The following is a 57,671-nucleotide window of genomic DNA, read 5'->3' as shown; positions in this document are numbered from 1 at the left end:
CAGACGGCGCAATGACGATCGCGGACTACAACAACGATGGGCTCCTGGACTTCTTCCAGGTAGGTCCGGCACCACCACGTCTGTACCGCAACGATGGCAACTTCGCGTTCACGAGAGTGGTTGACGACACGACTCTCGCTGCGGGTGGAGGCAAGTGGGCGGACTACGACAACGACGGACGGCCGGACCTGTTGAACGCCTTCGGCAACTGGGTTGAGGATGAGTACGGGATCAGGCACATTCAGATCAACGTCATTTATCACAACGACAATGACAGCACTTTCAGTTGGGGCCTCTCGTGGCTGCCGGGACTGTACTACGGCGATGCGGACTGGGCGGACATCGACAACAACGGGTCGCTTGACTTCCTCGTGACGGGAAGAGACCGCTATGGGGTCATTCACTCGCAGCTCGGCGACCTCTCCCTCGCCACCCCGAACACAGTGCCGACGGCCCCGACGAGTCTGGCGGCGCAGTGGATGGGCTACGGCTACAGGCTGAGCTGGGCCCCGGCCAGCGACGCTGAGACACCATCTGCCGGGCTGACCTACAACGTCCGAGTCGGGACAACCCCGGGCGGATGCGATGTCGTGTCACCGATGTCGGACGCCAGCACTGGCTACCGGAGAATCGTCGCCTTGGGCAATGCGCAGAAGACGGAGAGTTGGATCGTGGACGTCCCACCTGGCACCTACTACTGGAGCGTGCAGGCGATTGACGGGATGTATGCTGGCGGGCAATGGGCGCAAGAGGCGACCTTCACCGCGATTACTTCCGTGGATCCGCCCGCAGCGGGCAGCCTGAGTCTCTCGGTTCACCGAGGCGGTGCCAATGTCGGGAGGGTCGTGTTCGCGGTGAGCCTTGCCTCGAGCGAGCCGGCAACCCTGGAGATCTTCGACGTCAGCGGCAGAAGAGTCTCCACGCCGATTAGCGGGACGGTCGCGGCCGGAGTGCACGAGGTCGTCTGGGATCGAACCGATTCAGGGACGACGCCTCAGAGTGGCATCTACTTTGCCAGACTTCGTCAAGCTGGGCAGGTGCGCGTGGCTCGCGCCGTTGTGCTCTAGCGCTCACCGGGCAGAAAGAACAGCGCTGAAGTCCGTCGGCGATCTGGGCGCTCGCGCGCGAGTCAGCTCGTGGGCGCCCTCGACCATCCCTCTTAGTTCGACCCGCGCTGTCCATCACTGGGGGGTGGCATCACTTCTCGCCGACTTGCACCCCGACCATGGTGCATGCTGGAGCCTGCGGTCGCCACCCCGTCTGGCGTGCGCTAGCATGCCCTGGAGTGGGATCGGTGCGACATGCGAGTCCGACGACGAAGGCTCGCAACCAGCTAGATAACGTGCTTCGCCAATAGTTGAGGGTCATCACATCCACGCTTCAAGTGATCTTCAGAGCGTACGCGCTCAAACTCAAGTCAGGAGGGTGCCGGTTCAGGGGCGAGGCCTCCTGGTCCTTGCCGGCTTCTTGGTGCTCTTCGTCGCCCTCGTCGTTGGCCCAAGCCTCAACCTTGCCTTCGTTGGCGACGACTACGTCTTCCTCGACAAGACTCGAGACGCCACGTTCCTAAGTCTCTGGTCCCGGTCCAATACTGACTTCGGCTGGTATCGTCCGTGGGCGCGGGAGTTCTACTTCTGGTCCATCCAGAGACCACTTGGACCCGATGCCACCGTCTTCAGGCTCGTCAACATCGCGCTTTGGGTGATCGCGCTCTGCCTCTATGCCCGGATAATCGAGCACGTTTCCGGTCGACGAAGTGCCGTGCTCGCCTCTCTTGGGGTTGCATCCGCGGCATTCTGGGGTACGCCACTGCTTTGGATCTCGGGAAGTCAGGATCTGTGGATGCTCGTCTTCGCGATGCTCTCAGTCTTGCTCTTCGTCAGCGGCCGCGAGCGTTGGGCCGCCGCACCATTCGCCTTGGCGCTGCTGAGCAAGGAGACGGCTGGCGTGGTGCCGTTGCTCCTCGTTTCGTACCTGGTCTTCATTCGTCGTGCCCGTCTCTCGCGAGTCGCCCGAGCGATGTTGCCCTTCACGGCCATCGTGCTGACCTGGTTGTTTGTCCACCCGACTCTTCTCCCGAGACTGTTCGGACAGCCCGCAAGCGCGGCCGAGCTTGAGAGCCGTCCTGGCTGGATGATGACGCTGATCATGGCGGCAGCCTCGTGCTTGAACTTGGACAGACAACTGCGCCCGCAGGAGCTGAGCCTCGACGTTGTTGGACGGTACTTGGCCGCGGCGGTACTGCTCGCCGGAAGCGCGTACTTGCTCTTGCGTCGCAATGCAGGGCCTCGCACTGTCATCGATCCCCGCCGTCAGGCACTCCTTGCCGCAGCGTGGGCGGCGATCGGCTGGTTTCCACTCGTCCTACCCTCGATCGGCTATCACGCCTACTATGGATGTATGGGTGCACTCGGCGTCTGGTTTGGTATCGCCCTGGCGTTGTGTTCTCGCCCCGGATTCGCCGCCGTTGTTGTCTTTGCGTCCGTGCTACTGCGGGGCGCCCAGGCCCAGACCCCCTCGTCAGACTGGGGCGATGAATCGTATTTCCGACGGGCCGGAAGCACACTGACGGCGATACGCAGCGAGCTTCTGCGGCAGCATCCGACGCTGGGCGCACATTCGCGTGTCTACTTCGCGAACATCCCGTACCACATCGGCCTGGTCGCTGGCGAAAGCCCTGCCCTTCGAGTGTGGTACGGAGACAGCACACTACAAGCTGGCTACTACTCCTACTACCGGCCGCGCGCTGCATCGTCGAGGGAAGCGCCGGACTACTTCTTCCGATTCGATTCAGCGGCGGGCATGGTGGAGGTTCGCGTCGGACAGGAATCCATTCCGAGGACCGAGACCATGCGCCGTCGTTGGGAGATGGACCACGACGGACTGGCGGCGCTGTTTGTCGCGAAGGGCGACTATGCACGTGCTGCCGGGGAGTTCGAGAAGCTCTCGATGCTCCCGGGGCGGCCGGATGCCGCGTTGTGCGCGTCAGTCTGCCGTCGGTTCCTAGGTCAGGACCCGGCGGCGGATTCCTTGGTACGGGCGGCGCAGTTGCTGTCGGGAGCACCCCCTGACCGGATGGTCGCCGTGCTCGCGCGGATCGAAGTTGACTTCAAGCGGGCAAGGGAGACGGATTCACTCGCTTCAAGTGGACCATAGCGAACAGATCCAGCCGACAGTAGCTTGGACTCAATGATGAGGTCCGCATGCCGCAGACTCCGTTGGAGAACGTCGTCACCCACTGGCACAAGCTGATCGAGAACTTCCAGACCTCACCCAAGGACTTCTATACCTCGGTCGAACTGGCTTTGGATCGTCGGCACGTCCCGGGCCTGAAGACCAGCCGGGTGAAATGGAGCGAGGGCGGCCTGCTCTCGCCGGACCGCGAGTATCTGCGGGTCGAGGGCGACCGCCACTCCTTCGACATGTGCGCGGCGCCGTTCGGCACCGGCTTCTTCTTCTCCTCGTGGGTAACCGAGAAGAAGGCCCGCTTCGTCTTCCTATACCTCGTCTCCTTCGCCTTGCTGACGCTCTTCCTCGGCTGGCTCCTCCAGCAGGCGACGGACTTCGTCTGGCGTGGCTCGTACGGGCTGGGGATGAGCTTCATTCTCGGATTGCTCCGGCTCGTCATCAATCCCTTCGTCCTGATCCCGCTCTCGTTCCTGATTGTCCTCTGGCTTGTCGCGCTGGCGGCCCGAGCGGGCAACCTTGGGCCCGAGGCGGCCATCCTGACCGTGCCGCTCATCGGCTGGTTCTACGAGCGCATGTTCGCGCCTGCAACGTACTACCGCATCGACACCATGCTCATGTTCCAGTCTGCGGTGCACTCGGCCACGCTCGAGGCGATCGACGGGCTGCTGACAACCAAAGGGCTGCGAGCGTTGAGCGCCGAGGAGCGCAAGCCGCTCTTCCGCGACCTGCTCAACGGCGGTGAAGCGCGCCGAGCGGCGGGTGCGTCTCATCCCGCGCGATCCGAACTGCCGTCGCCGCCTGAAGCGGCGGCAGTCGATCCGACGCTCACGCCGGATGGCCAGACGCTGCTGGCGATGACGCAGGGTGGCGCTTCCGCCGTCAATCCCTCGTGAGGTCTGCGTGCTGGCCTCGTCGATTGAGCGACTGACCGAGCAGTTCTACACCTGGGAGCGGCGCGGCCGTGGTTGGCGGGTATGGGACTCGCCTGTGGAACTGGAACCGCCCTTCGCGCCGTTCCGCTTCCACCACGTGTCGCGGTCGCCTTCGGACCTTGACGATGGCCGCGTCTCGACGCTCTGGAGCCGGCTGACCGACCGAATCCTTGGCGCGGGGCCATCGCCCGCGGATGAGTCGGAGCATGCCGTCCTTGACGAGGAGGACTCCGAGCCCGGGGCGATCGATGACAGCGAGCCGCTGACGGAACTGCGCTGGTCGCTGCCGCCGGACCACGACGTCTCGCCCGAGGAAGTCGAACAGTTCCTGCTCGCATTGCCGCACCTGCGGCGCTCGGTCACATTCGAAGTCATTGGCACGGCCGAGGCGATCGCGGTTCAGCTCGTCTGCGCTGAAGCGGACCGCTCACTCGTCCAGCAGCAGGTGAGGGGGTTCTTTCCCGCGAGCGTCTTGACCACCGCCGACGGCTCCCTCGAAACAGCCTGGCAGCAGCAAGGCGGCCACTCCGTCGTCGTGGAGTTCGGGCTCTCCGAGGAGTTCATGCTGCCGCTCCGGACGCTGCGGCGCTTCACCGTCGATCCTCTGACGGGCATCGGAGCAGCGATGTCCGAACTCGAACCGGGCGAGACCGCGGTACTGCAGGTGCTCTTCCAGCCGACGCGCGAGCCGTGGGCGGAGAGCATCCTGCGGGCCGTCCTCGACGAAGGCGGCAGCCCGTTCTTCCTCGATGCACCCGAGGTGACGGCGCTCGCCCGCGAGAAGATCTCTCGACCGCTCTACGCCTGCGTCGTTCGCGTTGGTGTGCGATCTCCCGACCCTCAGCGCGCGATGCTTCTTGCCCGCTCGGTGGGCTGGGCCTTGAACGCGCTCACTAACCCGCCGGCAAATCGGCTGGTCCCGCTCGCCAACGACGACTACCCCGACGAGTTCCACGAACAGGATCTGCTCCGCCGCCTGACCCGCCGCAGCGGAATGCTGCTTAGCTGCGCCGAGCTTGTCTCGCTCGTTCACCCGCCTTCGGCCACGGTGCGGCTGGAGAAGCTCGTCCGCGAGTCCGGCAAGACGCGCATGGCCCCGGCCGTCGCGACCAATCACGACTACGTGCTCGGCACGAACATGCACGCGGGCAAGAGCACGCCGGTGGCCTTGAGCGACGATCAACGCTCGCGGCACCTGTACGTCGTCGGGGCCTCGGGCACGGGCAAGTCCACGCTCTTGCTCTCCTTGATCCTCCAGAGCCTCGATCGCGGGGAAGGCCTGGCGGTCCTCGATCCGCACGGTGACCTCATAGACGAGGTTGTGCGCCGGCTGCCTGCGAGTAGGCGAGACGACGTCGTGCTGCTCGATCCTTCCGATGGTGAGTACCCGGTCGGTTTCAACATCCTGCAGGCGCACTCCGAGCTCGAGCGAACGCTCCTGGCATCGGATCTCGTGTCAGTCTTCCGCCGGCTCTCGACGAGCTGGGGCGACCAAATGACGTCGGTCCTCGGGAACGCGATCCTCGCCTTCCTCGAGAGTGGCCGCGGCGGGACGCTGGTGGACCTGCGCCGGTTTCTCGTCGAGGCTGACTTCCGCCGAGAGTTCCTCAAGACGGTCAACGATTCGGAGGTCGTCTACTACTGGCAGAAGGAGTTCCCGCTCCTCTCGGGCAAGCCGCAGGCACCGCTCCTCACGCGCCTCGACATCTTCCTGCGGCCCAAGACCATCCGCTACATGGTGGCCCAGCAGGACAGCCGGCTGGACTTGCGGCGGATCATGGACGGCGGGCAGGTACTGCTGGCGCGGCTCTCTCAAGGCGCGATCGGCGAAGAAAACGCCTACCTCCTTGGCACACTCATCGTCTCCAAGCTGCAACAGCTCGCCATGAGCCGGCAGGAACAGGCCGCAGCCGAGCGCCGGCCGTTCTACCTCTACGTCGATGAGTTCCACAACTTCGTCACTCCGTCGATGGAGTCGATCCTCTCTGGCGCGCGGAAGTACCGGCTCGGGTTGGTGCTGGCGCACCAGGACCTGCGGCAGATTCAAAGCCGCAGCGTGGACGTCCTGAACTCAGTGCTGTCCAATCCCTACGCTCGGATCTGCTTCCGGGTCGGGGATCAGGACGCCCGGACGTTGGCCGACGGGTTTCAGCACTTCGATGCGCGCGACTTACAGTCCCTCTCCACTGGGCAGGCCATCGCCCGGATCGAGCGCTCCGAGTTCGACTTCAACCTCGCCACCACCATGCTGCCGCTCGTTGATGAGGCGGCCAGCACGGAAACCCGGGCCCACATCGTGGGCCGGACACGTGAGCGCTACGGCCGGCCGCGGGCGGAGATCGAGGCGCTGCTGGCTCGCTCGGGCGCTGCCCAGGAGCTAGAATCGAAGCGCGTCGAACCACCGACGCCACCGTCGCCCCCGCGACGGGAACGTGCCGGGGCCGAATCCCCCGCGGTCCCGGCACCACTTCTGCCACCTTCTGCCGTCGAGATCCCGACGCCGGCGTCGAGCCCTGGACGCGGCGGCAAGCAGCACAAGTACCTGCAGTCCCTCATCTGTCGGTGGGCCGACACTCACGACTGGCGCTCGACGGTCGAGGAGAGCGTCCTCGACGGCCTCGGCAACGTCGACGTGGCGCTGCGGAAGGGTGAGAAGGGGGTAGCGGTCGAGATCGGCGTCACCACCAGCTCCGACCACGAAGTGGAGAATCTTCAGAAATGCCTCGCCGCCGGCTTCGGCCGAGTGCTGCATGTCGCGGCGGATCAGAAGACGCTGAAAACCATGAAGCGCGAATCGGCCGCGATCCTGACCGAGGAGCAGCTGGGCAAGGTGGCCTACTGCACGCCCGAGAACCTGTTCGACGTGCTCGATGCCGCCGACGCCGAGACCCACGTGAGCGAGCAGACGGTGCGCGGTTACAAGGTGAAGGTCCGTATCAAGCCGACAACGAGCGCGACGAAGACCGAGCGACACGGCGTGGTCTCGGCAGTGGTTGCGCAAGCAGTGAAGCGAATGCGGAAGAGCAAGTCCTGAATGCTCGTGAGGCGAGGGCAGATGGCCAAAAGGGTCTTCTTCAGCTTCGACTACCAAGATGTGGCGGACTTCCGCGCGAACGTCGTGCGCCAATCCTGGCGCGCGAAACCGGACCGCGAAGCTGCAGGGTTCTTCGATGCGTCAATCTGGGAGTCGGCAAGGAAGCAAGGAACGACAGCGCTCAAGCGTCTCATCAACGGAGCGATCGACGGTACAAGCGTCACGTGTGTGCTCGTTGGCTCCGACACCTACCTGCGTCCATGGGTCCGCTACGAACTCCTGCTGAGCTTCTACTTGGGAAAGGGCTTGCTCGCGGTTCACGTCAATTCTATACGAGACAAGAACCGCGAAGTGAAGCCGCTCGGTCCAAATCCACTTGAGTATGTCGGCGTGACCTACTCAGACACCGGACTGACCGCTACCCTGTGGGAGAAGAAGGCCGACAAGTGGATCGAATACGGGGAGATCGGCAATGGTCCCTCGTTCCAGACCGGCGGTGTCGCACAGAAGTACTGGGGCAAGGGGTTCAACTTGAGCAACTTCTTCCCCGTGTATGACTGGATCGCACATGACGGATACATCAACTTCGCTTCGTGGGTGGACTGACATGACTCCCGAATCGGCGACCTACTCGGACGCATCGCCTGCGGTTCAGGCTCACCTCAGCATCCTGCAGTCGGTCATTCAACGAATGGCGTCCAACAGCACCTCGTGCAAGGCGTGGTGCATCGGACTCGTATCGGCGGTGCTCGTCGTCGTTGCCGACAAGGGCAGGCCGAACTACGTCTGGCTCGCGGCAATCCCGACGGCCCTCTTCTTCGTGCTCGACGCGTATTACCTCGGGCTCGAACGCGGGTTCCGGCGGTCGTACAACACCTTCATCGACCAACTGCACCACGGGCAGCTCAGGGCCGCCGACCTCTACGCCGTCCAGCCGGCCGGCGGCATCGGCCTGGTCGGCGCGTTGTTCTCGTTCTCGGTCTGGCCGGTGTACGTGACGCTGCTCGGCATGATCTTCTTGGCGCAGCGGTTCCTCCTGTGAGATGTAGCTTCCCGAGCAACGCTCGACCCGCCCCCGCGGATACGCCGTCATGAGGAAGCTGCGAGTCGTTGAAGGAGTGGAACGGTCCAAGCCCGTCGGCATCTGGATCCGTGTCTCGACCGAGGACCAGGCGCGAGGCGAGAGCCCCGAGCACCACGAGAAACGCGCCCGCGGCTACGCGGAGAGCAAGGGCTGGAAGGTTCGTGAGGTCTACCACCTCGAGGGCGTAAGCGGGAAGAGCGTCCGCGAGCACTCCGAGGCGAAGAAGATGATGGGCCACGTGGCCACCGGCCACATCACGGGGCTCATCTTCTCCAAGCTTGCCCGGCTGGCTCGGAACACCCGCGAGCTGCTCGACTTCGCCGACTACTTCCGCGACCATGACGCGGACTTGATCTCCCTGCAGGAGTCCATCGACACCACCACCCCGGCCGGCCGGCTCTTCTACACCATGATCGCGGCCATGGCGCAGTGGGAGCGGGAGGAGATCGCTGAGCGCGTCGCGGCCTCGGTGCCTATCCGGGCCAAGCTTGGCAAGTCCACCGGCGGGGCCGCCCCCTACGGCTACCAGTGGAAGGACAAGCAGCTCATTCCCGATCCGGCCGAGGCGCCGGTCCGGAAGCTCCTCTACGAGCTCTTCCTCGAGCACAAGCGCAAGAAGGCCGTGGCCCGGTTGCTCAACGAACGCGGGTACCGTACGCGCACGGGTGGCATGTGGTCGGATACGACCGTCGAGCGCCTGATCCGGGATTCGACGGCCAAGGGCCTGCGCCGTGCCAACTACACCAAGTCCCTTGGCGAGAAGAAGCACTGGGTCCTCAAGCCGGAGAGCGACTGGGTCCTCTCTCCCGTGGAGCCGATCGTCCCAGAGGGCCTCTGGAGTCAGTGCAACGCCATCCTCGACGACCGCCGGGTCACAGCCAAGCCGCCAGCCAAGAAGCCCGCCCACCTCTTCGCCGGGGTAGTCGCCTGCCACTGCGGCCAGCGGATGTACGCCGACGCCAGCTACCGGACGGTCAAGTACATCTGCCGGGCCTGCCGGAACAAGATCACCCCCGAGGACCTCGAGGCGGTCTTCCACGAGCAGCTCCGCAGCTTCTTCCTCTCGCCTGAGGACGTGGCCGCCTACGTCGGGGCAGCCGACGAGGAGATCCGGGCCAAGGAGGAGCACCTCGGCGTTTTGGAGGCCGAGGCCGAGAAGGTCCGGACCGAGATGGCCAAGGTCTACCGGCTCTACATCGACGACCAGATCTCCCCCGACGGCTTCGGCCGGACCTACAAGCCACTCGAGGAGCGCCTCAAGCAGCTCGACGAGGAACTCCCCCGGCTCCAGGGCGAGGTGGATTTCGCCAAGGTCCAGTTCTTGGCAAGGGACGAGATCCTCTCAGGAGCGAAGGATCTCTACGAGCGCTGGCCGGCTCTAAGTGCCAGTGAGAAAAGGGCTATCATCGAGGCCGTGGTCGATGCCGTCCGGGTCGGAAGGAGCGAGGTCGAGATCGACCTCGCCTACTTTCCCGGTCCCGCCGAAGTAGCCGGCAATTGGCAACGCAACCTTGCGCGTGCGGGTGGCTGGGACATCCCAAGCGGGGGTGCAGGTGCACTCCCCATGAGATGGCGCGTCACTCGACGCGCGTCAGTGGTCCTATATTAGACCGTATTGATATTCAGATTGAGGTACCCGCGCTGACATCCGACGAGCTGCTGCGGGCATCTCTCGGAGAGACGAGTGCCGTCGTACGCGAGCGCGTGCTCGCGGCGCGTGCGTGCCAGTTCGCGCGTGGATACCTCAACGCGATGCTGCCGAATGCGACGCTGCGCGAATACTGCGCGCTCGACACGACTGGGCGCCAACTCGTCGCGGATGCGGTGGATCGTGGCGGCATGAGCGCACGAGCCGTGCATCGCGCCATGCGAGTGGCCCGGACAATCGCGGATCTCGCCGCCGAGGTGAGTGTGCGCCCGTTGCGATTGGCGGAGGCGCTGCAGTACCGCGCGTACGAGGCTCGACATGAGACAGGAGCGGGGTGAACGCTTCGGCTGAAACGGTCATGCCGAGATCCGAGTCGCCGCTGCCCCCTCAGTGGACGACCATAAGCTTGCGTGTGTGCGCTTCAGCACCCACGGCAAGCCGGTAGAAGTAGCAGCCCGACGGCCAGTCCCTCGTGCTTGCCGCTACTTCGTGAGGCCCAGCGACCTGTCTTTGGCGGATCAGTGGGCGGGCCAGCCTTCGGCCAGCGAGGTCGAACACCTCCAGATCCGTCGTGGCCGCTTCACGGAGCGTGAAGCGGAAGATCGCATCGCTCGTCACAGGGTTCGTGGCGCTTAGCGACACGACTACTCCACCGAGGCCTGGGCCCCCAGGCGCACTGGACCCGCTCGCCGGGGAGATCGAAGCGATAAGGCCGCAGGGAGCGGTCCCCATGCGCTGGAACGCTCCGCCCGCGTAGACGCGGCCGCCTCCCACGCCGAGCGCCCAGACCACGCCATCGGCGCCGGGATTCCAGTCAAGGACCTCCCCGGTGAGGGGATCGAGCGCCGCAATGAAGTCCCGAGCCTCGCCTCCGATAGTGCTGAAGGCGCCGGCGGCGTAGACCACTCCGTCGCTGACGAGCACCTGCTTAACCTCGCGGCTGGCATTCGCGAGCCACTCGGTGGGCGTGCCATTGAGTGTGCTCAGGGCGGCAATCCCGTCTCGAGCGCGTCCGCCGATGTAGTTGAAGTACCCGGAGACGTAAACCACGGTGTCGTTGACGGCAATGCAGTCCACGTAGTCACTTGCATCCGAGACCCACGAGGTGGCCTGTCCGGAATCGGCACTCACGGCGGCAACGTAGAGGCGCGGCACGCCTCCGATGTGGCTGAACCAGCCTCCAACGAATACTTCGCCGCCGTGGGGCGCAATCGTTGTGACGGCATCGTTGGGATCCGGGTGCCAAGCGGTGGCCAGCCCACTGGCAAGGTCGAGCGCGGCGATGTTCCGACGCGATTGCCCTCCCACGCCATCGAACCAGCCCCCCACGTACACTGTGCTCTCGGCGATCGAGAGCGTCCATACGGGTCCACTGCACGAAGGATTCCAAGGTGTCGCCAACCCCGATGCGGAATCCAGTGCCGCCACGTTCGCTCGAGCCTGACCGCCGATCGTTGAGAATCCTCCCCCCACGTACACGGTACCGTCACGCACGCCCAGCGCGTTGACGGTTCCGTCGGGACTCGGGTCCCAGTCCGTCACAGAGCCCGTGCGCATGTCGAAGGCGGCGAGCCCGTGTCGATGCACTCGGGGCCCTAGACTCGTAAACCAGCCCCCCGCGTAGAGCGTGCCGTCTTGTATCGCGAGCGCGGTGATTCCCTGATTTGGATCGGGACGCCAGGGGAGGGCGAGGCCGGTGCGAGTGTCCACCGATCCCGCGAGTTGTCCTGGCAGGCCGCCGAGACTGTCAAATGACCCTGCAACGTAGAGGGATGTGCCCTCCAGCGCCATGGTGAAGAAGATCGCTGTAATAGGAGACTCCCTCACCGCGCGGGGATCCCAGGGGGATGCCTCGCCGGTTGCTGTCGACAGCGCAGCGAGACCCTGTCTCGTCGCTCCGCCAATGCGGTTGAAATACCCGGCCACATAGAGCGTGCCGCGATCGACGATCAGCGCCGTGACCTGTGGGCCACCGTCGTACAGGAACTGGGGAACCCGACTCACTGCCGCGTTCCAGGGCAGGAGTGCCCCGGTCGTCCGGCTGACGGCGGCGAGGTAGTCGCGTGGTTTGCCCGCCATGTTTCGAAAGTAGCCTCCCGCGAACAGCGTGTCCCCGATGATCGCCAGCGACAACACCTCGTTGTCGGGATCAGGTCGCCAGTCCGTGGCTTGCGCCGTGGCCGTGCTCAGTTCGGCGAGCCGGTACCGTTGCTGGCCTCCTGCGTGATAGAACTGGCCACCGACGTACACGCTGCGGTCGCGAACGAGAATTGCCTTGACGACGTAGTCTGTGCCGGGGTTCCAGGACGTAGCGGCCCCTGTGGTCGTGCTCAGGGCGGCAAGGTTGGATCGCAACCGGCCTGCAATTTGCGTGAATGCACCACCGACATAGAGCTTGGTGCCGCACAGGGCGAGGGCATGAACGTCGCCGTCGGGATCGGGGGCCCATTTGGCCACGCTACCGTCTCGGAGGATGTGCGCGAGGTTCTTGCGAGCCAGGCCGCCCACTCCTCCGAAGTTTCCGCCGATGAACCAACCGCCGGCCCCGTCCGAGATCACGCAGTAGACCCGGCCTGCAACCCTGGGGTAACTGGGGAGCGGCTGGCCGGTGCCAGCATCAAATGGGACGCCGGCACCGGTCACCGGCGCAACATGCGTGAACGTTCCGCCCATGTACATCGTATTGCCGGAGCGGGCGACCGCCAGCACGGTTCCGTCCGGGTCGGCACCCCAGAGGTTTGCGTCCGCGGTCTGGGCGCCTGTTGCGGTGGGCGAACTGAGCACAACCAGCGCAAGCAGCCCGTGCCCGAACGCACGCAGCATCCCCACCGCACCCCCCCAGCGGCCCATGGGCGAGCGTCTGGCGGTTCCAGCGGAAGGCCCAACTACCACAAGCGATCGACTGTTACGCTCGTTGCTGGGGTCACCGATCCTGCGCACCATCTCCCTGTCGCATGTTCAGTGCTCGTGGGCTCACCTTATGAACGGGATACGGGCAACACGACTCCCTGACTCGTACGTCAACCGAGCGAAGTACATGCCGCTCGACACGGTCGCGCCGGTTGCGCCCGAATGATCCCACGGCACGACCGTGTCGCCAATGGGCAACTTTCTGTTCACGAGAGTTCGGAGGCGCCTGCCCATCACGTCGTAGAGGTCGAGCCGCACCGCGAGGGCGGTCGGCAGACTGATGTGGAACTCCACCTTCTCATTGCGCGGGTCGAATCGCCGTACGCTCAGCCTGACGCTCGCCGTGGTCGACCCAACGACGTCGACGCCCGTGACTGCCGGCACGCGAAGGGAGAAGTCGATGCCGTTCCAGTACATCCTTGCGATCTGAATCCCATCCACGAGATAGGCGTTGTAGCCTGCCAGGAAGTCGATGTTTCCGGCTTTCAGATGTTCTGTGCCGTTCACCCCCAGAACGGTCGGGTCCGACGAAAGGTAGTTGTACAACGTCCGGGTGTAACCCCAACCTGCGCTGGCCGTATCGGCCACATTCGTCATGAGGGTATCCCGAGCGATCCGCAACGTCTGGTCGGTTGGGTGGTCGCCGCCCCATGTATACATCAGTCGCCAACCAGTCGGTCGATTCTCCGGTTGCCCGTAGGGCGGCACGTAGCCCGAATCGGGGATGACGTGAGGAGATTCCACCTGAGCCTTGTGCCCATTGCGGCCCCAGTCCGTGTATCCGTAGCGGCCGAGATCGACCCATCTTTCCAGCGTACCGGGCCGATTGCGCGCCAGCCCCACCGAGAGGCCATTTTGTGGCTTGTAGTTCGTGTCCATTGCCGTGTAGACCATAAGGAATTGGCCGTCAGAATCCGGATCAGGAAACACGAACGGGTCGCGGAACTGGTCTCGAAAGCCGAATGCGGACGGATGCCTCACGACCCAACTGGTGCTGTCCGCCGCGTAGACGAGTTGGCGGTCCGACCAGGTCGTGTTCGAGGTGTCGAGCGCGGACGTTGTCACTCGGCCGATGCGCTGGTTGCCAGCGGCATCCACCCCAGTGTAGAACATCTGGAACAAGTTGCCATTCTGCACGATGCTCGGTGCCCACACGTGACCCGCGTCAAATGACCCCAGTGGCCCAGTTGTAAATGCATATCTATTGGAAGTCCAGTTCTGCAAGTCCGGGGACCACGCGTGCCCGAGGGTCCACTCATCACCATTCGGCAGTCGTCGAATGTAGATCAGATGGTACAGCCCACGCCAGACCCCGGGAGTCGCCGTGGGGACGGTGTTGTAGACGAACGCGAAGTCCTTGGGGCTGACTCCCGCCGAATCCGGCGGTACGAGAAACGAGTTGCCGAGAATCGTGACCGGCTCGGTCATCGGCGCCATGACCTGCGAGGCGGAGAGCAGCGTCGCCGTGCTCATGCTGCTGGCGGGCGTCACCTGGAGAATTGCGTCGGGCAGTTGGGTCACCACCTCGGCTTCGGCGGCGATCGTCGAATCCGTCGCTTCGGCAATCGTCAACGGGACGCGCCAGGAGGTGTCGGGGGCGACCAGGCACACCGAAGCAGCCTCACTGAGGCCTGCGCCAAACGCCCTGACAGAGAGCTTTGTTGTCCTGTGATCGCCGGTGGCGCCCATCACCACCGCCGGGAATTCCCCGGACACGCCTCCGTTGAAGGTGGCGGGCTCCGATCGAGCCAGACGCCCCGATGCGGCCGCGGGGTCACCAAGGCACGCGTAGACGATGAACTTGCCTGCTGACCCGGCCGTCAGGTCGAGAATCCAGCGCGCGGCAGCTATCGGAGGCGAGTTGGGGTAGCGAAAATCCGCGGTAACCAAGTGTCCTTCGGCCTCGGCGGTGGTGGGTGGAAGCACGTTGACGGCCTGCGCCATCGTCGGTTCGAGAAACGTGGAGTCCGGAACGATGCACAGGCTCGGGAGACCCTCCGCGACCCAGAGGAGCCTCCACTCCGGCGGCAAGGTCCCTTCGGAAGCATCCGCCTCGACGACCAAGGTACACCGCGTCGCAGCGTCGAATTTGAGCGTCGAGGCGCCTGAAGCCCAATGGAGAGAGATGGCTCGCGATGGCGCAGGCGAGCTGCCGAGGATCGAAACAACCATTGCGAGAACGAAAGGTGCGCGCACGGTGTGCGCGGGGCTGGTGGTCATGACACGGTCCTCCTGACCAACTCGACAGCCAGCTTGAAGCGGACATCGCGAGAAGACCGACCAACTCGGCCGTCTCGAGCCCCCATGGGAGGACGCGCAGGACCGTACGCCTGCCCCCCCCGGGTGCAAGCCCGCCGCTCAGCCGAGAGAACGCTCGGCGCGCCACTTTCGGAAGCCATCCCTCCGAGTCTTCTCACTTCGAGGCGTCCTGGCCGCCCTCGCGTTCCTCACGCTGGAGGAAGCGCACGAGCGCAGGTTCGCACCGCTGTCCCGGTCGACACTCGCCTCGCTCCCAGCGGGCAACCGTCGCCCACCCGACTCCAAGACACCTTCCAGCCGCTTCCTGGCTGAGCCCGCGTTCGAGTTGGTGGGCACGGAACCGCTCGCCGAAGGTCCTCGGCTCGGCCCCGATCGGCAGCTTCCTGCGCCAGCGAAACAGATCGAGGAAGGAGGGAGGTGCGGCGCCCTCAGCGTCTCGCCCTTCCACCCCGGCGAGCACGGCGCGAATCCTCCCGACCATCCAAGGGCTGGGTGTCCGCTTCCCGCTCGTCCACCGACAGATCGAACCTTCGCCGAACCCGGTTCGGGCGGCGAACTGGGCCGCAGTCAGTCCGAGCCGCCGCCGGGCGGCGAGAAGGCGAGCGAGCAGGCCATCGCCGACCGCCTCTGGGTTGAACCCGATGAACTGGACAATCCCGCTGTAGTGCCGCGGAAGTGGCCTGGCGAGCCCTCGCTCCCAGATCCCGACAGTCGCTTCCCGGACTCCAAGACCCCGGGCGGTGGTTCGTTGTGTTTGCCCCAGATTCAGCCGCCGACGCCGAGGGTGGTCGCCGAGCGTGTTGACCTCGGGCGAGTAACCCCTTGGCAGGGCGGGCGGTCGGGGCACCGATAGCCGAAGGCTGGTAAAAGGCAACGCAACGGTGTTTCTGCGGCTGGCTGGGACATCCCAAGCGGGGTTGCCGGTGCGGTCCCTCCGATCTCGCGGTCTACGCGAAACGCGTGAGCGGGCCGATCCTCGATCGACTCGATCTGCAGGTCGAGGTGCCGGCGCTCACCTCGGAGGAACTCCTGCGCGAGAGTTCGGGCGAGGCGAGCGCCGTGGTGCGCGAGCGCGTGCTGGCCGCGCGCGAACGGCAGAGGTCCCGCGGCGCTCTCAATGCGGCCTTGTCGAGCGCGACCCTGCGCGTGCACGTCGCGCTCGACGCGGCGGGCCGCCGCCTCGTGGCCGATGCCGTGGACCGCGGCGGCATGTCGGCGCGCGCGGTGCATCGTGCGCTGCGCGTCGCCCGCACGATCGCGGACCTCGCCTGCGAGGAGCGCGTCGCCGCGGTCAGGGTGGCCGAAGCCCTGCAGCACCGGGCCTACGAGGCACGCCGCGCGACCGCTTGAGGCCTGTGGCCCGACCTCGGAGGAGCCCACAACAGCGAACCCGCCCAATCGGTCCTTGATGGCCCCCTCGGGTGTTCGCTTTCCCGGCGCGTCGTGCCGCATGGCGACGCTGCTCAGGAACTCGCCGCTCGCCGCCGGCGAGCACGCGATTCCGCTCGCGACGGGCCGCTGGCCGGCCGGCTGCTACCTCGCACGGCTCGAGGCCCCGGGAATCGCGTCAACACGCAAGCTGGTCGTCGTGCGTCCGGGGCGCTGAGCCGCATTCGTCACTCGGCCGCGTCGAGATCGAGGGTCTCGCGCAGCGGGCGCCTGAACTCTGTCGCCGGCGTCCGGGCGACCGGCGATTCGACGGAGCGTACCGCGACGGGTCCCGCAACCCCGGGTCACGATGACGCGCTGCGCCCGAGATGTGGCTGCCACTCCCGTCGGCATCGGGGCCGGCTTGCTACACGTCGAAGTGGACGCCCTGCGCCAGCGGCAACTGATCGCTGTGGTTGATCGTGACGGTCTGCCGGCGCATGTAGGCCTTCCACGAGTCAGAGCCCGACTCGCGGCCGCCGCCGGTGTCCTTCTCGCCGCCGAAGGCTCCGCCGATCTCGGCGCCCGAGGTGCCGATGTTGACGTTGGCGATGCCGCAGTCGCTGCCGGCCGCGGACAGGAACTTTTCGGCGGCGAGCAGATTCTTCGTGAAGATGGCGCTCGAGAGGCCCTGTGGGACGCCGTTGTTGACGGCGATGGCCTCGTCCAGGTCCGCGACCTCGATCAGGTAGAGCACGGGAGCGAACGTCTCCTCCTGGACGATCTTCATGTCGGCGCGGGCGCGAACGAGCGTGGGTTCGACGAAGAAGCCGGGCCGGTCGAGCCGCCTGCCGCCGTGGATGACCTCGCCGCCTTCCGCGCGCGCGTGATCGAGCGCCTTCATCATGTCGGCGACGGCCGCCTCGTCCACCAGCGGGCCCATCAGCGTGCCGGGCTCGAGCGGGTCGCCGATCCGGACCGAGGCGTAGGCCTGCTTCAGCCGCTCGGTCAGTTTCGGGGCGATGCCCTTCTGCATGACCAGCCGGCGCAGCGAGGTGCAGCGCTGGCCCGCGGTGCCGACCGCGGCGAAGGTCGCCGCGCGCGTCGCGAGGTCGAGGTCCGCGTCGTCGAGCACGACGATGGCGTTGTTGCCGCCCAGCTCGAGGATAGTGCGCCCGAAGCGTGGACCGACGACCTCGGCGATGCGACGGCCCATGCGGCAGCTGCCGGTCGCCGAAATGAGCGGCACGCGGCGGTCCGCGAGCATGACGTCGCCCACGTCGCTGCCGCGGCCGACCACCAGGTTGAACACGCCGGGGCAGTCGAACTCGCGCATGACCTCGTCGCAGATCCGCTGCACCGCGATCGCGCAGAGCGGCACCTTGCTGGACGGCTTCCACACGGTCGTGTCGCCGCACACGGCGGCGATGGCGGCGTTCCACGCCCACACGGCGACGGGAAAGTTGAACGCGCTCACCACGCCCACGACGCCGAGCGGCTGCCACTGCTCGTACATGCGGTGGCCGGGCCGTTCGCTGTGCATCGAGAGCCCGTAGAGCTGGCGCGAGAGTCCGACCGCGAAGTCGCAGATATCAATCATCTCCTGCACTTCGCCGAGGCCTTCGGAGAGGATCTTGCCGTTCTCCAGCGAGACGAGCCGGCCGAGCTCGTCCTTGCGCTCGCGCAGCCGGTTGCCGAGCACGCGAACGACCTCGCCGCGCCGCGGCGCGGGCACGAGCCGCCACGTCTCGAACGCCTTCTGCGCCGCCTGCACCACGAGCTCGTAGTCCTCGCGGCTCGCCTGGCGGACCGAGGCGATCCTCTCGCCGGTCGTGGGGTTGATCGAGGCCAGCTCCGTGCCCTTCGTCTCGATCCAGCGGCCGGTCGCGGCGCCGGGGTTCACGTCCTGGATCCCAAGGCTTGCGAGCAGGCCGTTCACGGTCGTCGCGGTGGTCATTTCGGGCGCTCCTTCTGCGGGGTGGCGGTGACGGAATCGCGCGCAGCGTAGCACGTCCCGCGCGAGGGCCGCGCGCGTGCCCACCGGCCGCGCGCCGGCCAACCCGGCCACTCCGCCCCGCTCATTCGACGACGCGCAGCAGCCCGCGGGCGAGGGCGTCGCGCGCGAAACCCACGACCTCGCGCCGCGCCTCATCGGCCGGGCTCCCGCAGGCTTCGGCGTACGGCGCGACCGCCTGCTCGACCGTGCGTGCGCCGTCGAGCAGGCCGCAGAGCAGCCAGCCGCGGTCGCCGAGCTCGCGGTCCTGCGCGAGCGAACCGGCGGCGAAGGTGATCTTCAGCACGCGCGGAGAGTCGTCCGCCGGCGAATGCCACTCGCCCGCGAACGTCGCGTCGGCGGGCGGCGCAAGGCGCGCCGCGAGCAGCGCGGCTTCATCACCCGAGGCGAGATCGAGCCCGGCCAGGGCCTCACGCACGGCGCCCGCGCGCAGCCGGTTGACCGGCGGCGCCTGAAGGACGATCCGGTAGCGTCCGCCGGGCGTTGCGCCCTCCCGCGGGCGGCGCAGCACCGCCAGCACGCGCGAGATCTCGCTGACTCCGAGCGCCGCGAGATGATCCCGGTTTGCGATCGCGAGACGTTCGAACTCCTCCCCCAGCTCGGGATGGTCCATGGCCGCGTAGAACATCGCCTGCTGATCGGGCGTCGGACCCCTGCTGACGAGCGCCAGCAGCTCGGCGGGCGCATCGCCGATCGCGAGCCGCAGCCGCTCGGGCAGCGTCCCGTCGGCCGTCACGACCGAATCGAAGTGGAGCGCGGCGACGCCGCCGGGCGCGAGCAGTCGCGCGCTGTCGGCGACGAAGCGCATCGCCAGTTCGTCGCCGCGGCGGCCGCCGTGCAGGTAGGTCGTCGCGGCTTCGCCCTCGGGCCGCGGCAGGTAGGGCGGCTGCGCGAGCACGAGGCCGAACTCGCGCCCGAAGACCGGCTCGCCGACGTCGCCGCGCAGGGTCTCGAGCGCGACCGCGTTCAGGCGGGCGTTGAACCGCGCCATCGCGAGCGCGCGGGGCGAGAGGTCCACCGCCGTGGCGCGCGCGCCGCGGCCCGCGGCCGCGATCGCGAGCGAGCCGGCGCCGCAGCCCAGGTCCAGGACCGAATCCGCCGGCAGCTCGTCCAGCAGCCGGTGCAGCAGCAGCGTCGTCATGCCCGGTCCCATCACCGCTTCGCTTCCCCGATCGAGCGGATCGGAGAGGAACCATTGCGCTCCGAGCGGCACGAGCATGAAGCCCGAGCACAGGAGTCCGTCCCCGGACTCCGAGGCCAGCCCCGCCGAAACGAGCGCGCCCGTCAGTTCCGCCCCGAGCGCGGCCTCGATCCGCGCGCGCTCGACCGGCTGTCCGTAGCACAGGAGCGCCGCCAGATCCGCCACCGCGCCGCCGTGGCGCGCGAGCGCGCGGCGGATCAGCGGACGTCTCGGCAGTTCCAGGTTGAGCGGCGCGACGCTCTCGATTTCGCCGACGAATGGGCCGTCGTAGCCGGCCGCGCCGAGGCGCTCGCGCAGCCCGGCGCAGGCGTGTTCGTCGAACAGGTGCAGGCGTTCGATGGACTGCGGCTTCATCGTGAGCGCCTCCGGTGGCGATGCCGCGGCTTCGTGCAAACGGCGGACGCCGGCGCGTCGCGTTCCGGTACGCGCCACCCCGGAGCGACGCGAGCTACTCACGCCCCCGCCCCTCCTGCGCCTGCAGCGTCTCGAGCGCGAGCGCGAGCGCGTGGAAGTCGGCGGGTTCGGCCGTGTCCATCATCTCGCGCACGCGTGGGCGGATGCCGGTCTCGCCCCGGCGGGCGAGCAGCAGCGCCGCGAACGCGCGATCGCCCGTTCCGCGCCGCAGGTTCGTGTCGAAGGCGAAGAACGTCTCGGCGGGCCCGAAGAGCGCCACCAGGTCGCGCCACTCGGGCGCGAGCGGCCTGGGCTCGAAGCCCGCCGCGAGCACCTCGTGCAGCAGCGGCAGCACGAACGCCGACTGGATGTCGGCGAGCACCTCGAGCGTCTCGGTGCGGTTGCGCGGCACGGGATCGGCCAGCGACCAGCGCGCGACCCCGGGCACGAGCCGCACGGCGTCGTGCGAGGGAACGTGAGCCGCTCCGCGCGCGTGCAGCAGCCAGCGCGCGGCTCCGGCGAGTCCGAGCGGATCCCCGATCACGTCGTCCACGGCCGCGGCCACGACTTCGCCGGAATAGGCGTCGATCAGCCACGGCTCGATCAGCCGGTCGAGCGGCAGGTTCACGTGCCACTCCGGCGAGGCCGCGCCGAGCACCCGCAGGCAGGTGCGAATCCGCTCGAGCGCGCCGGGCACGAGCTGCTCGAGCGCGGCGATGCGTTCCGCGTCGTTGCCGGGTTCCCACAGCCGGTCGGGGGCGCCGGGCGGCAGGACGGACCGCTGTCCGGCCACCACCCGGTCCCAGAGCCGTTCACGGCGACGGGCGAGCCCGGCATCCCCGGCGCCGCCTGTCTTGCTTTCGTTCAGGGTTCGCTCCCTTCAGCTCGCCATGCGGTGCACTGCCCTATCCTCGGCGCGCCATGCTCGCACGCTCCGGCCGCTTGCGTCACGCGGGGCGCCGAGACGCCGGCACGGCGCCGGAATCCGCGTCGGACCGGTTCTGGAGGGCCCGAAGAAAAGACTTGCGTTCGGCGACGGTTGCGCCGATACTGCGCTCGCTTCGGTTGTTGCAGGTCGCGCATGCGTTCATTGCCGCCGGACAAAGACCGGCGGCATTTTTCATGTGTGCCACCCCCGCAGCCCGAGGCACCGGCCAAATCGGCCGAACGTCCCGCGAGGGACGATGGACATCCGGGGCTTGCCCCAGCATCAGGAGCAGTTCAGTGGCTACTGGCAATGTGAAGTGGTTCAACGAGGCGAAGGGTTTCGGTTTCATCTCCCAGCAGGGTGGCGAGGACGTGTTCGTGCACTACTCGGCCATCTCGGGCGAGGGCTTCAAGACGCTCGCCGAGGGTGAAGCCGTGGAGTTCGACGTCGTCCGTGGGCCGAAGGGCCTGCAGGCTTCGAACGTCCGCCGGGCCTAGATTCGCCCGCGGTACCGCTTCACGACGCAAGGGCGGCGCTCACGCGCCGCCCTCGTCGTTTTTCCCCGCCGCCACAACGGGCGGCGCCGTCGCCTAGAGCAGTTGCCGGGCGCGGAAGCTGACGAGCCCGCGCGAGGCGATGACCACGTGATCGAGGACCCCGATCCCGATCAGGTCGCCGACCTCGACCAGCCGGCGCGTGATGGAAAGATCCTCCTCGCTCGGCTCCGGATCGCCGCTCGGGTGGTTGTGCACCAGCACGACGCTCGCGGCCGAGTGCAGGATCGCCGGCAGGAAGACCTCGCGCGGGTGCACGATCGAGGCGTTGAGGCTGCCGATCGAGACCACCTCGCGGCGCTGCATCTCGTGCCGGGCGTTGAGCAGCAACACCACGAAGTGCTCGCGCCGCGCCCGCGACAGGTCGCGCACGTGCACCAGCACGTCGTCGGGCCCGCGGATGGCGGCCGCCGCGACCGGCCGCTCGGCGGCGCGGCGGCCGAGCTCGAACGCCGCGCACAGCGCCGCCGCCCGCGCCGGCCCGATGCCGGCGATGTGCAGCCAGCGCGCGAGCGGCCAGTCGGCGAGTTCGGCGGGCGGGCGGCGCGCCAGCATCCGCCCGGTGCGCACCGCGCTGCGCCCGGCCGTACCCGAGCCGAGCACCAGCGCGTAGAGTTCGGCGTCGGCCAGCGCGCCGGCGCCCAGGTCCCTGAGGCGCTCGCGCGGCCGGGTGCCGCGGCCCTGCAGCCCGCGCTCGCCGCCGACCGGTCCGTCACCGGCCTCGCGCGGCCCGGGAATCGTCAGGTCGAGTTCGGACATCGCCAACTCCTGCGGGGGCGGGTCTCGCGGGCTTCCCGAAGGCCGGCCCGTTCGGCGATAATACCCGCCGCTCTCGCGCGCCGGACCGACCTGCGGCCCCGCGCCCACCGGATTCCATCCACCTCCAGGGGCGTCAAGGCATGCGTCGTGCCATCGTGGTTTCCCTCGTGCTTCTCGCCGGTGTGCTGTTCCTGGTCGCCGGCGTCCTGGCCCAGGGCCGCACCGCAACCCGCGTCAACGCCATCGGCTTCATTGATTACTCCTCGCGCCCGACCTTCAAGGTCGGCGACTGGGTGCGCTACCACGTCACGGGCGAGAGCGAGCTGGGCATGCACGACGACTACGAAATGACCCTCCTCATCGCGGGCGAGGAGCTGTTCTGGGGCGACAGCTGCTTCTGGATCGAGACGTGGATGGACCCCAAGGGCGGCGCCCCGACGGCGATCGCGACGCTCATGTCCTACTCGATCTTCCGCGACTCCCTGCCGGTCCTGCGCATGCAGATGTACCAGCGCAAGCAGATCAACGAGGTGGACCGTGACGGCCACCCCCTCGAGGTGGTGATGGAGCCCGCGCCCAGCCTGTTGCGCGTGCGCGATCTGTTCAAGCGCCCGCTCATGTGGGACGTGGACACGCTCGGGGTGGACTCCGTGGCCACGCCGGCGGGCGAGTTCCGCGGCCTCAAGATCTCGGTGCGGCAGGGCACCGCCACAACGCGCTCCTTCGGCGACAGTTCGCGCTACGACGAGGTGCGGGAGAACCGCGTGACGTGGATGGATCCGCGCGTGCCGATCACCCATACCGCCCGCGAATCGCTCGAGAACATCGTCGCCCGCCGCACCTGGATGATCGGCCGCTCCAGCGAAGGCACGCCGCTGCTGCTGCGCGAACGCGGCCTGGGCAGCGCGCGTCTGGTGGCGATGGGACACGACGGCCAGCCGCGCATCCTGCCGCCGGGCCGGCGCATGTCGGGCACCGTGCAGGCCGCGGCCGCGCCGAAGCGAAGTCCGGCCCCCGCGCGACCGAAGCGCTGAAGCGCGGCGGGACCGCGCGGGCTACTCGAACAGACCGCGTGCGTAGGCCTCGGGGTCGAACGGGGCCCAGTCGTCCACGCCTTCGCCGAGCCCGACGAGGCTGACCGGCACGCTGAGCTGGTCGGCGATCGCCAGCACCGCGCCGCCTCGCGAGGTGCCGTCGAGCTTGGTGACCGCCAGACTGGTCAGCGGGGCCGCCCTTCCGAACTCGCGCGCCTGCGCGATGCCGTTCAGTCCCTGCGAACCGTCGAGCACCAGCAGCGTGTGATGCGGCGCTCCGGGCACGACGCGCCCGCACACCCGCACGATCTTCTCGAGCTCGGCCATCAGGTTGTGCCTGGTGTGCAGCCGGCCGGCGGTGTCCACGAGCACCACCCGCGTGCCACGCGCCTTCGCCGCGCTCAGCCCGTCGTGGACGACCGACGACGGATCGGCGCCGTCCCGCGCCCGCACGATCTCGACCCCGGCGCGTTCCGCCCAGACGACCAGCTGCTCGGAGGCCGCGGCCCTGAACGTGTCGGCCGCCACCAGCAGCGTCGAGTGCCCCTCGCGCGCGAAGCGCGCCGCGAGCTTGCCGGCGAACGTCGTCTTGCCCGCGCCGTTGACGCCGACGATCAGCACCACCCACGGGCTCTCGGGGCCGGGCTCGAAGCGGGCCGGCTCGCCCGTGCCGCGAAGCAGGTCGGCGGCGGCGCGCTCGAGCGCCCCGCGCAGGTCGAGGTCGCGCTCGGCGCCCACGAGCCGGCGCGCCCGCTCGATGAGGCGGTCGGCCGTGTCCGGTCCGACGTCGGCGGCGAGCAGCGCCTCCTCGAGCCGTTCGAGCGTCGCGGCGTCCACCGGCCCGCCGCGCCCGAGCGCCGCGCCCAGCCCGCCGACGATGGCGTCCCGGGTGCGCTGCAGGCCGTTTCGAAACCGGTTCCAGAGGTTCATGCGGTGGGCCCGGAGGGGCCGCCCGACGACCGCGGCCCGACGGCGAAGCTCCCTGCTGCGCTCAGAGCGACGCGGGAACGGCCTCGCGGCGCGACTCGTGGCTCACGTCCACGCCGTCGAGGTTCACCGACACGAGCTTCGAGACGCCGAGCTCCTGCATGGTGACGCCGTAGATGCAGCCGGCCGCCTCCATCGTCTTCTTGTTGTGGGTGATCACCACGAACTGCGTGCGGTCGCCGAAGCGGCGCAGCATGTTGAGGAAGCGGTCCACGTTCGCGTCGTCGAGCGGCGCGTCCACTTCGTCCAGCAGGCAGAACGGCGAGGGCTTGACGAGGTAGATGGCGAACAGCAGCGCGATCGCGGTCAGCGCCCGTTCGCCGCTGGACATGAGCGAGATGCTCTGCAGGTGCTTGCCGCGCGGCTTGGCGACGATCTCGACCTCGCACTCCATGGGGTCCTCGCCGACCATGCGCAGCTCGCAGTCGCCGCCTTCGAACAGCGTCTTGAAGATGTCCTTGAAGTTCTGCTGCACCTTGCCGAACGTCGCCGTGAACATCTCGCTCGCGGTGACGTTGATCTTCTCGATCGCCTCCAGCAGCTGCGCCTTGGCCTTGTGCAGGTCCTCGCGCTGCTGGGTGAGGAACGTGAAGCGCTCCTTCTTCTTTCCGTACTCCTCGAGCGCCAGCAGGTTCACCGGCCCGATGCCGCGCAGCCGGGCGCGCGCGTCCTCGAGCCGTGCCGGTGCGGCCTCGGCGTCCACCCCTTCGGGCAGGGGCTGCGGCTGCCAGTTCTCCGGGTCCACTTCGTACTCGGTGCGCAGGCGCTCGAACGTCCGGTCGAGGTCCGCGCGGGCCTGCACGCGGTCGAGCTCGAGCACGTGCAGCCGCTCGCCGAGCTCGGTATGCTCGAAGCGCAGGCGCCGGGCACCCTCGTCGTCGGCCGCGACCTCGTCCTTGAGCGACAGGTGCCGCCGCTGCAGTTCCACGACCCGTTCCCGCTGGGAGGTTTCCGACTCGAGCAGCCCGGTGAGCCCGGCCGACAGGCCTGCGACCTCGGCTTCGAGCTCGGCGATGCGCGCGCGGTGCTGGTCGGCTTCGTCCTGGCGGGCGCGGATGCCGGCTTCGAGTTCGCGCACCGTCTGCTCGGCGCGCGCCCACGCGGCCTCGTATTCGCCCGACTCGCGCGACAGCCGCAGCAGCGTCTCGCGCGAGCCCTGGGCGCGGGCCGCGGCGTCGTCCCGCTGCAGCTCGAGCGAGCGGACCTCGAGGTCGGCCGCGGCGAGCTGGGCGCGGGCGGCGTCCAGCTCGGCCTGGAACTCGCTCAGGTCCGACTCGGCCTGCGCGAGCGCGCGGGCGAGCGTGCCCAGTTCGAGCACGTAGCCTTCGGCCTCGCGGCCGCGCTCACCGGCCTCCTTGCCGGCGAAGCCGATCTCGCGCTCGGTGCCCGACAGCTCGCGCACCTGCGACTCCAGCGCGGTCTTCGTCTCGTCGAGCAGCCAGCGCGCCTGATCGCGCTGCTCGACCGCCGTCCCGCGCGAGGCTTCGAGCGCCGTGCGCTCGATCTGGGCGCCCTCGATGACGAGCGACAGCTCGGCGAGCCGGCCCGACAGCTCGCGGATCTCCATCTCGCGGTGGAGCAGCCCGCCGCTCGTGCTGCCGCTGCCGGCGCGCACGCGGCCGCGCTCCCAGACCTCGCCGTCGAGGCTGACGAACCGCATGCCGCCGATCGAGGCGTGCGCCAGCTCGGCCGCCACTTCGCGCGACTCGACCACGAACACCGAGCCGAGCAGCCGCTCGACGAGCGGCCGGAAGCGCTCCTCGCAGCGCACCAGCTCGGAGGCGCGTCCCAGCACCCCCGCGTGCGCGGGGCCGTCAATGCGCGGCGGCGCGCTCATCGCCGACAGGTCCACGAGCGTCGCCCGCCCGCCCTCGAGGCCGCGCAACCGCTCGAGCGCGGCTTCGACCGCGGCGCGATCCTCGGCGAGCACGAACGCCGACGCCTCGCCGAGCGAGGCTTCGAGCGCGTCCAGGTAGCGCTGCGGCACGTCGAGCACGTTGGCGACCACGCCGGCGAGCCCGACCGGCGTCTCGCCCGGCTGCAGCAGCGCCTTCACGCCGTCGGAGACGCCGTCGAAGTTGCGCTTCAGCTCGAGCAGCGTCGCCAGCCGGGAATCGGCCGCCGCCGCCTGCTGGCGCAGCGCCGACAGCGAGGCGTCGGCCTCCTGCAGGCGCGCGTCCACGGAACGGATCGCGTCCTCGCAGGCGGCGAGCTCGCCGCGCGCCGTCGCCACCGACTCCTCGAGCTCGGTGCGCCGCTCGGCGCCTTCGGACAGCGCACGCTGCAGGTCGGCCACGCGCTCGAGCAGCTCGCCCCGGCGCGCCTCGGCCGCCTCGCGGCGCGCGGCCAGCGCGGACTGCCGCTCGCGCAGCGACGCGCAGTTGCCCTTCTTTTCCGCCTCGGCCGAGAACAGGTCCAGCGACAGCTGCTTGTGCGTGGCGGCCGCGGTGCGGCGCGCGCGCAGTTCCTGCTCGAGCTGGTTGAGCGAAGCCTCGTTCGCCTCGGCCTCGACCTGCGCCGTCTCGCGGCGGGCGCGGATGTCGGCGAGATGCGCCTGCACCTCCTGCTCGCGCGCCTGCGTCTCGACGAGGCGCTCGCGCATGCGTGCGGCCTCCTCGGCGGCCTCGTCGGCACGGCGCAGCAGCCCGGCCGCACGCTCGCGCAGCAGCACGACGTGGTGCTCGGCGGCGATGCGCGCCTCCTCGCGGTCGTGCAGCCCGCCCTGCGCGGTCATCAGCTCGCGCTCGAGCTCGAGCAGCGCCAGCTTGCGGTCGTTGAGGCGGGCCTCGAGCGAGCCCAGCTCGGCCGTCACGCCCTCGCGGCGCACGGCCTCCTCCTGCCACTCGTCCTTCGCCTGCGCCTCGCGCTGGCGGAGCGATTCGATCGCTCCGGCGGTCAGCGCCAGGTCCAGGTCGCGCACTTCGTCGCGCAGGCGCTGGTAGCGGCGGGCCTTGCCCACCTGGCGGGCGAGCGAGCGCAGCTCGCGCTCGATCTCGAAGACGATGTCGTTCAGGCGGGTCAGGTCGCCCTCGGTCGCGTCGAGCTTCGAGAGCGCCTCCTTCTTGCGCTGCTTGTACTTCGTGATGCCGGACGCCTCCTCGAACAGGAACCGGCGATGGTTCGTGTTGTCCGAGAGGATGTTGTCCACCATCGAGCGCTCGATCACCGAGTAGGCGTGGCTGCCCATGCCGGTGTCGAAGAACAGGTCCTTGATGTCCTTGAGCCGGCAGGGCGTCTTGTTGAGGAAGTACTCGGACATGCCCGAGCGGAAGACGCGGCGCGAGATCGTGACCTCGGAGAACTCCGTCGGCAGGATGCCGCGGTCGTTCTTGAAGGTCAGGTGCACTTCCGCCATGCCGAGCGGCTTGCGCGTCGGGCACCCGTTGAAGATGACGTCCTCCATCGAGTCGCCGCGCAGCTGCTTCGCGCTCTGCTCGCCCAGCACCCAGCGGATGGCGTCGGAGACGTTGGTCTTGCCGCAGCCGTTGGGGCCGATGACGCCGGTGATGCCGTTCCCGAACGACAGGTCGGTCCGGTCGCAGAACGACTTGAATCCCTGGATTTCGAGCTTGTAGAGGAACATCCGTGCACTCCACTGGTGCGACGAGGGAGGCCGGACGGGCAGGATACGGGGCGCCCCGCGCCGCGGGCATGCCCGCTGCAGCGCGAGGGACGGGTCCTTCCCGACGCTGGACCTTCCTCGTTCACCGCCCGCGGGGAGTCGTCCCGCGACTGATGTCCGAGTTCCGAGACCTCGGTGTTTTGGCTGGCTGCGTGCGCGCTGTCTCCGGGCAGGTCTTTCCGAGGCGTGACGCACCGCCGGACCACCGGGAGCGGGGGCTCCCTGCGTGTGGCGGCCTGTGGCGGTCGAAGCGTCTGCGGGTACTCCTGCCGGGCGGCACTCTACGGGCGCGGATGCCGGCAGGTCAACGATTTCGGCGGGCGGAAAAGCCTGCCGCGCTCCGGTTCGCCGGTGCGCGTCCGGCTGGCCGATGTGCCGGACCGAATGGCGTGCGGTCGCGGGCCGCGCCCGCAAGGCTCCGAGCCTCCGGTCCTCAGGTCGCGAACGCCCTGCCAAGGGCGGTCGCGGCGATTCCGACTTCGGCATCGCTCAGCGTGCGCACATCGAGGCGGAAGGCCTTCGCCCGCACGGTACCGATCACCGGGGGCTCCGCGGCGCGGGCGCGACGCTCCAGCTCGTGCGCGGGCATCGTGGGGTGCGTCAGCTCGACGACCGGGCCCGCGAGCCGCGTGCCCGGCAGCGAGCCGCCGCCCACCTCGCCGTGCCCCGTAACGACGCGGGTCGAGAGTCCGGGCACGCGGGCGGTCAGCTCGGCGGCCAGCCGGTCGGCGCGCTCCCCGAGGTTGTCGGAAGTCTCGGTCAGCATCGCCAGCACCGGCAGGGAGCGGCTCGCCCGCCCGGGATCCTCGAGCAGCGCCAGCGTCGCCTCGAGCGCGGCCAGCGCCAGCTTGTCCACGCGCAGGGCGCGCGCGAGCGGGTCCTTCTTGAGGCCCGCGACGAGCTTCGCGCGCCCCAGCACGAGCCCGGCCTGCGCGCCGCCGAGCAGCTTGTCGCCGCTGAACGTGACCAGGTCGGCGCCGTCGGCGAGGCACTCGCCCACCGTCGGCTCGCGCCCCAGCCCGTACGCCGCGAAATCCACCAGCGCGCCGCTGCCCAGGTCCTCGATGAGCGGCACCTTGTGGCGGCGGGCGAGCGCGGCCAGCTCGGCGGTCGTCGGCCGCGCCGTGAACCCCTCGATGCGGAAGTTGCTGGGGTGGACGCGCAGGATGGCCGCGATGTCGCGGCCGCCGCGGGCGAACGCGCGCTCGTAGTCGCGCAGGTGGGTGCGGTTGGTCGAGCCGACCTCGATCAGCCGGGCGCCGCTGCGCTCCATGACCTCGGGCACCCGGAACGAGCCGCCGATCTCGACCAGCTCGCCCCGCGAGACCACGACGCCGTGTCCCGAGGCGGTGGCGGTCAGCGCCAGCAGCACGGCGGCCGCGCCGTTGTTGACGACGGCCGCGGCCTCGGCTCCGGTCAGGCGCAGCAGCCGCCGCTCGACCCCGAGCCCGCGGTCGCCGCGGCGCCCGGCTTCGAGATCGAACTCGAGCGAGCAGTAGCCGGCGGCCACGTCGTTGACCGCGCGGCGCGCGGCCTCGGCGAGCGGCGCGCGGCCCAGGTTCGTGTGCAGGACGATGCCCGTCGCGTTCAGGACGCGCACGAGCTGCGGCCGGGCGGCGGCGCGGGCGCGCGCGGCGGCGGCCGCGGCGAGCGCCTCCGGATCCGGCGCCACCGCGCCGGCGCGCCTCAGGGTCTTGCGCGCGGCGGCCAGCTCCTCGCGCACGGCGGCGACCACGACGGCGCGCGGCAGGCTCGCGAGCGCGGCCGCGAGCGGCGCCGAACCGAGCAGTTTCTCGACGGCGGGCAGGGTGCGGAGCTTCGGGGTCGGCATGGCCCGCACGCTAGCCCGGCACGTTCTCCGGCCGCAAGGCGGGCGCCGCGCGCGTGTGGAGCGTCGGCGAACTCGTCCTCCCCCACGCGTCGCTGATCGTGCCCCCGTGGACCACGTTCGCCTGGGCACGGGGGACGCCCGGCGCGCCGGCCCGCGCGCGTCAGCCGCCGAGATAGGCGGCCTTGACCTCGGGATTGGCGGCCAGCCGGTCGGCCGCGTCCTCAAGCACCACGCGTCCGGTCTCGAGCACGTAGCCGCGCTTCGCCACGCCGAGCGCCATGTGCGCGTTCTGCTCGACGAGCAGCACGGTGACGCCGCGGCGGTTGATCTCGACGATGTTGCGGAAGATGTCGCGCACCAGGATCGGCGCGATCCCGAGCGAGGGCTCGTCGAGCAGCAGCACGCGCGGCCGGGCCATCAGCGCGCGCGCGATCGCCAGCATCTGCTGCTCGCCCCCCGAGAGCGTGCCCGAGAGCTGCCGTCTGCGCTCGAGCAGCCGCGGAAAGAGCTGGTACATGGCCTCGCGGTCCTGGCGGATGCCCGCGCGGTCCTTGCGGTGGTAGGCGCCCAGCTCGAGGTTGTCCTCGACGGTGAGGTTCGCGAACACCATGCGGCCCTCGGGCGACTGCGACAGGCCGAGCGCGACGATCCGGTGCGCCGGCAGCCGGGTGATGTCCCGCCCCTCGAAGGTCACGCGGCCGGCCTTCGCCGGCACGAGCCCTGAGAGGGTGCGCAGGAGCGTCGTCTTGCCCGCGCCGTTGGCGCCGATCAGCGTCACGATCTCGCCGGCCTCGGCGCGCAACGACACGCCCTTCAGCGCGTGCACGGCGCCGTAATAGACGTCGAGGCCCTCGACTTCGAGCTGGCTCATGCGCTCGCCGTCTCCTCGCCCAGGTAGGCCTCGATCACCTTCGGGTCGCGGCACACCTGCGCGGGCGTGCCCTCGCAGATCTTGAGGCCGTAGTCGAGCACCGCGATGCGCTCGCAGATGCCCATGACCACCTTCATGTCGTGCTCGATGAGCAGGATCGTGAGCTTGAACCGGCGGCGCACGTCCCGGATCAGCCGCATCAGGTCCTCGCTCTCCTGCGGATTGAGTCCGGCGGCGGGCTCGTCGAGCAGCAGCAGCCGGGGCCGGCCGGCGAGCGCGCGGGCGATCTCGAGGCGGCGCTGCTGGCCGTAGGGCAGCTCGGTGGCGAGCGCGTCGGCGTAGGGCGCGAGCCCGAGCGCCTCGAGCATCTCCAGAGCCTCGCGCTGCAGCTTCGCCTCGTCCCGCTCGAAACCGGGCGTTCTCAGCACCGCCTCGACGAGCCCGGCGCGGCGGTGCGGATGCGCCGCGATCGCGACGTTGTCGCGGCACGAGAGGTGGCTGAAGAGTCGGATGTTCTGGAACGTCCGGGTGATTCCGCCGGCGGCGATGCGGTGCGCCTTGAGCCCCGAGACGACGCGGCCGTCGAACGTCACCCGGCCGCGGGTCGGCGAGTAGACGCCGGTGATCACGTTGAAGACCGTCGTCTTGCCCGCGCCGTTGGGACCGATCAGTCCGACCAGCTCGCCGGCGCCGACCGCGAGGTCGAGGTCGGCGACCGCCTTGAGGCCGCCGAACTGCATCGTCAACCGCTCGAGCGAGAGCAGCGGCGCGCTCACGTCCGCGCTCCCGCCGGACGGCGGCGCAGCAGCCGCCGCCACGACAGCTCGCTCGTCCCGAGCAGGCCCTGCGGCCGGGTGATCATCAGCACGATCAGCAGCAGCGAGTAGATGACCATGCGGAAATCCTTGACCGGCCGCAGCACCTCGGGCAGCAGCGTCAGCACGATCGCCGCGAGCACCGAACCCGACAGGCTGCCCATGCCGCCGAGCACGACCATCGCGATCACCTCGATGCTCTTGAGGAACGTGAAGGTGCCCGGGTTCAGGTACGACAGGTAGTGCGCGAACAGCCCGCCCGCGATGCCGGCGAAGAACGCGCCGAGCACGAAGGCGATGACCTTGTAGCGCGTCGTGTCCACGCCCAGGGCCTCGGCGGCGATTTCGTCGTCGCGGATCGCGAACATCGCGCGGCCGTGCGTGCTGTGCGCGAGGTTGCGCGCGACCACCAGCACGACCGCGACGCCCAGGAACACCCAGAAGAAGTCGGCCCAGTGAGGAATGCCGGGCAGGCCGCGCGCGCCGCCCACGGCGTCGATGTTGAGGATCACGACGCGGATGATCTCGCCGAAGCCGAGCGTGACGATGGCGAGGTAGTCGCCGCGCAGCCGCAGGCTCGGCAGCCCGACCAGCCAGCCGAACACGGCCGCCACGAGTCCGCCCAGCACGAGCGCGACCAGCAGCATCGCACCCTCGGCGCCCCACGCCGGCACGCCGGCGCGGGTCAGCGCGGCGACGGTCTTCATCCCGACCGAGAGCGAGAACATGGCCGAGGTGTAGGCGCCGACCGCCATGAAGCCGGCGTGTCCGATCGAGAACTGCCCGGTGAATCCGTTCACCAGGTTCAGCGACACCGACAGGATGATGTTGATGCCGACCAGGATGAGCACCTGGTAGAAGTAGGGGTTCACCGCCCGCGGCAGCCAGACGTTGAGCGCCGTGAGCGCGATCAGCAGCGCGACCGGGCCGAGCGCGCGGCGGAGCATCAGACCTTTTCCGTCACGGCCTTGCCGAAGATTCCGGCCGGCCGCACGAGCAGGATGAAGATGAGCAGCACGAACGCGATCGCGTCGCGGTAGGTGGGCGACACGTAGCCCGTCACCAGCACCTCGGCCACGCCCATCACCAGGCCGCCGACCACGGCGCCGGGGACGTTGCCGATGCCGCCCAGCACCGCGGCGACGAACGCCTTGAGCCCCGGCATGATGCCCATGTAGGGCTCGATCTTCGGGCTCTGCAGCGCGACCAGCACGCCGGCCGCGGCGGCGAGGGCCGAGCCGATCATGAAGGTGAACGAGATGATGCGGTCCACCGAGATGCCCATGAGCGAGGCGGCCATGTGGTTGTGCGAGACGGCCTGCATCGCCTTGCCGACGCGCGTGTGACGGACCAGCAGCCGCAGCAGCAGCATGAGCACCAGCGAGACGACCAGCACGATGAGCTGCTGGTTGCTGACCGTCACTCCCGCCCCGAGCTCGACGGGGTGCGAGACGACGAGCTGCGGAAAGAACTTCGGGTCGGCCCCGAACACCAGCACGCCGCCGTTCTCGAGCAGCAGCGAGACGCCGATGGCGGTGATGAGCGCCGCCAGGCGCGAGGACTTGCGCACCGGCTTGTAGGCGAACCGCTCGATCAGCACGCCGATGAACGCGCACACCACCATGCTCGCGAGCAGCACCACCAGCGCCTTGCCGGGGGACGGTTCGGCGCCGGCGTTGAGAAAGCGCGACGCGTACAGCCCGACGAACGCGCCCAGCATGTAGATGTCGCCGTGCGCGAAGTTGATGAGCCGCAGGATGCCGTAGACCATCGTGTAGCCCAGCGCGATCAGGGCGTACACGCTTCCCCACGTCACACCGTTGACCAGCTGCTGCAGGAACTCCGACATGCCCGTTCGCGCGAACGCCGGCCGGGACTCCGGCCGGCGTCGCCCGGTTCCTCCGCGCTACGGCTGAATGGTGGTGTTGTAGACCTTCCTGCCGCCCTTGATCTCGATCACCACCGCCGGCTTCGAGGCGTCGCGGTTGGCGTCGAGGGTGATGGTGCCCGTGACGCCGGGGAAGTCCTTCGTCGCCGCGATCAGGTCGCGCAGCTTCGCGAGCGCCGCCTTGCGCTCCGGCGTTCCGGCCTTCGCCGAGCCGAGCGCGGCGAACGTCTTCGGATCGTCGGCGGCCAGCTTCTCCATCGCCTGGAACAGCACCTGGGCGGCGTCGTAGGCGAGGCCGCCGATCGCGTCGGGATCGGACTTGAACTGGGCGCGGTAGGCGTCGAGGAAGCCCTGCAGGACCGAGTCGGGCTTGTCCAGCGCCCAGTGGTTCGAATAGTAGGAGCCGTTGAGCGCATCGCCGCCGATCTCCAGCAGCTTCTCGCTCTCCCAGCCGTCGCCGCCGAGCAGCGGCACGGTGATGCCCAGCTCGCGCGCCTTGCGGGCGATGAGGCCGACCTCGGTGTAGTAGCCGGGGATGAAGATGGCGTCGGGATTGCGCGCCTTGATCGCGGTGAGCGCGGCGCTGAAGTCCTGATCGCCGGCCTGATAGGCCTGCTCGCCGACGATCTTGCCGCCGCCCTTGGTGAACGCGTCGGTGAAGTACTGCGCGAGCCCGACCGAGTAGTCGCTCTTGACGTCCTTGAGGATGGCGACCTTCTTGAGCCCCAGGTTCTCGAGCGCGAAGCGCGCCATGGTCTGGCCCTGGAAGTCGTCGAGGAAGCACATGCGGAAGATGTAGTCGCCGACCTGCGTGACCTTCGGGTTGGTCGAGGACGGCGTGATCATCGGCACGCCGGCCGCCTGGCAGATCGGCGCCGCCGCGAGGCTGCGCGAGGAGGCGACCTCGCCGATCACCGAGACGACCTGGTCCTGGTTGATCAGCTTCTGCACGACCGTGGCCGCTTCCTCGGCCTTGCCCTGGTCGTCCTCGTTCACGGTCCGGACCTTGAGTCCGCCGATCCTGCCGCCCTGGTGGTCGGCCAGCTGCTTCATCGCCACCTCGACGCCGGACTTGGTGGACTGGCCGAAGGTCGCGTCGCTGCCGGTCAGCGATCCGTAGACGCCGATGACGATCTCGTCCTGCTTCGAACCGCCCGCGCAGCCGGCGGCAACGATGGCGGCGCCGAGCGCGAGCGCGGCGAGCGCCCCGGACCCGATGCGGAACTTCATGACGACCTCCCTGTGCTGGGGATCGACTCACGAACCGGCGGGCTGCCCGCGGGCGGGCGTCGCGCGGCCACGTGCGACGAGGGACAATTGGGCTGGTTCACCACCCTGCAGGAACCGAGCGGCAAGAGGTAGCACGCTGCCGACGCGCGCGGCAAGACCAAAGGCCCCCTGGCGCGGCGTTCGATCGCGCGGAGCCTTCTTGCCGCGCCGCCGCCGCGGGAGCTAGCTTGCGGCATGCACCCGACCGCCGCAGGCCAGAGCCGCGCGCCACGCCCGCACGCGCGCCACGGTGCGGCCGCGGCCGTCGCCGCGGGGCTGGCGCTCGTCACCCTGAGCGCGCTCGCGGGGTGCGGCGTCCGCCCGCCCGCGCCCTGGTCGGGCCCGCCCGTGCCGCCGGCGCCGCCGGCGCCGGCGACTCGCCCGGCCGAACGACCGCGGCCCGGGTACGTCGCCCTCGCCGACTCGCTCGGCTCGGTGGACCCCACGGTCCTCTCGGGCCGGCGCGTCGCGATTGATCCGGGCCACGGCGGGTTCTTCCGCGGCTCACTCGGCGTGAACGGCACCGCCGAGGCCGACGTGAACCTCGGCGTCGCGCTGCGCCTGCGCGACCTGCTGGTGGCGCACGGGGCGGTGGTGCTGATGACGCGCGAGAGCGACCGCGACTTCCTCACCCCCGCCGACAGCTCGCTGCGCGCCGATCTTACCGAGCGGACGCGGATCGCCAACGCCTTCGCTCCCGACCTGTTCGTCTCGATCCACCACAACGCCGACGCCGGCGGCCGCCACGACGTCAACGAGACGCAGACCTACTACAAGCTCGGCGACGAAGGGCCCTCGTACGACGTCGCCAGCGACGTCCACCGCGCGCTGGTGCGCAACCTCGGCATCGAGACGCAGCGGCTCCTGCCCGGCAACTTCTTCGTGGTGCGCACGAGCGAGGGGGCGGCGCTGCTCACCGAGGCCAGCTACCTGACCAACCCGGACGTCGAGCAGCGGCTGCGCACGCCCGCCGCGCAGGAACTCGAGGCCGAGGCGCTCTACCTGGGCATCGCACGCTTCTTCATGCGCCGCGCGCCGGCGATCGAGACGCTCGAGGTGCGGGGCGACGAGTCCCTGCCCGCCGACACGCTGCTCGGCACCGGCCGGCCGCTGATCGTGGCACGGGTCGCGGGAACGTTCGACGCGGCGCGCGTGCGGGTGGACGGAGCCGAGGCGGCGACGAACCTGCAGTCCGGGCAGGTGACCGCGCGACCCGCGGCGCCGCTCGCCGCCGGCCGGCACGAGGTCGTCGTCTCCGTGCGGCTCGCGGGCGAAGGCTCGGCGCGCGAGCGGCGGCTGGCGTTCAGCGTGCGCAAGGACCCGGCCCTGCTCGCCGCGGACGCGCCCTGGCAGCGGCGCTGGAACGGCCGCGGCACGCTCGCCGCGCGCGTGCGCGTCACCGACGCCGACGGCCTGCCGCTGCCGGGCCCGCTGCCGCTGCGGCTGCGCGCCCTCGGTCCGCTCGCGCCGCGCGAGACGACCGTGGTGGCCACGGACGGGGTCGCCTGGGGTTACTTCCGGCATCGCGGCCGGTTCGCCCCCGGCCGCGCGCGCATCGCGCCGGCGCTCGCGCCCGCCGCGCGCGTCCCGCGCCGCCCGCGCGCCGACACGCTGGGCGTGACGTTCGCGCGCGCCCCCGGCGGCCTGCGCACGGGCTTCGCCCGTCGGATGCCGGAGGCCGCCCCGCTGCGCGATGCGCCCGGGACCACCGGCGCCTGGCCCGCGGGCGACGCCGTCAACCGCGACGGCTTCGTGGCCGTGCGCGCCGATTCGGGCGGCGCGTTCCGCGCCCCACGCGTGGCGGGCTTTCGCGCCTGGGGTCCCGACACGACCTGGCCACCGGCCTACGTGGCGATCGCCGCCGGCGCGCTGCAGGGCCGCCGCGTGACGCTCGACCCCGAAGGCGGCGGCGACGACGACGCGGGCTCGGGCCCCTCGGGCACGCGCGCCTCGGCGATGAACCTGGAGGTCGCGCGGGCGCTCGCCGGACTGCTCGAGGCGGCCGGTGCGCAGGCCGTGCTCACGCGTGAGGGCGACGCTTCGGTTTCCGAGCTCGAACGCGTGCAGGTGTCCGAGCGCTTCCGCGCCGATCGCTACCTGCGGATCGGCCACGCCGCGGCGGCGCCCTTCGCCGGCCACTACTTTTCGAGCGCGGCCGGCAGGCGCTGGGGCGCGCGGGTCGCCGGTGCGCTGGTGGCGCTCGGCCTCGCCGATTCGCTGCCGGTGCGCGAGAGCGCGAAGTACGCGCTCTCGCAGGCGTCGGCGACGGCGCTCTACGTGTCGCTGGCGCGGATCGACGAGCCCCGGGAGGAGGCGAAGCTGCTCGAGCCCGGGCGGCTGCGCGCCGAGGCGTACGCGTTGTTCGTCGCGCTCGCGGCGGACTTCGCGGCGGCGGACTTCGGAGCCCCCGACACGATCGAGGTGCGCGACGCCGGCGGCCGTCCGGTGGCCGGCGCGCTCGTCACCCTGGGCGGAGCGCTGGTCGTGCAGGCGGGGCCCGACGGGCTCGCACGTTTCATCCGCACGGAGAGCGGGCCGATCGAGCTGGCGTGCGACGATCCGCGCGTGAACACGCGAGTGCTTCTGCTAGACTCCTCGCGCAGTCACCTGCTCTCCGGAGCTCGCTGACCGGCCGGGCCCGCGTACTTCCACTCGATCGGCCGAGCGACCGCATGCGGCACGGGATTGACGGCTACTTCGGCGAAATCGCCCATTTCCAGCGCCGGCTGAGCCTCTTCGGCGCCGCCGTCAGCGCCGCCCTGCTGCTGCTGCTCGCCGTGCTCCGGCAGCCCGCGATGCGCGAGATGCTCGACGACTCCAGGCGCTTCGGATTCGAGGGGCCGGACCAGTACGTCGAGCGCATCCTGCTCGAGCTGCGCGGTCCCGAGGAGCAACTCGGACGCAACTCGATGAGCGCCGCCCCGGTGAGCCGGCGCGAGAGCGGCGGGCGGCGTCCCGCGCGGGCTCAGGGCACGGTTCCGACGCCGCGGGCGGAGCGCCGCGGCAGGGACGCCGGCGAGGACGCCTTCACGCTCGAGGCCCGCCTGCGCGCGATGGCGCTCGAAGGCCCGATCGTCCAGTCGGAGGACCTGGTCGTCGAAAATCTCGTCCGACCGGATTACCCCGAGGAGGCGCGCCTCAAGGACATCGAGGGCCTGGTCGAGCTGGTCGCTCTGGTGGACACGACCGGGCGCGTCGCGCAGGTCGAGATCATCGGCGGCGCGCGCCATCCGCTGCTCGAGCACGCGGCGACGACCGCGGTGCTGCAGTGCCGCTACCGGCCCTACCGCTCGGGGGGGAGCCTGCAACCGGTGTGGGCGTACTTCCGGATCAACTTCCGGCTGTATTGAGCGGGCCCCAGATCTCGCACGGGCGGAGCCGCTACGGCGTCGCGATCTCGACGGCCCTGCCGCGCTGGATGGTCCAGACCGGCAGCGTGGCGCCTTCGGCGCTCACGTCGAGAAAACCGTGCGCGCGCAGCTCCGGATCGCGGCTGGCGAGGCGGGCGGACATCTCGGCCGGCGTGCGCGCGCCGGCCGCGACCGCCGCGGCGATCCGCCGGCCGCTCAGGAAGCCGCGGGTCCACAGCGCACCGGCGTGTTCGCCGCGCGCCGCGGCGAGCGAATCCACGATCGCCTGCTGGGCGGGCGCGAGCCGCCAGTCGTCGGCCACGTAGGTGACGCCTTCGAGCAGCACCTTCTCGCCCGCGTGGAACTGGTCGGGCGCGAGCGCGGTCCCGCCGCACACGCGCACCGAAACGCCTTCGGCGCCGAGCTGGCGCAGCAGCGTCACGGCCTCGCGCGTGTCGCCGTCCCAGAAGAGCACGTCGGCGCCGAACGTCCGCATGCCGCGCGCGAACGCGCGGAAGTCCCCGCCGCCCGGCGGATAGACGTCACGGCGCACGATGGTCGCGCCGAGCGACTCGGCGGCGGCCGCGAACGCGGTGACGAGCGCGCCCCGGGCGACCGCGCTCGAGGTGAAGATGGCGACCTTGCGGAACTTCTCCCCCAGCACCGCCCGGGCGAGCGCTTCGCCGCGGCGCTGGCTCGCGGGTCCGACCTGGAAGACCTGCGGGCCGGCGGTGCCGATCGCCTCGTCGGTCGCGGTCGGCGAGACCAGCGGCAGCGCGGCGATTCGTGTGCCGGCGGCGAGCGCGAACGTCGCCTCGCTGAGCAGCTCGCCGACGATCACGCCGCAGGTCGCCGCGGCGGTGTCGAGCGCGGCGGCCGCGCGCGCCGGCTCGGAGTCGCCCGTGCCGTGCTCCTCCAGCACGAACGGCTCGCCCGGGGCGCCCGAGGCGATGCCGGCCGCGAGCGCTTCGCGCACCGAAACCGCGTAGCCGGCGTAGTCGCCGCGATCGGGCAGCAGCACGCCCACGCGCCACACCGACTGGCGCGGGCGCAGCATGCGCAGGTCCGCCGGGTCGCGCTCGGTGCGCCGGCCCGACTCGGCGAGCGCGAGCTGCATGCGCGCCGCGAGCCGGCGGCGCAGATCGCTGCTCGCGCGCGGCGCGAGCCTGAACGCGGCCTCGGCGATCGCGCCCTCGTCGGGCCCGAGGCGCGTCGCGTCCAGCCGCAGCAGCCGCAGCAGCGGATCGAGCGAAGCGCCCTTGAGCCACGCGCTCAGCGCCTTCGTTCGCGCGGACGAGGGCGCCTGGGCGAGGAGCGCCTCGCCTTCGCGCGGGTCCCACGCGCCGCTGCGCGCCGCCGCGCTCACCGGGGCGCTGCCGGCCAGCGCGAGCATCAGCACGGCTGCGCCGGCGATACGCGGAAGTGATCGGCGCGCGCGACACGACCCGAGCCGCGCGGGGTTCGCGGGCGGGTGCGGCCGGCGGCGGTCGCCGCCCTGAATGGCGTGGGGGTCGAGGTCGCTCACATCTGGAACTTGCCGAAGTCTTCCGGGTTCAGCTTCTCGAGGTAGCGACGCAGTTGCTCGGCCTTCTCCTCGGCGGTCGGCTCGGCCGGCGGCTCGCCCGGCCCGGGCGTCTCGGCGCCCTCCTCCTGCTGCTCGGGCGGCGCCTGGAGCAGCGCCTCGTTGACGAGGATGGTCGCCCCGGTGCGCAGCGCGACCGCGATCGAGTCGCTGGGCCGCGCGTCAATCGAGAGCAGCCCGCCCTCGCGCTCGATGATGAGCGTGGCGAAGAAGGTGCCTTCCTTGAGATCGGCGATCAGGACGCGCGCGACGCGGGCCTTGAGCCCCTCGACGACCAGCGCGATCAGGTCGTGGGTCAGCGGCCGGGGAAAGGACTCCTGCGTCAGGAGCCGCTGGATCGCCATCGCCTCGCCGGGTCCGATCCAGATCGGCAGCACGCGCGGGCCTTCCAGCTCGCGCAGCACCACGACGTGCTGCTGAGTCCTGGGGTCGTAGACGAGTCCGTGGACCCGCGCCTCGACGATCTTCACGCTGCTATTTCGAACCCTTGACGGCCGCGGCGGCCGTCGAGTCCGCCCCCGTGAGGTTGAAGTTCGGCGCTTCCTCGGTGCGCATGTGCTCCACCATCCACTGCGCCGAGGCCGCGAGCTCGGACTTCGGGTACTTCGCCAGCAGCTCGCGGAACGCCTTCTCGGCCTTGTCGTAGTTCTTGAGTTCCTCGCTGTAGATGAACCCGATCATGAACGCGGCCTGCGGCGCGAGGTCGGCCTCGGGCCAGGCGTCCACCACGCCCTGGTAGGCGGCGATGCGCTGCTCGGGACCGCCCGCACTCTGCGCCTCGGTGAACATCTCGCGCGCCGACTTCTTCGTGATGAGGAACGAATGCACGGCCGCCGAGTCGGTCTTGACGCCCACCCGGGCGCGCACCTTCGCGAGCTCGGCCTGGTAGAAGCCCTGCTGCTTCTGCTGGGTGAGCTGGCGGAGGATGAAGGTGCGCACCTGCTCGAACGGGCGCGTGCCCTCGGGGCGGTAGCTGTCCACCTTGACGACGTGCCAGCCGCGGTCGGTCCGCCACGGCCCGCCGATCCCGCCCTCGCCGAGCGCCATCGCGGACTCGGCCAGCGCCGGCTGCGCGCCCAGTCCCGAGAACGTGCCCTCGCGGGTGACCGAACCCAGGTTGCCGCCGTTCGCGCGGGTGAGCGTGTCCTGCGTCCAGGTCGTGACGAGCTTGTTCCAGTCCGCGCCCCTGGCCTTCGCCAGAGCGAGCACCTTGCGCGCCTCGGCCTCGGTCTTGAGCTGGATGTGCCGCATCGTCACCGAGGCGGGGGTGCGGAACTCGGCGAGGTTCGCCTCGTAATACGCCTTCGCATCCGAGTCGCTGGGCGCGGGGTTCGTCGCCATCAGCTCGTTGATGCGCGTGCGGATCAGCAGGTCGCGGCGCTGCTGCGCGAGCTGGTGCACGATCGCCTCGCGCTTCTCGATGCCGTTCGCCTCGGCGTCCTGCAGCCACAGCCGCTCCTCGACCATGCGGTCGAGCAGTTGCTGGCGGCCTTCCGGGGTGGAATAGGTCGCCCGGTACTGGTCGGGAATCTCCGCCAGTCGGTCGGCCAGCGTGCGCCGGGTGATGACGTCGCCGCCGATTCTCACCAGCACGGCGTCGGAATCGTTCGGAGCCGCCGGCTTCGTCGCGCGGCTCTTCTTCGCCGGGGCCGCCAGCGTCGCGCTGGCGCCCACCAGCAGCATCAGCAACAGGATCGCGATGAGCCGCGGCCGCTTCATGCCCGCACCACCCAGACCTTCACGGTGGCCGTCACGCCGCCGTAGTAGCGCACGAGGACGTCGTAGTTGCCGAGCTGCTTGATGTGCTCGTCCATCTCGATGCGGCGCTTGTCCACGGCATGGCCCGCGGCTTCGAGCGCGCTGGCGACGTCGGTGTTGGTGATCGAGCCGAACAGCGTGTCCTCTTCGTTCGCCTGCGCCGGAATGTTGACCTGGAAGCCGTCGAGCCGGGCCGCTTCGATCCTGGCCGCCGCGATCAGCTTGTCGGCCTGCGCCGACTTCTGCCGCTCCAGCTCCTGGTACAGGTTCGCGGCCTTGGTGCCGGTCGGGATCGCGAGCCGGCGCGGCAGCAGGTAGTTGCGCGCGAAGCCCGGCTTCACGTTCACGGTCGCGCCCTTGGCGCCGACGCCCTTCATGTCTTCGAGCAGGATGACTTCCATCGTTCCTCTCCTACGCCTCCCGTTCGGGGGAGGGCTCCAGTCTGCGGTAGTCGAGCCACACGTCGCTCAATCCGACCACGGCGAGCGCCGGGAGCGCCCAGAACAGGCTCACGGCGATCACGAACACCAGCGTCAACGTCACGAGGGCGGGGGCCATGCCGCGCGCGCGCAGCACCGACTCCACGACCGCGAATCCCTGCACACTATATCCGAGCGCCGACTGCAGCAGCAGCACCGCCGCCACCGGATGCCAGGTCCGGCCGGCGAACACCACCAGCGCCAGGCCCGCGAGCAGCGGGGCGAGCGCGGCGTCCGGCATCCGCCAGGCCCGCAACGGCGAGCGGGACAGCTCGGGCCAGCCGAGGATCGTGGCCGCGCGCGCGGCGAGCGATCGTCCGGCCGCGACGAGCAGCACGGCCCACAGGAACAGCGTGTTCGGCACCAGGAACAGCAACTCCCGCCGCCGCACCTCCGGCGGACTCTGCAGCTTGCGCTGCATTTCCGCGCGCAGTTCGGCCGGCCATTTCGCGGTCTGCGAGGTGCGCAGCAGCGACTCCTGCTGGACCTTGAGCACCGCGTCGAACCGCCCCATCGCCGCCTCGAAGCCCGGCGCGACCGGCAGCAGCGCCGCCAGCGCCAGCAGCGGCACGTGCATCCACGCCCGCTCCCCGAGTCCGGCTCCCCCCCCTTCCTCGTGCAGCCCCATCCACGTCCCGACCGCCGCGCCGAGCGGCACCCAGGCCGTCGTCCACAGCGGCAGCCCCGCCTTGCCCGCGAACGCCAGCGCGGCCGAAGCCACGGCCAGCACCGCCGGCAGCGCCAGCGCCACCGGGCCGAAGCGCCACGCGAGCAGCAGCCCCGTGGCCACCGCCGCCGGCACGAGCAGCCACATCGCTCCCCAGCTCCCGGTCGAGCCGAGACCGCCGAACAGCAGCAGCAGCGTCAGCGTCACGACGCGCACCCAGGCGAGCGGGCGCGCCCCGCGCGCGGCTTCAGCGATAGAAGTCACTGGTGAACGGCAGCAGCGCCAGAACGCGCGCCCGCTTGATCGCGGTCGTCAGCTGCTTCTGGTGCATCGAACACGTTCCGGACACGCGCCGCGGCACGATCTTGCCGCGATCGGTCACGAAACGGCCGAGCCGCTTCTCGTCCTTGTAGTCCACGAAGCCGACCTTCTCGAGGCACAGCTTGCAGTACTTCTTCTTCAGGCTCTTGCCCTTGCTCTCACGTTCCTTGGCCATGTCGCTCTCTTTCGATTATGAGGTTGGATCCTCGGTGGGGCCCCCGGTCGGCGGACCGGCCGCGTCGGCGGAGGCCTTCTCGAGGAAGTGGACCGATTCGGCGCGGACCTCGAGGCTTTGCCGCTTCTCGCCCCTCGCCGTCGCCCACTCCCGCATCTGCAGCCTTCCTTCGACCAGCACCGGGCTGCCCGTGCGCAGGTACTGCGCGCAGACCTCCGCGAGGCGCTGGTAACACATCACCGTCACGAACCCCGTGTGCTCCTCCCACGATCCCTGGCGCGAGCGGTAGCGGCGGTGGAAGGCCAGCGTGAAACTGCAGACCGTCGTGCCGTCCTGTGCGTAACGCTTGTCGGGATCGCGGGTGAGCCGACCGCCCAGGGTCACCCGGTTGATTTCCGGGAGTCTCAGTTCGGCCATGTGACCTCCGCGGGGGCGCTCCGGTGCTATTCGCTGTCGTCCGCTTCGGCGCCCGCCGCCACGGCCTCGCCCTCGGGCACGCCCTGCGACAGCTCCGGCGGGACGTACACGGTGGTGAGCACGCGCATGACGCTCTCGTTCAGGCGCAGCCGGCGCTCGATCTCCTTCACCATCGGGCCGGCGCCGCTCCACACGACGAGCGTGTACACGCCATCGCGCTTGCGCTCGATTTCGTAGGCGAGCCGGCGCTTGCCCCACTTCTGGACTTCGACCACTTCGCCGCCCAGATCCTTGATCCAGCCGGACACCCTGGCCGATTCCTCGGCGGCGCGGGCTTCGTCGTACCCGGGCTCGAGGATGTAGACGGTTTCGTACTTGGTCACGACTCGGAATCCTCCCTGCTGACCCTGCGATTGAACCGGTTCATCGCCGCCGGCGCGCCTTCCGCCAGCCAGCACTCCACGGCGTCCGCCGCTCGGCGCACCGCCTCCTGCATCGCCGGCGCGTCCTCCGGCGCGAACTCCTCCAGCACGTGCTGCTTCAGTTCCGCGCTGCTGTCGGCGGCCCCGACGCCCACGCGCAGCCGCGCGTACTCGCGGTGCCCGACCGCCGACTCGATGCTCTCGAGTCCGCGGTGCCCGCCGCTCGATCCGCCCGCCCGCAGGCGCAGCCTGCCGAGCGGCAGGTAGACGTCGTCCGAAACGACCAGCAGTTCGCCGGCCTGCAGCCCGTGCCGGTCCTGCCACTCCCGTATCGCTTCCCCGCTCAGGTTCATGAACGTGAGCGGTTGCATCAGCACTCCCTCGTGCCCGTGCAGGCGCACCCGCCGCGCGCGGTAGACCGGGCTCTCCTCGGAGCCCAGCGCCCCGCCGCGAGCCGCCAGCTCGTCGAGCACCCGCCACGCCACGTTGTGCCGCGTGCGCGCGAAGCGCTCGCCCGGATTGCCCAGCCCGACCACGACCCGCACCGGCGGTTACTTCTTCTCCTTCTCGCCTTCGCCCTCTTCCTTCTTGCCCTTGGCGCCCACGACTTCGGGCTCCGCCGGACCCGTCGCGGTCGCGGCGACTTCGCCCTCCGCCGGCGCCGGCGCCTCCTCGACGGTCGGCGCGACGACCGTCAGCAGCGTCGTCGAGGGGTCCGTCAGGATTTCGAAGCCTTCGGCCTTCAGGTCGCGCACGTGCAACGACTCGCCGATGTTGAGCGCGGTGACGTCCACGTCAATGGACGCGGGAATCGCCGTCGGCAGGCAGCGCACCTCGACCTGGCGGGTGATCACCTCGAGGATGCCGCCGCCGTCCTTGACGCCGATCGCCAGGCCGACCGGGTGCACCACGACCTCGACCTCGATCGTCTCGGTGAGCGAGATGTGCTGGAAGTCGAGGTGCACGAGCGCGCGCGACAGCGGATCGATCTGCGCGTCGCGCACCAGCGCCGTGAACTCGCCGCCGTCCACCTTGAGATTCACGATCGCGTTGCCGCCCTTGTGGGCGCGCATCGCCGTCGAGAACTCGCGGCCGTCCACCATGACCGCGATCGGCTGCTCGCCGTGTCCGTAGATGACGCCCGGGATCTGCCCGGCCGCGCGCGCCCGACGGGCGCCGCCCTTGCCGATGACCTCGCGGCGCTTGCCGCTCAGCTGAATGACCGCCATGTGACTCCTCCTCGTGATGCCGTTCCGGGCTCGCCCGGGTTCCTCGTCATCTTCCCTGTCCGCCGCGCGCCCGCGGGGCGCACCGGCGGTCGCGCGCCGTCAGACGAACAGCGAGCTCAGCGAACGTTCCTCGTGAATGCGCTGGACCGCCTCGCCCAGCAGGCCCGCGACCGACAGTTCGCGGACCTGGGACGGCAGCGAGCCGGGTTCGTGGTTCAGCGTGTCGCTGACCACGACCTCCTTGATGGGCGAGTCGGCGATGCGCTCGAACGCGCCCGGGCAGAACACGCCGTGCGTGACCCCCGCGTAGATGTCGCGCGCGCCCTGCTTGCGCATCGCGTGCGCGGCCTGGCACAGCGTGCGCGCCGTGGTGACGACGTCGTCGAACATGACGATGTTCTTGCCCTGCACGTCGCCGATGATGTTCATGACCTCGACCGAGTCGGCCTTCGGCCGGCGCTTGTCCACCAGCGCCAGCTCGGCGCCGAGGCGCTTGGCGTACGCGCGCGCCATCTTCACGCTGCCGATGTCGGGCGCGACCACGACCAGGTTGGGCAGCGCCATGCGCTCGAAGTGGTCGATCAGCACGGGGGCCGCGTACAGGTGGTCGAGCGGGATGTCGAAGAAGCCCTGGATCTGAGCGCTGTGCAGGTCCATGGTCAGCGCCCGGTCGGCGCCGGCGACGGTGATCAGGTTGGCGACCAGCTTGGCGGTGATGGGCGCGCGCGGCTGGTCCTTGCGGTCCTGGCGCGCGTAGCCGAAGTAGGGCAGCACGGCGGTGACGCGGCGCGCGGAGGCGCGCTTGGCCGCGTCGAGCATGACCAGCAGTTCCATGAGGTGATCCGCCGGCGCGTTCGTGGACTGCACGACGAACACGTCGGCTCCGCGGATGTTCTCGTTGAAGCGCACCGAGACCTCGCCGTCCTCGAAGCGCCCCAGTTCGACGTCACCGAGCGGAACCTTCAGCTTTTCGCAGATGGCCTTCGCCAGTCGCCGACTGGCGCTTCCCGCGAAAACGCGGCAGGGATCCACGCGCGAACCTCCCGGGCTGGTCACGATCTCGCAGCAAACGCGCGGAGGTCCCGCCCCCGCGCAGGAACAAGGCAACACTCACGGCGGGTCGGTCCCGTGGGGACCGCGCCCGCGCGTGCATCCGACGCATTCAGGAGCTTCGAATCGTCCGCCCGGAAAGGTTGGCTGGGGCGGGAGGATTCGAACCTCCGAATGCGAGAGCCAAAGTCTCGTGCCTTACCACTTGGCCACGCCCCACCAACAGAACGGGGTTTCCGTCACGGTCCGATCGGCGCGAACGCTTCCCGGGGTGCTGGCTATTGGCCCAGAGAAAACTGCCGGATGGGAAAAAGCGGGCGGGAGCATACAGGCCATCCCGGACCGGCGTCAACGCGGGGGAGGCGGTCCGGAGGCGGGTGACGCGCGGGGGCGCTTCAGTCGGAGTAGGGCTGGTTCTCCGCGGGCACGTGCGGCGTCGGGTTGGCGAGTTCGCGCTGGTACTCGGCCATGACCGTCTCGTGCAGATACTTGCGCGTCGCGTCGTTGATGGGATGCGCCAGGTCCTGGTGCTGGCCGTCCGGACGCTTGCGGCTCGGCATCGCCACGAACAACTCCCGGTTGCCGCGGATGATCTTGAGTCCGCGGACCACGAAGGAGTTGTTCAACGTGATGCTGACGAACGCCTTGAGCTTCTCGTCGTTCCGAAGCGAAACCCTGACCTCGGTGATCTCGACCATTCGGATCTACCTCGGAGCCATCCGTGAAGGTAGCTGGCTCGGTGTTGCGCCCTTCCTGAGCGCGGCGGGATGCAGTTGGCCATGGGATTTCTTCTGCCCTTGCCTCCCGTCCGGGTCATCGCTTCGCGATGAGCCGCAGACCCCTTCCGACGGATCGAACCTGGTAGATCGGCTCGGGCCCGGGGAAGCGGCCTGCAATCTCCCGGACTGAAACGCCTTCCGGCACGAATCCGAAAACCCCCGATCCGCTCCCGGTCAGGTGCGGATCGAGCAGCCCCGCCCGCCGCATGCGCGTGCGAAGCCCTTCGAAGTCATGCCGGCGCTGCCCCAACACTTTCTCGAAATCATTCCCCAGGCGCATGCGCTCAAATGCCGTAACTTGCTCGCGCCCAAGGCTTGCCGCCAATCTTAGAAGGCGTTTCCAAGCTGTCAAGCCATATTTGGTCCCATCCAGTCGGCGAAAGGCGTCCGCGGTGGACACCCGCCACGCCGGCACGACCACCAACGCGCGGAGCGGGCGCGTCCGGCGCAGCGGGCGCAGGACCTCGCCCCGGCCGAGCCCGAGCGCCGTTCCTCCGGTGATCGCGAAGGGGACATCCGAGCCCAGCTCCGCCGCCAGGCGAATACGTCCCTCACGGCGAAGGGGCACGCCATGCAGGGCGAGCATCGCCGCGATCGCCGCCGCGCCGTCGGCGCTGCCGCCACCCATGCCCGCCCTTGCCGGGATGCGCTTGACCAGGGTGAAGCGCGCCCCGCCCTTCAGGCCGAGCCGGCCCGCGGCCAGCCGCGCTCCCCGCAGGACGAGGTTGTCCCCGCCGCCGGGGACGCCGGTTCGGGCCGCTCGACCCTGCGTCCCGCGCAGCGCCGCCTCCTCGTGGCGAACGACGAGCGAGTAGCCGCGGCCCGTGCGCTCGGCGATCAGCGTGTCGGCGAGCGAGACGGACTGGAACACCGTGACCAGGTCATGGAAGCCGTCCGCACGCGGCGGGCCGACGCGCAGCCCGAGGTTCAGCTTGGCGTGCGCGGTGACGGTGACGCGCTTCGCCGGCCGCGCCGCGCCGCGGCGGATGCCGCGCACCGGGCTCACGGCCGGCCGTAGAGAATCCAGACCGCGACCACCAGGAACGACGCGACGGTGACCTGGATCGGCCGGTCGGTGAGCAGCACCACGGACGGGTCCTCGCTCGTCTCGGAGACGCGCACGAGGAACAGGTAGCGGAACACCCCGAAGGCGACGAACGGGACCGTGAACAGGAGCGCCTCGGTGTGGAACTTCCCGACCGTCGCCGGCCAGATCGTGTAGAGCGCGTACGCCATGAGCGTCGTCGCCGCCGACACCGTGAGCATCACGTCGAGCAGTTCGGGGGTGTACGTCCGCAGCACCGCGCGCTGCTCGACCGCGTGCGCCCCGGCGTTGACGATCTCGCGCCGCCGCTTGCTCGTCGCCAGGAACAGCGCCCCGAAGAACGTGCAGACCATGAGCCAGGGCGAGAGCACGGTGTCGGGCACCACCGGGCGCAGCAGCTCGACGCCCGCGATCGCGCGCAGCACGAAGCCGAGCGCGATCACGAACACGTCGAGGATCACCTTGTGCTTGAGCCCGTAGCTGTACGCGAGATTGCTCGCCAGGTAGATCGCGGCGACCCACGCGAAGGACGTCCCGAGCCACCCGGCGAGCGCGGCGACCGCCACCCATAGCAGCGGCAGCATCGCGCGCGCCACGGCGACCGGCAGCCGCCCGGAGGCGATCGGCCGGCGCGACTTCTTCGGGTGACGGCGGTCGGCCTCGACGTCACGCAGGTCGTTGAGCACGTAGACGGAGCCGGCGAGCAGCGAGAACGCGAGGAAACCTCCGGCGGCGCGCATCAGCAGCTGCGGCTCGCGCAGATGCTGCGAAAAGACGACGCCCACGAACAGCAGCAGGTTCTTCGTCCACTGCTTCGGACGCAGCGCCTCGATCGCGGCGAGCATCACCGCCGGCCGCCCTTGGCGCGCTTCGCCGGCTTCGCGGCCGCCGCCCGCGGCGCGCCCCCGCGCTTCGCGCGCGGCCGCCGGCGCGGCCCGCCCGCCATCGTGCCTGCGCCGAACATCGCCTGCTCGACGAGCAGGCAGAAGGCGTGCCCCATGGTGATGTGGCCTTCCTGGATGTGCGGCGTCGAGGCGTGCGGCGAAACCAGTGCGATGTCGCACGACGCCGCGAACGCCGCGCCCTTCGCGCCGGTCATGCCGATCGTGGTCATGCCGAGCGCGCCGGCCGCGCGCACCGCGCGCCGCACGCTCTCGGAGCCGCCGCTCGTGGTGATCGCCACCAGCACGTCGCCGGGCGAGCCGAGGCCCTCGAGCTGGCGCGCGAAGACGTCCGCGTAGCCGTAGTCGTTTCCGATCGCCGTGACCGCCGAACTGTTGGTGGTGAGCGCGACCGCCGGCAGGCCCGGCCGGTCCACCAGGTAGCGGCCGGCGAACTCGGCCGCGAGGTGCTGGGCGTCGGCGGCGCTGCCGCCGTTGCCGCAGAAGTACACGGTGCCGCCGTTCTCGAAGCACGCCATCAGCGCTTCGGCCGCCGCCGCGACCGCGGGTCCGTTGACGCGCGCCAGGCGCGCCGAGGCGCGCGCCGCCTCGGCCAGCGCCGCCTTCGCCTGCCGCTCGAGCGGCCCGTCCGCGCTTCCCTTCGCCCTGGCCATGCGACCTCCGGTGCGCCTCACGCGCGCAGGTAACGTTCGAGGGCGTCGCGCCAGTGCGGCATGCGGCGTCCGGTGACGTGTTCGAAACGCCCGTTGTCGAGAACCGAATACGCAGGGCGCGGAGCGGGCCGGCCGAGCTGCGCGCTGCTGATGGCCCGGATCTCCGCCGGCACACCCGCGACCTCGCAGGCGGCCACCGCGAGTTCGTGCCAGGTGCACGCGCCCGAGCCGGTGACGTGGAAGGTGCCGAACTCGCCGCGTTCGATCAGCGCCAGCAGGCCGTCGGCAAGATCCGCCGTCCAGGTCGGCGAGCCGTGCTGGTCGTTGACCACCGCCAGCGGCTGTCCGCCGCGCGCGCGCGCCAGGATCGTGTCCACGAAGTTCCTGCCGCCGCCGCCGTAAAGCCACGACGTGCGCGCGACGATGTGCCGCTCTCCCGTCTCGCGCACCGCCTGCTCGCCGGCGAGCTTCGAGCGGCCGTAGGCGCCGAGCGGCGCCACCGGGTCGCTCTCGCGCCGCGGCGCGCCGGCCGAGCCGTCGAAGACGTAGTCGGTGCTCATGGCCAGCACCGGCGCGTTCACGGCCGCCGCCGCGCGCGCGGCGTTGCGCGAGCCGAGGCCGTTGACGCGCATCGCCCGCTCCGGGTCGGACTCGCAGCCGTCCACGTCCGTCCACGCCGCCAGGTGCACGACCCAGTCGGGCCGCGCCCCGACCGCCGCGGCCAGCAGCGCCTCGCCGTCGGTGATGTCGATCGGCCGCGTCTCGCGCTGCGCTCCCGAGGCGGGCGGCGCCGGCAGCGGGCCGGTGTCCTGCGGATGGCGCACCGCCGTCACTTCGTGGCCGGCGGCCTCGAGCCTCGGCACCAGCGCGTGCCCGAGCATTCCGCCCGCCCCGGTCACCAGGATCCTCACGCCAGCTCCACCCGGCTCGAATCGCCGAGCATCAGCCGGTGGGCGCTCGGGCGCGCCTCGCGCGTCGTGACCACGACGTCGCGGCCGATGAGGCTCGACTCGATGCGCCCGGCGATCCCGCGCAGCTCGCTGCGGTCGAGCACGATCGAGTGCTCGATCTCGCAATGCGAGAGCTGCACGCCGTCGCCGAGCGCGGTGAACGGCCCCACGTAGCTGTCGGCGACGCGCGCGTTCGCGCCGATCACCAGCGGCCCGCGCAGGCGCGAGCGTTCGACGGTCGTGCCCGGGCCGATCGCCACCGGACCCTCGATCTGCGTCGCCGCGTCCACCGATCCCTCGATGCGCGTCGGCAGGTCGGCGAGCACGATGCGGTTCGCCTCGAGCAGGTCCTCGACCCGGCCGGTGTCCTTCCACCAGCCCTGGATGACGTGCGAGCGCACGTTCCGGCCGGTCGAGATGAGGTGCTGGATCGCGTCGGTGATCTCGAGCTCGCCGCGGGCCGACGGCCGGATCGCGCGCACCGCGTCGAAGATGGACGAGGTGAAGAGGTACACGCCGACCAGCGCAAGGTCGCTGCGCGGCTGCTTCGGCTTTTCCTCGAGCCGCACGACGCGCTCGCCCTCGAGCTCGGCGACCCCGAACTCCCACGGCCGGTCCACCTTCGCGAGCAGGATCTGCGCGTCGGGCTTTTCGGCTTCGAACTCGCGCACGAACGGCGTCACGCCGTCCTTGATGAGGTTGTCGCCCAGGTACATCACGAACGAGTCGCCGGCCATGAACGGCTCGGCGATCTTGACCGCGTGCGCCAGCCCGAGCGGCGCCTCCTGCTCGATGTAGGTGACCTGCAGGCCGAAGCGCGAGCCGTCGCCCACGTCGGCCCGGATCTCGGCCTGCGAGTTGACCAGCACGGTCACCATTTCTCCGGTCCGGTGGTCGGGCTGCAGCAGCTCGCGCGGATCGCTGACGACGATGCCAACCTCGCGGATGCCCGCAGCGGCGATGGACTCGAGTCCGAAATGCAGCACCGGCTTGTTCGCGACCGGCACCAGTTGCTTCGCGCGCGTGTGCGTGATCGGCCGCAGCCGCGTGCCGCGACCGCCCGCAAGGACCAGGGCCTTCACTCGAGCCTCCGCAGGAAGATCAGGAATCCGAAGATGAGCACCGCCGCGATGAGCAGCAGAAAGACCAGTTCGAGAGCCGACAGACCGCCGATCACGACGCGAGCGCCCCGGACAGGCGCCGGCGCGCCTCCTCGAGGGCGTCCGCCAGGCGGCTCGCGTCCTTGCCGCCGGCGAGCGCCAGGTGCGGCTTGCCGCCGCCCGAGCCGCCGGTCACCTGCGCGACCGCCTTGACGAGTTCGGAGGCGTTGAGCTTCTTCTCGGCCACGAGATCGTCGCTGACGGCCGCGAGGAAGGTGAGCTTGCCCTCGTTCTGCAGCGCCAGCACCGCCGCGCCGCGGCCGAGCCGCTCGCGCAGCTTGTTCGCGGCCTCGCTCACCGCCTTCGTGTCGCCGCCGGCCGCGAGCTCGGCCACGACCCAGCGCCCGCCGGGCGCGGCGGTCGCCGAGGAGGCCAGCTTCTCGAACTCGGCTTCGAGCCCCTGGCGGCTGCTCTCGGCCTGCGCCTTGCGCAGCGCCGCGATCTCGGCCTTGAGCTTCTCGATCTGCGCCGGAACCGTCGCGACCGGCGCCTGCAGCGCGCGCGCCGCTTCGGCGAGCGTCGCCTGCTGGGCGTGCAGCCACGCCAGCGCCTCGCTCCCGCACATCGCCTCGATCCGCCGCACGCCGCTGGCGATCGCCTGCTCGCCGGTCAGCACGAACGCGCCGATCTCGCCCGTGCGCGCGACGTGCGTGCCGCCGCACAGCTCGCGGCTCGGCTCGATGCCGGCTTCGGGGACGCCCGCGACGGTCACCATGCGCACCTCGGCGCCGTACTTCTCGCCGAACAGCGCCATCGCGCCCTGCGCCTTCGCTTCGTCAATCGGCATCACACGCCAGCCCACCTCGCGGTCCGCGAGCACCCAGTCGTTGACGCGCTTCGCGACGCGCTCGAGCTGTTCGTCGGCCGGCGCCTCGAAATGCGAGTAGTCGAAGCGCAGCCGGTCGGGCGCGACCAGCGAGCCGGCCTGGTGGACGTGCCCGCCCAGGACGGTGCGCAGCGCCGCGTGCAGCAGGTGCGTCGCCGTGTGGTGACGCAGCACCGGCCGGCGGTGCGCCGGATCCACGATCGCCGACAGCGCGCCCGCGGCGCTCGCGGCCAGCAGCGCCTGGCGGTCGCCGGACTCGAGCGTCAGGCGGTGGACGATGGCGTCGTCCTCCTTGTAGACGTGCACGAGCGAGGCACGCGCGCCGCCGCCCGCGAGCAGGCCGCGGTCGGCGACCTGGCCGCCGGACTCGGCGTAGCAGGGTGTGCGGTCGAGCACGACCTCGAGGCCGACCTCGCGCTCGCGCCAGCGCGTGACGAGCACGCCGTCGGTGGTGGTCGTTTCGTAGCCGAGGAACTCCGAGTCCGGGCCCGTCCGCACGACCGTCCACGGCGCGCGGTTCGCCTGCTCGGCCGCAACGAACCTGCTCGCCGCGCGTGCGCGCGCGCGCTGCTCCTCCATCGCGGCCTCGAAGCCGTCGCGGTCCACTTCGACGCCGCGGGCCGCCGCCAGCTCCTCGGTCAGCTCGATCGGGAAGCCGTAGGTGTCGTGGAGCAGGAACGCATCGGCGCCGGCGACGCGCTTCGCGCCCTTGCCGAGCAACTCCTCGAGCCGTGACATGCCGGCCTCGTAGGTCCTGCCGAAGCCGCTCTCCTCCTGGTCGAGGACGCGCAGGATCCGGTCGCGCTGCGTGACCAGCTCGGCGTAGTGGCCGCCGAACTGCCCGATCGCGCGCTCGGCCGCGGCGGCGAGGAAGTTCTCGTCCAATGCGAGCCCGTGCCGCGAACGGCCGCGCGTCACCGCGCGCCGCAGCAGCCGGCGCAGCACGTAGCCGGCGCCCTCGTTGCCGGGCAGCGCGCCCTCGGCGATCGCGAACGCCAGAGCGCGCACGTGGTCGGCGATGATGCGCGCGTCGCGCGTCGCCGCCTTGCGGTCGGCGATGCGCCGCGCCTGCGAGAGCACCGAGTCCACGAGCGGCGCGAACAGATCGGTCTCGAAGATCGTGCTCTTTCCCTGCAGGATGAGCGCGAGCCGCTCGATGCCCATGCCGGTGTCGATGCCCGGGTTCTCGAGCGGCGCGAGCGTGCCGTCGGGCCGCGCGTCGAACTGCGGGAAGACCAGGTTCCAGAACTCCATGAACCGGTCGCCGGGATCGCCCGCGGCCTCGCCCCAGAACGCGCCGTCCGGCAGGTAGTCGGGGCGCTTCTCGCCGAGGTCGAAGTAGATTTCGCTGCACGGCCCGCACGCGCCCGCGCCGCCCGCCGGCCCCCAGAAGTTGTCCTTCCGCCCCAGCGCGACGACGTGGTCCGGCCGGACTCCGAGCTTGCGCCACAACGCCGCGGCCTCGTCGTCGCGCGGCACGCCCGGTTCGCCGCCGAAGATGGAGACGTGCAGGCGGTCCGCCGGCAGGTCCAGCACCTTCGTCACGAACTCCCACGCGTACGCGGTCGCGTCCTCCTTGAAGTACGCGCCCTTCGCCTTCGGACCGAACGAGAAGTTGCCCAGCATCTCGAAGAACGTGTCGTGGCGCGGCGTGAGGCCGACGTTGTCGAGGTCGGTCAGGCGCAGGCTCTTCTGCACCGAGGTCGCGCGCGTGTACGGCACGTCGCGGGCCGAGTAGTACGGCTTGAACTGCACCATCCCGGCGGTCGTGAACATGAGCGTCGGGTCGCCGTAGGGCACGAGCGGGCTGGAGGGCACCTCGGTGTGCCCGCGCTGGACGAAGAAGTCGAGGAAGGCCCGGCGCAACTGGGCGCCGGTCTTGAGCGTGGCGTGCTGGGACATCCGGTCTCCCCGGGGCGGACGCGCGACGGGACCCGCTCGCGCGCGGCGCGGCCGGGCCGGTCAGGGTGCGGATCGGAAACCGCGGAAAGATAGCGGAAACCCCCCCGTGCCTGCACCCGCGACTCGGACGAGCGCCTCTCGAGCGCGCGCCACCCCCGGCTCCGGCGGCGACTGCGGCACTCCGGGTCGCACCAGTCGCTGGCGTCAGCCAGGCCCGCCAGGCCTCCGCCGGCGCGACGCTCCCCCCCCCGCGCGGCGCTTCCGGTTCGCCGTCGCTACCGCGTTCCCCGGCTCACCCAGCGAGGTGGCGTGACACCCGCCTGCCGGAGCAGCAATTGCAGCTGCCCGACATGGTGCTGCACGTGCCGCAGGCAGTAGAGATGCTGCTCGAGCATGGTGAAATCCGTGCCGGGGCGGAACGTGCTCGGCCGCGCCGCCTGCGCGGCCGTGAACCCGGCGAACACCGCTCGGAGCCTCGAGCGGACCCCCGCCAGCACCGCGAGAAGTTCGGCCCGGGTGTGGACGCGTGGCGGCAGCAGGCCGTTCGGATCCAGCTCCTCGAGCCCGAATGGCGCCGGCGGCGGGTGCCGTTCGGGCACGTCGGACAGATCGCGGTCGAGCCAGAAAAGCGTGTGTGAGGCGAGGTACCAGAAGGCGTGCCAGTCATCCGCGTCGCCCCAGTGTTCGTCGGGGCAGGCGACGATCGCGTTCTCGAGCATGTCCACCGCGGCGCCGAACTGTCCCGCGACGGTCTCCAGCGGCGCGGCTTGCGTCATGCGTCCAGCTCGTCCATCCGCCGCGCGACCTCGCGGAGCTTGTCCGCCGACAACTCGGCACGCGCGATCGGGAACAGGAGCTCCTCCTCCTTGCTGAAGTGCGCCTCGATCATGGCCAGCAGCTCGGCGCCGGTCCGGCACAGGGTGGCGGCGGCCGCGCCCGCTCCCAGCTGCTCGTGCAGCCTCGCGATGCCGGCCTCGACGGCCGGGTGCTCGACCTGCTTCAGCTCGCGCAGGGTGTCGCGAAAACGGTCCGCGTTGCCGTGAATGTCGCGGTGCTCCTCGCGCATCATCAGGCCCGGGCCCCAGGCGCCGCCGAGCTCCTCCGCCACCACTTCGAAGAGCACCTCGTCCTCGCGCCGTGAGTGCGCGAGCAGTTCGGTGTCCATCACGTCGCTCGCCTCGCGCAACACCGGCAGCATTTCGGGCAGCGCCGCGTCGCCGCGCTCGCCCAGCTCGCGCACCGCGCGGCGCAACCCCTCGAGCCGGGCCAGGAGCCCGGCGTGTTCGTCGAGCAGTCGCTGGATGGGATCGCCGGTCACGAGGCGCTCCCCTCGCCGGGCCAGCCGGGGATCCACGACTCGGGCAGCCCCTCGGCGAGCAGCATCTGGGTCGTCGCGCAGGCCTCGCGCAGCGCCCGCGCGGCGGCGTACTCGCGCGACTCGTACCACGTTCTCGCCGTCACCAGGTCGGGGAACTCGAGGATCGCGAAGCGGGAGCCGGACCACTCGCCTTCGAGCGCTTCGACGGCGCCGCCGCGCGTCAGGTAGCGGCCGCCGTGGTGGCTGATCGAGGCCGGCGCGGCCTGCACGTAACGCTGGAACACCTCGGGGTCGTGGACGTCGATCCGGACGACGACATAGGCGGGCATGCCGGCTTCCTCCGCTCGAAGATCGGCGCCGGGTACGGCCGCGCGAGTCACCGGGCGGCCGGGCGCACGGCCAGACTACTCGACTTCACCCTCGTCGTCGCTCAATGCCAGCGCACGCCGGATCACGTCGCGATCGAAACCCCGCCGTGCCAGCAGCGCCCACAGGCGCTGCTCACGCACGCGCGGCTCGAGCCGGGCGTAGCGGTGGGCGACCTGCGCGAGCAGCTTGCGCGCGGTCGAGAGCTCGTCCACGCCGCCTTCGCGCTGCTCGATCAGCGCCCGCGCCGCGACCACATCGGGCTCGGCAATGCCCTTCGCGCGCAGCTCCTGCTGCAATCGCCGCCAGCCCGACGGCCTGCGGCCCCAGCGCCCGGCGAGGAACGCGCGCGCGAACTCGACGTCGTCCACGAGTCCTACCGCCGCGAGTCGCTCCAGCACCTCGACGATCGTGGCCGTCGCGTAGCCCTTCTCTCCCAGTCGGCGCGCGAGGTCGGCGCGCGGCCGGCGCTGGCGATCGAGGAGCTTCAGCGCCTCCTCGCGGCAGGCCTCGGAGTCCTCGATCGGCGCCGCCTCGGGCGGCGGCCGGCGTGCACCGGTACGCAGCGTGCTCACGTCGCGGAACCTCCTTGGGGAACGCGGAGCGCCGTTCGCCCGAATCCCGCGGGGTCACGGCGCGAACGAGGGGCGGCCGGCGGGCCGCCCCTCGTTCGCGTTCAGCGCTTGCGGTCCGCGCCCGCCATCGCCGGCGCCTGCGGCCGGGCCGCGGGTGTCGCCGCGCCGTTGGCCGGCGGCGCGGCCGCGGCGGCCGGAGCGGCGGGTGTCTTCAGGCCGAGCAGCGGGAAGAGCCTGGCCTCGATCCTCGAACGCACGTCCGGATGCTCCTTGAGGAACATCCGCGTGTTCTCGCGACCCTGCCCGAGCCGCTCCTCGCCGAAGCTGAACCAGGTGCCGGCCTTGCTGACCACGCCCTTGTCCACGGCGAAATCGATCAGTTCGCCTTCGCGCGAGATGCCGAGGTTGTAGAGGATGTCGAACTCGGCCTCGCGGAACGGCGCGGCGACCTTGTTCTTCACGACCTTCACCTTGGTCCGGTTGCCGACCGCCGTCTCGGCCTCCTTGAGCGTGGCGATGCGTCGGATGTCGAGGCGCACCGAGGCGTAGAACTTGAGCGCGCGGCCGCCGGCCGTCGTCTCGGGGTTGCCGAACATGACGCCGATCTGCATGCGGATCTGGTTGATGAAGATCACGCACGTGTTGCTCTTGTTGATCGAGCCGGTGAGCTTGCGCAGCGCCTGCGACATGAGCCGCGCCTGCAGGCCGACGTGCGAGTCGCCCATCTCGCCCTCGATCTCGGCGCGCGGCACGAGCGCCGCGACCGAATCGATGACGACGATGTCCACCGCGCCCGAGCGCACGAGCGTGTCGGCGATCTCGAGCGCCTCCTCGCCCGTGTCGGGCTGGGCGACGTGCAGGTTGGCGATGTCCACGCCGAGCTTGCCCGCGTAGCTGGCGTCGAGCGCGTGCTCGGCGTCGATGAAGACCGCGCTGCCGCCGGCCTTCTGGGCGTTGGCGACGATCGTCAGCGCCAGCGTCGTCTTGCCCGAGGACTCGGGACCGTAGATCTCGATGATGCGGCCGCGCGGCACGCCGCCCACGCCGAGCGCCATGTCGAGGCCGATCGATCCGGTCGAGATCGTCTCGATGTCCGGCGCGGCGTTGCCCTCGCCGAGCTTCATGATGGCGCCCTTGCCGAACTGCTTCTCGATC

At 70.3% G+C, this 57,671-nt stretch carries 52 protein-coding genes and 1 tRNA gene (2 of these 53 cut by a window edge); 14 read left to right on the top strand and 39 right to left on the bottom strand.

Features of this window, described 5'->3' with window-relative positions:
- The 8 genes from IT347_02215 to IT347_02180 all read left to right on the top strand — a co-directional run.
- Nucleotides 1-1,067: the 3' portion of a VCBS repeat-containing protein gene (locus IT347_02215; GenBank protein MCC6348387.1), read on the top strand. The gene continues 826 nt to the left of window position 1, outside the view; 1,067 of the gene's 1,893 nt are visible here — the last part of the coding sequence; the start codon falls outside the window, past its left edge; its stop codon occupies nt 1,065-1,067.
- 403 nt (nt 1,068-1,470) lie between these two features.
- A complete protein-coding gene (locus tag IT347_02210) occupies nt 1,471-3,156 on the top strand; it encodes a hypothetical protein (GenBank protein MCC6348386.1) in 1,686 nt (561 codons plus the stop codon).
- Between the two features lie 47 nt (nt 3,157-3,203).
- Nucleotides 3,204-4,082: a hypothetical protein gene (locus tag IT347_02205; protein ID MCC6348385.1), complete on the top strand. Its 879-nt coding sequence runs from the start codon at nt 3,204-3,206 to the stop codon at nt 4,080-4,082.
- 7 nt (nt 4,083-4,089) lie between these two features.
- On the top strand, nt 4,090-7,155 hold the full coding sequence (locus IT347_02200) for a type IV secretory system conjugative DNA transfer family protein (GenBank protein ID MCC6348384.1): 3,066 nt from the start codon (nt 4,090-4,092) through the stop codon (nt 7,153-7,155).
- Between the two features lie 21 nt (nt 7,156-7,176).
- Nucleotides 7,177-7,761 carry a TIR domain-containing protein gene (locus tag IT347_02195; protein ID MCC6348383.1) on the top strand — a complete coding sequence of 195 codons (585 nt, stop codon included), beginning with the start codon at nt 7,177-7,179 and terminating at the stop codon, nt 7,759-7,761.
- 1 nt (nt 7,762) lies between these two features.
- Nucleotides 7,763-8,197, top strand: a complete 435-nt coding sequence (locus IT347_02190; protein ID MCC6348382.1) for a hypothetical protein — start codon at nt 7,763-7,765, stop codon at nt 8,195-8,197.
- A gap of 49 nt (nt 8,198-8,246) precedes the next feature.
- A complete protein-coding gene (locus IT347_02185) occupies nt 8,247-9,848 on the top strand; it encodes a recombinase family protein (protein MCC6348381.1) in 1,602 nt (533 codons plus the stop codon).
- A complete protein-coding gene (locus IT347_02180) occupies nt 9,737-10,225 on the top strand; it encodes an ATP-binding protein (GenBank protein ID MCC6348380.1) in 489 nt (162 codons plus the stop codon). The genes IT347_02185 and IT347_02180 overlap by 112 nt, the downstream gene beginning before the upstream one ends.
- A gap of 49 nt (nt 10,226-10,274) precedes the next feature.
- On the opposite strand, the gene IT347_02175 is transcribed toward IT347_02180, so the two are convergent.
- The 3 genes from IT347_02175 to IT347_02165 form a co-directional block, all read right to left on the bottom strand.
- On the bottom strand, nt 10,275-12,710 hold the full coding sequence (locus IT347_02175) for a T9SS type A sorting domain-containing protein (protein ID MCC6348379.1): 2,436 nt from the start codon (nt 12,708-12,710) through the stop codon (nt 10,275-10,277).
- 150 nt (nt 12,711-12,860) lie between these two features.
- Nucleotides 12,861-15,017: a hypothetical protein gene (locus tag IT347_02170; GenBank protein ID MCC6348378.1), complete on the bottom strand. Its 2,157-nt coding sequence runs from the start codon at nt 15,015-15,017 to the stop codon at nt 12,861-12,863.
- 193 nt (nt 15,018-15,210) lie between these two features.
- A complete protein-coding gene (locus IT347_02165) occupies nt 15,211-15,903 on the bottom strand; it encodes a helix-turn-helix domain-containing protein (GenBank protein ID MCC6348377.1) in 693 nt (230 codons plus the stop codon).
- A gap of 113 nt (nt 15,904-16,016) precedes the next feature.
- Here IT347_02165 and IT347_02160 point away from each other — a divergent pair, with 113 nt between their 5' ends.
- Both IT347_02160 and IT347_02155 read left to right on the top strand, forming a co-directional pair.
- Nucleotides 16,017-16,406 carry an ATP-binding protein gene (locus tag IT347_02160; GenBank protein MCC6348376.1) on the top strand — a complete coding sequence of 130 codons (390 nt, stop codon included), beginning with the start codon at nt 16,017-16,019 and terminating at the stop codon, nt 16,404-16,406.
- A 100-nt stretch (nt 16,407-16,506) separates the two neighbouring features.
- Nucleotides 16,507-16,662 (top strand): hypothetical protein, encoded by a 156-nt coding sequence (locus IT347_02155; protein ID MCC6348375.1) that lies wholly within the window; start codon nt 16,507-16,509, stop codon nt 16,660-16,662.
- A 189-nt stretch (nt 16,663-16,851) separates the two neighbouring features.
- Here the strand turns inward: IT347_02155 and IT347_02150 are convergent, their stop codons facing one another.
- The 3 genes from IT347_02150 to IT347_02140 form a co-directional block, all read right to left on the bottom strand.
- Nucleotides 16,852-18,381 carry an aldehyde dehydrogenase family protein gene (locus IT347_02150; protein MCC6348374.1) on the bottom strand — a complete coding sequence of 510 codons (1,530 nt, stop codon included), beginning with the start codon at nt 18,379-18,381 and terminating at the stop codon, nt 16,852-16,854.
- 121 nt (nt 18,382-18,502) lie between these two features.
- A complete protein-coding gene (locus IT347_02145) occupies nt 18,503-19,993 on the bottom strand; it encodes a methyltransferase (GenBank protein ID MCC6348373.1) in 1,491 nt (496 codons plus the stop codon).
- Between the two features lie 94 nt (nt 19,994-20,087).
- On the bottom strand, nt 20,088-20,825 hold the full coding sequence (locus IT347_02140) for a hypothetical protein (GenBank protein ID MCC6348372.1): 738 nt from the start codon (nt 20,823-20,825) through the stop codon (nt 20,088-20,090).
- 431 nt (nt 20,826-21,256) lie between these two features.
- Between IT347_02140 and IT347_02135 the strand changes: the two genes are divergently transcribed.
- The gene (locus IT347_02135) at nt 21,257-21,457 is read left to right on the top strand and encodes a cold-shock protein (GenBank protein MCC6348371.1); all 201 of its coding nucleotides are present in this window, start codon (nt 21,257-21,259) and stop codon (nt 21,455-21,457) included.
- A 93-nt stretch (nt 21,458-21,550) separates the two neighbouring features.
- Here the strand turns inward: IT347_02135 and radC are convergent, their stop codons facing one another.
- The gene (gene radC / locus IT347_02130; GenBank protein ID MCC6348370.1) at nt 21,551-22,273 is read right to left on the bottom strand and encodes a DNA repair protein RadC; all 723 of its coding nucleotides are present in this window, start codon (nt 22,271-22,273) and stop codon (nt 21,551-21,553) included.
- Nucleotides 22,274-22,413: 140 nt separating this feature from the next.
- On the opposite strand from radC, the gene IT347_02125 reads away from it, so the two are divergent.
- The gene (locus tag IT347_02125; protein ID MCC6348369.1) at nt 22,414-23,307 is read left to right on the top strand and encodes a hypothetical protein; all 894 of its coding nucleotides are present in this window, start codon (nt 22,414-22,416) and stop codon (nt 23,305-23,307) included.
- Between the two features lie 21 nt (nt 23,308-23,328).
- Here IT347_02125 and ftsY read toward each other — a convergent pair whose 3' ends face one another.
- From ftsY to IT347_02085, 8 genes are all read right to left on the bottom strand, one after another.
- Complete coding sequence (gene ftsY / locus IT347_02120) at nt 23,329-24,237, bottom strand: signal recognition particle-docking protein FtsY (protein MCC6348368.1); 909 nt, start codon at nt 24,235-24,237, stop codon at nt 23,329-23,331.
- Between the two features lie 61 nt (nt 24,238-24,298).
- Nucleotides 24,299-27,877 (bottom strand): chromosome segregation protein SMC, encoded by a 3,579-nt coding sequence (gene smc / locus IT347_02115; GenBank protein ID MCC6348367.1) that lies wholly within the window; start codon nt 27,875-27,877, stop codon nt 24,299-24,301.
- A 472-nt stretch (nt 27,878-28,349) separates the two neighbouring features.
- Nucleotides 28,350-29,747 carry an L-seryl-tRNA(Sec) selenium transferase gene (locus IT347_02110; GenBank protein ID MCC6348366.1) on the bottom strand — a complete coding sequence of 466 codons (1,398 nt, stop codon included), beginning with the start codon at nt 29,745-29,747 and terminating at the stop codon, nt 28,350-28,352.
- A 160-nt stretch (nt 29,748-29,907) separates the two neighbouring features.
- Complete coding sequence (locus IT347_02105) at nt 29,908-30,618, bottom strand: ABC transporter ATP-binding protein (GenBank protein MCC6348365.1); 711 nt, start codon at nt 30,616-30,618, stop codon at nt 29,908-29,910.
- A complete protein-coding gene (locus tag IT347_02100; protein ID MCC6348364.1) occupies nt 30,615-31,358 on the bottom strand; it encodes an ABC transporter ATP-binding protein in 744 nt (247 codons plus the stop codon). Before IT347_02100 ends, IT347_02105 begins: the two co-directional genes overlap by 4 nt.
- A 32-nt stretch (nt 31,359-31,390) precedes the next feature.
- Nucleotides 31,391-32,380, bottom strand: a complete 990-nt coding sequence (locus IT347_02095; protein ID MCC6348363.1) for a branched-chain amino acid ABC transporter permease — start codon at nt 32,378-32,380, stop codon at nt 31,391-31,393.
- Complete coding sequence (locus IT347_02090) at nt 32,380-33,282, bottom strand: branched-chain amino acid ABC transporter permease (protein ID MCC6348362.1); 903 nt, start codon at nt 33,280-33,282, stop codon at nt 32,380-32,382. Before IT347_02090 ends, IT347_02095 begins: the two co-directional genes overlap by 1 nt.
- Before the next feature lie 57 nt (nt 33,283-33,339).
- Nucleotides 33,340-34,551 carry an ABC transporter substrate-binding protein gene (locus IT347_02085; GenBank protein MCC6348361.1) on the bottom strand — a complete coding sequence of 404 codons (1,212 nt, stop codon included), beginning with the start codon at nt 34,549-34,551 and terminating at the stop codon, nt 33,340-33,342.
- A 234-nt stretch (nt 34,552-34,785) separates the two neighbouring features.
- On the opposite strand from IT347_02085, the gene IT347_02080 reads away from it, so the two are divergent.
- The gene (locus IT347_02080) at nt 34,786-37,218 is read left to right on the top strand and encodes an N-acetylmuramoyl-L-alanine amidase (protein ID MCC6348360.1); all 2,433 of its coding nucleotides are present in this window, start codon (nt 34,786-34,788) and stop codon (nt 37,216-37,218) included.
- 44 nt (nt 37,219-37,262) lie between these two features.
- On the top strand, nt 37,263-37,940 hold the full coding sequence (locus IT347_02075; GenBank protein ID MCC6348359.1) for an energy transducer TonB: 678 nt from the start codon (nt 37,263-37,265) through the stop codon (nt 37,938-37,940).
- A gap of 31 nt (nt 37,941-37,971) precedes the next feature.
- On the opposite strand, the gene IT347_02070 is transcribed toward IT347_02075, so the two are convergent.
- The 24 genes from IT347_02070 to recA all read right to left on the bottom strand — a co-directional run.
- The gene (locus tag IT347_02070) at nt 37,972-39,339 is read right to left on the bottom strand and encodes an amino acid ABC transporter substrate-binding protein (protein ID MCC6348358.1); all 1,368 of its coding nucleotides are present in this window, start codon (nt 39,337-39,339) and stop codon (nt 37,972-37,974) included.
- Between the two features lie 122 nt (nt 39,340-39,461).
- Nucleotides 39,462-39,992, bottom strand: a complete 531-nt coding sequence (locus IT347_02065; GenBank protein MCC6348357.1) for a bifunctional nuclease family protein — start codon at nt 39,990-39,992, stop codon at nt 39,462-39,464.
- A 4-nt stretch (nt 39,993-39,996) separates the two neighbouring features.
- The gene (locus IT347_02060; protein ID MCC6348356.1) at nt 39,997-41,241 is read right to left on the bottom strand and encodes a peptidyl-prolyl cis-trans isomerase; all 1,245 of its coding nucleotides are present in this window, start codon (nt 41,239-41,241) and stop codon (nt 39,997-39,999) included.
- Nucleotides 41,238-41,681 (bottom strand): 50S ribosomal protein L9, encoded by a 444-nt coding sequence (locus IT347_02055; GenBank protein MCC6348355.1) that lies wholly within the window; start codon nt 41,679-41,681, stop codon nt 41,238-41,240. Before IT347_02055 ends, IT347_02060 begins: the two co-directional genes overlap by 4 nt.
- 10 nt (nt 41,682-41,691) lie before the next feature.
- Complete coding sequence (locus IT347_02050) at nt 41,692-42,690, bottom strand: DUF2232 domain-containing protein (GenBank protein MCC6348354.1); 999 nt, start codon at nt 42,688-42,690, stop codon at nt 41,692-41,694.
- On the bottom strand, nt 42,674-42,922 hold the full coding sequence (locus IT347_02045; protein ID MCC6348353.1) for a 30S ribosomal protein S18: 249 nt from the start codon (nt 42,920-42,922) through the stop codon (nt 42,674-42,676). The genes IT347_02050 and IT347_02045 overlap by 17 nt, the downstream gene beginning before the upstream one ends.
- Nucleotides 42,923-42,937: 15 nt before the next feature.
- On the bottom strand, nt 42,938-43,339 hold the full coding sequence (ssb, locus tag IT347_02040; GenBank protein MCC6348352.1) for a single-stranded DNA-binding protein: 402 nt from the start codon (nt 43,337-43,339) through the stop codon (nt 42,938-42,940).
- Between the two features lie 26 nt (nt 43,340-43,365).
- Nucleotides 43,366-43,722 (bottom strand): 30S ribosomal protein S6, encoded by a 357-nt coding sequence (gene rpsF / locus IT347_02035; protein MCC6348351.1) that lies wholly within the window; start codon nt 43,720-43,722, stop codon nt 43,366-43,368.
- Complete coding sequence (locus IT347_02030) at nt 43,719-44,306, bottom strand: aminoacyl-tRNA hydrolase (GenBank protein MCC6348350.1); 588 nt, start codon at nt 44,304-44,306, stop codon at nt 43,719-43,721. The genes rpsF and IT347_02030 overlap by 4 nt, the downstream gene beginning before the upstream one ends.
- Nucleotides 44,307-44,312: 6 nt before the next feature.
- Entirely contained in the window at nt 44,313-44,990 is a 678-nt protein-coding gene (locus IT347_02025; protein MCC6348349.1) for a 50S ribosomal protein L25, read from the bottom strand.
- A 99-nt stretch (nt 44,991-45,089) separates the two neighbouring features.
- Nucleotides 45,090-46,022, bottom strand: a complete 933-nt coding sequence (locus IT347_02020) for a ribose-phosphate pyrophosphokinase (protein ID MCC6348348.1) — start codon at nt 46,020-46,022, stop codon at nt 45,090-45,092.
- 162 nt (nt 46,023-46,184) lie between these two features.
- Nucleotides 46,185-46,259, bottom strand: a tRNA-Gln gene (locus tag IT347_02015).
- Between the two features lie 176 nt (nt 46,260-46,435).
- Complete coding sequence (locus IT347_02010; protein MCC6348347.1) at nt 46,436-46,738, bottom strand: septation protein SpoVG family protein; 303 nt, start codon at nt 46,736-46,738, stop codon at nt 46,436-46,438.
- A gap of 115 nt (nt 46,739-46,853) precedes the next feature.
- Nucleotides 46,854-47,825, bottom strand: coding sequence for a 4-(cytidine 5'-diphospho)-2-C-methyl-D-erythritol kinase (locus tag IT347_02005; protein MCC6348346.1), 972 nt, complete (start codon nt 47,823-47,825; stop codon nt 46,854-46,856).
- Nucleotides 47,822-48,712 (bottom strand): decaprenyl-phosphate phosphoribosyltransferase, encoded by an 891-nt coding sequence (locus IT347_02000; protein ID MCC6348345.1) that lies wholly within the window; start codon nt 48,710-48,712, stop codon nt 47,822-47,824. Before IT347_02000 ends, IT347_02005 begins: the two co-directional genes overlap by 4 nt.
- Entirely contained in the window at nt 48,709-49,419 is a 711-nt protein-coding gene (locus IT347_01995) for an SIS domain-containing protein (GenBank protein ID MCC6348344.1), read from the bottom strand. The genes IT347_02000 and IT347_01995 overlap by 4 nt, the downstream gene beginning before the upstream one ends.
- A gap of 17 nt (nt 49,420-49,436) precedes the next feature.
- The gene (gene rfbD, locus IT347_01990; protein MCC6348343.1) at nt 49,437-50,300 is read right to left on the bottom strand and encodes a dTDP-4-dehydrorhamnose reductase; all 864 of its coding nucleotides are present in this window, start codon (nt 50,298-50,300) and stop codon (nt 49,437-49,439) included.
- A gap of 26 nt (nt 50,301-50,326) precedes the next feature.
- A complete protein-coding gene (locus IT347_01985) occupies nt 50,327-51,451 on the bottom strand; it encodes a glucose-1-phosphate thymidylyltransferase (protein MCC6348342.1) in 1,125 nt (374 codons plus the stop codon).
- Nucleotides 51,452-51,542: 91 nt separating this feature from the next.
- Nucleotides 51,543-54,257, bottom strand: a complete 2,715-nt coding sequence (alaS, locus tag IT347_01980; protein MCC6348341.1) for an alanine--tRNA ligase — start codon at nt 54,255-54,257, stop codon at nt 51,543-51,545.
- A gap of 275 nt (nt 54,258-54,532) precedes the next feature.
- A complete protein-coding gene (locus IT347_01975; GenBank protein ID MCC6348340.1) occupies nt 54,533-55,033 on the bottom strand; it encodes a DinB family protein in 501 nt (166 codons plus the stop codon).
- On the bottom strand, nt 55,030-55,575 hold the full coding sequence (locus tag IT347_01970) for a hemerythrin domain-containing protein (protein ID MCC6348339.1): 546 nt from the start codon (nt 55,573-55,575) through the stop codon (nt 55,030-55,032). Before IT347_01970 ends, IT347_01975 begins: the two co-directional genes overlap by 4 nt.
- Nucleotides 55,572-55,904, bottom strand: coding sequence for a DUF1330 domain-containing protein (locus IT347_01965; protein ID MCC6348338.1), 333 nt, complete (start codon nt 55,902-55,904; stop codon nt 55,572-55,574). The genes IT347_01970 and IT347_01965 overlap by 4 nt, the downstream gene beginning before the upstream one ends.
- A gap of 75 nt (nt 55,905-55,979) precedes the next feature.
- Nucleotides 55,980-56,516 (bottom strand): regulatory protein RecX, encoded by a 537-nt coding sequence (locus IT347_01960; protein ID MCC6348337.1) that lies wholly within the window; start codon nt 56,514-56,516, stop codon nt 55,980-55,982.
- Nucleotides 56,517-56,617: 101 nt separating this feature from the next.
- Nucleotides 56,618-57,671, bottom strand: the 3' portion of a protein-coding gene (gene recA, locus IT347_01955) for a recombinase RecA (GenBank protein MCC6348336.1). 71 nt of this gene lie beyond the right edge of the window; the window shows 1,054 of its 1,125 coding nt (coding positions 72-1,125); the start codon falls outside the window, past its right edge; it ends in the stop codon at nt 56,618-56,620.

The organism is Candidatus Eisenbacteria bacterium (assembly GCA_020847735.1).
Taxonomy (GTDB): domain Bacteria; phylum Eisenbacteria; class RBG-16-71-46; order RBG-16-71-46; family RBG-16-71-46; genus CAIXRL01.
Note: the sequence above shows the minus strand (reverse complement) of the source record. Positions and strands in the feature narration are given on the sequence as shown.

Bases quoted from the DNA above. Each gene is read 5' to 3' on its own strand.
- IT347_01965 (MCC6348338.1), bottom strand. From the start codon at position 55,904: ATGCCCGCCTATGTCGTCGTCCGGATCGACGTCCACGACCCCGAGGTG.
- IT347_02075 (MCC6348359.1), top strand. From the start codon at position 37,263: ATGCGGCACGGGATTGACGGCTACTTCGGCGAAATCGCCCATTTCCAG.
- IT347_02125 (MCC6348369.1), top strand. From the start codon at position 22,414: ATGCGTCGTGCCATCGTGGTTTCCCTCGTGCTTCTCGCCGGTGTGCTG.
- IT347_02045 (MCC6348353.1), bottom strand. From the start codon at position 42,922: ATGGCCAAGGAACGTGAGAGCAAGGGCAAGAGCCTGAAGAAGAAGTAC.
- IT347_02025 (MCC6348349.1), bottom strand. From the start codon at position 44,990: ATGGCGGTCATTCAGCTGAGCGGCAAGCGCCGCGAGGTCATCGGCAAG.
- IT347_02095 (MCC6348363.1), bottom strand. From the start codon at position 32,380: ATGCTCCGCCGCGCGCTCGGCCCGGTCGCGCTGCTGATCGCGCTCACG.
- IT347_02010 (MCC6348347.1), bottom strand. From the start codon at position 46,738: ATGGTCGAGATCACCGAGGTCAGGGTTTCGCTTCGGAACGACGAGAAG.
- IT347_02080 (MCC6348360.1), top strand. From the start codon at position 34,786: ATGCACCCGACCGCCGCAGGCCAGAGCCGCGCGCCACGCCCGCACGCG.
- ssb (MCC6348352.1), bottom strand. From the start codon at position 43,339: ATGGCCGAACTGAGACTCCCGGAAATCAACCGGGTGACCCTGGGCGGT.
- smc (MCC6348367.1), bottom strand. From the start codon at position 27,877: ATGTTCCTCTACAAGCTCGAAATCCAGGGATTCAAGTCGTTCTGCGAC.
- IT347_02185 (MCC6348381.1), top strand. From the start codon at position 8,247: ATGAGGAAGCTGCGAGTCGTTGAAGGAGTGGAACGGTCCAAGCCCGTC.
- IT347_02105 (MCC6348365.1), bottom strand. From the start codon at position 30,618: ATGAGCCAGCTCGAAGTCGAGGGCCTCGACGTCTATTACGGCGCCGTG.
- rfbD (MCC6348343.1), bottom strand. From the start codon at position 50,300: ATGCTCGGGCACGCGCTGGTGCCGAGGCTCGAGGCCGCCGGCCACGAA.
- IT347_02060 (MCC6348356.1), bottom strand. From the start codon at position 41,241: ATGAAGCGGCCGCGGCTCATCGCGATCCTGTTGCTGATGCTGCTGGTG.
- IT347_02195 (MCC6348383.1), top strand. From the start codon at position 7,177: ATGGCCAAAAGGGTCTTCTTCAGCTTCGACTACCAAGATGTGGCGGAC.
- IT347_02155 (MCC6348375.1), top strand. From the start codon at position 16,507: ATGGCGACGCTGCTCAGGAACTCGCCGCTCGCCGCCGGCGAGCACGCG.
- IT347_02175 (MCC6348379.1), bottom strand. From the start codon at position 12,710: ATGCTGCGTGCGTTCGGGCACGGGCTGCTTGCGCTGGTTGTGCTCAGT.
- IT347_02090 (MCC6348362.1), bottom strand. From the start codon at position 33,282: ATGTCGGAGTTCCTGCAGCAGCTGGTCAACGGTGTGACGTGGGGAAGC.
- IT347_02145 (MCC6348373.1), bottom strand. From the start codon at position 19,993: ATGAAGCCGCAGTCCATCGAACGCCTGCACCTGTTCGACGAACACGCC.
- IT347_02170 (MCC6348378.1), bottom strand. From the start codon at position 15,017: ATGACCACCAGCCCCGCGCACACCGTGCGCGCACCTTTCGTTCTCGCA.
- IT347_01975 (MCC6348340.1), bottom strand. From the start codon at position 55,033: ATGACGCAAGCCGCGCCGCTGGAGACCGTCGCGGGACAGTTCGGCGCC.
- IT347_02205 (MCC6348385.1), top strand. From the start codon at position 3,204: ATGCCGCAGACTCCGTTGGAGAACGTCGTCACCCACTGGCACAAGCTG.
- radC (MCC6348370.1), bottom strand. From the start codon at position 22,273: ATGTCCGAACTCGACCTGACGATTCCCGGGCCGCGCGAGGCCGGTGAC.
- IT347_01995 (MCC6348344.1), bottom strand. From the start codon at position 49,419: ATGGCCAGGGCGAAGGGAAGCGCGGACGGGCCGCTCGAGCGGCAGGCG.
- IT347_02190 (MCC6348382.1), top strand. From the start codon at position 7,763: ATGACTCCCGAATCGGCGACCTACTCGGACGCATCGCCTGCGGTTCAG.
- ftsY (MCC6348368.1), bottom strand. From the start codon at position 24,237: ATGAACCTCTGGAACCGGTTTCGAAACGGCCTGCAGCGCACCCGGGAC.
- IT347_02085 (MCC6348361.1), bottom strand. From the start codon at position 34,551: ATGAAGTTCCGCATCGGGTCCGGGGCGCTCGCCGCGCTCGCGCTCGGC.
- IT347_02100 (MCC6348364.1), bottom strand. From the start codon at position 31,358: ATGCAGTTCGGCGGCCTCAAGGCGGTCGCCGACCTCGACCTCGCGGTC.
- IT347_02110 (MCC6348366.1), bottom strand. From the start codon at position 29,747: ATGCCGACCCCGAAGCTCCGCACCCTGCCCGCCGTCGAGAAACTGCTC.
- IT347_02150 (MCC6348374.1), bottom strand. From the start codon at position 18,381: ATGACCACCGCGACGACCGTGAACGGCCTGCTCGCAAGCCTTGGGATC.
- IT347_02055 (MCC6348355.1), bottom strand. From the start codon at position 41,681: ATGGAAGTCATCCTGCTCGAAGACATGAAGGGCGTCGGCGCCAAGGGC.
- alaS (MCC6348341.1), bottom strand. From the start codon at position 54,257: ATGTCCCAGCACGCCACGCTCAAGACCGGCGCCCAGTTGCGCCGGGCC.